41 protein-coding genes and 11 pseudogenes are annotated in these 46578 nt (G+C 41.0%); 17 read left to right on the top strand and 35 right to left on the bottom strand.

Annotated elements, in window-relative coordinates:
• Nucleotides 1-234: photosystem II manganese-stabilizing polypeptide (gene psbO / locus ACYRY3_RS05585; RefSeq protein ID WP_460200715.1), on the bottom strand; the 234-nt coding region annotated here is incomplete at its 3' end.
• 603 nt (nt 235-837) lie between these two features.
• Here psbO and ACYRY3_RS05580 point away from each other — a divergent pair.
• Nucleotides 838-1197 carry a hypothetical protein gene (locus ACYRY3_RS05580; protein WP_460200714.1) on the top strand — a complete coding sequence of 120 codons (360 nt, stop codon included), beginning with the start codon at nt 838-840 and terminating at the stop codon, nt 1195-1197.
• A gap of 13 nt (nt 1198-1210) precedes the next feature.
• Here ACYRY3_RS05580 and ACYRY3_RS05575 read toward each other — a convergent pair whose 3' ends face one another.
• The 17 genes and pseudogenes from ACYRY3_RS05575 to ACYRY3_RS05495 form a co-directional block, all read right to left on the bottom strand.
• Nucleotides 1211-4675: a WD40 repeat domain-containing protein gene (locus ACYRY3_RS05575; protein ID WP_460200717.1), complete on the bottom strand. Its 3465-nt coding sequence runs from the start codon at nt 4673-4675 to the stop codon at nt 1211-1213.
• A 23-nt stretch (nt 4676-4698) separates the two neighbouring features.
• A pseudogene (locus ACYRY3_RS05570) lies at nt 4699-5070 on the bottom strand (R3H domain-containing nucleic acid-binding protein); the annotation flags it as partial.
• Nucleotides 5071-5171: 101 nt separating this feature from the next.
• Nucleotides 5172-6332 (bottom strand): circadian clock protein LdpA, encoded by a 1161-nt coding sequence (ldpA, locus tag ACYRY3_RS05565; protein ID WP_460200713.1) that lies wholly within the window; start codon nt 6330-6332, stop codon nt 5172-5174.
• Between the two features lie 137 nt (nt 6333-6469).
• Entirely contained in the window at nt 6470-7828 is a 1359-nt protein-coding gene (locus tag ACYRY3_RS05560) for a hybrid sensor histidine kinase/response regulator (RefSeq protein ID WP_460200712.1), read from the bottom strand.
• 148 nt (nt 7829-7976) lie between these two features.
• Nucleotides 7977-9089, bottom strand: coding sequence for a diguanylate cyclase domain-containing protein (locus tag ACYRY3_RS05555; protein ID WP_460200711.1), 1113 nt, complete (start codon nt 9087-9089; stop codon nt 7977-7979).
• Between the two features lie 15 nt (nt 9090-9104).
• Nucleotides 9105-9395 (bottom strand): annotated as a pseudogene (locus ACYRY3_RS05550) (EAL domain-containing protein); the annotation flags it as partial.
• A 1-nt stretch (nt 9396) separates the two neighbouring features.
• Nucleotides 9397-9621, bottom strand: a pseudogene (locus ACYRY3_RS05545) (iron uptake porin); the annotation flags it as partial.
• A gap of 149 nt (nt 9622-9770) precedes the next feature.
• The gene (locus ACYRY3_RS05540; RefSeq protein ID WP_460200710.1) at nt 9771-10370 is read right to left on the bottom strand and encodes a Crp/Fnr family transcriptional regulator; all 600 of its coding nucleotides are present in this window, start codon (nt 10368-10370) and stop codon (nt 9771-9773) included.
• Nucleotides 10371-10885: 515 nt separating this feature from the next.
• Nucleotides 10886-13135: a PhoX family protein gene (locus tag ACYRY3_RS05535; protein WP_460200709.1), complete on the bottom strand. Its 2250-nt coding sequence runs from the start codon at nt 13133-13135 to the stop codon at nt 10886-10888.
• A gap of 324 nt (nt 13136-13459) precedes the next feature.
• Nucleotides 13460-13615: a ribbon-helix-helix protein, CopG family gene (locus ACYRY3_RS05530; protein ID WP_460200708.1), complete on the bottom strand. Its 156-nt coding sequence runs from the start codon at nt 13613-13615 to the stop codon at nt 13460-13462.
• A 136-nt stretch (nt 13616-13751) separates the two neighbouring features.
• Nucleotides 13752-14087, bottom strand: a pseudogene (locus tag ACYRY3_RS05525) (phosphate signaling complex PhoU family protein); the annotation flags it as partial.
• Nucleotides 14087-14395: pseudogene (locus ACYRY3_RS05520) on the bottom strand (FAD-dependent oxidoreductase); the annotation flags it as partial. The pseudogenes ACYRY3_RS05520 and ACYRY3_RS05525, both read right to left, overlap by 1 nt.
• 299 nt (nt 14396-14694) lie before the next feature.
• Nucleotides 14695-15009 carry a hypothetical protein gene (locus tag ACYRY3_RS05515; RefSeq protein ID WP_460200707.1) on the bottom strand — a complete coding sequence of 105 codons (315 nt, stop codon included), beginning with the start codon at nt 15007-15009 and terminating at the stop codon, nt 14695-14697.
• A gap of 214 nt (nt 15010-15223) precedes the next feature.
• Nucleotides 15224-15571: a hypothetical protein gene (locus ACYRY3_RS05510; RefSeq protein WP_460200706.1), complete on the bottom strand. Its 348-nt coding sequence runs from the start codon at nt 15569-15571 to the stop codon at nt 15224-15226.
• A 312-nt stretch (nt 15572-15883) separates the two neighbouring features.
• A complete protein-coding gene (locus ACYRY3_RS05505) occupies nt 15884-16189 on the bottom strand; it encodes a hypothetical protein (RefSeq protein WP_460200705.1) in 306 nt (101 codons plus the stop codon).
• Between the two features lie 382 nt (nt 16190-16571).
• Nucleotides 16572-17012 (bottom strand): secondary thiamine-phosphate synthase enzyme YjbQ, encoded by a 441-nt coding sequence (locus tag ACYRY3_RS05500; RefSeq protein WP_460200704.1) that lies wholly within the window; start codon nt 17010-17012, stop codon nt 16572-16574.
• 67 nt (nt 17013-17079) lie between these two features.
• Nucleotides 17080-18243, bottom strand: coding sequence for a pyridoxal phosphate-dependent aminotransferase (locus tag ACYRY3_RS05495; protein ID WP_460200703.1), 1164 nt, complete (start codon nt 18241-18243; stop codon nt 17080-17082).
• Nucleotides 18244-18361: 118 nt separating this feature from the next.
• On the opposite strand from ACYRY3_RS05495, the gene ACYRY3_RS05490 reads away from it, so the two are divergent.
• On the top strand, nt 18362-18826 hold the full coding sequence (locus tag ACYRY3_RS05490; RefSeq protein WP_460200702.1) for a Uma2 family endonuclease: 465 nt from the start codon (nt 18362-18364) through the stop codon (nt 18824-18826).
• Here the strand turns inward: ACYRY3_RS05490 and ACYRY3_RS05485 are convergent.
• Nucleotides 18751-18912: pseudogene (locus tag ACYRY3_RS05485) on the bottom strand (ketol-acid reductoisomerase); the annotation flags it as partial. The gene ACYRY3_RS05490 and the pseudogene ACYRY3_RS05485 sit on opposite strands and share 76 nt — an antisense overlap.
• 59 nt (nt 18913-18971) lie before the next feature.
• Nucleotides 18972-19844: an aldo/keto reductase gene (locus ACYRY3_RS05480; protein WP_460200701.1), complete on the bottom strand. Its 873-nt coding sequence runs from the start codon at nt 19842-19844 to the stop codon at nt 18972-18974.
• A 239-nt stretch (nt 19845-20083) separates the two neighbouring features.
• Between ACYRY3_RS05480 and ACYRY3_RS05475 the strand changes: the two genes are divergently transcribed.
• Nucleotides 20084-20860 (top strand): hypothetical protein, encoded by a 777-nt coding sequence (locus ACYRY3_RS05475; RefSeq protein ID WP_460200700.1) that lies wholly within the window; start codon nt 20084-20086, stop codon nt 20858-20860.
• 101 nt (nt 20861-20961) lie between these two features.
• Here the strand turns inward: ACYRY3_RS05475 and ACYRY3_RS05470 are convergent, their stop codons facing one another.
• A complete protein-coding gene (locus ACYRY3_RS05470) occupies nt 20962-21576 on the bottom strand; it encodes an NADPH-dependent FMN reductase (RefSeq protein WP_460200699.1) in 615 nt (204 codons plus the stop codon).
• Between ACYRY3_RS05470 and ACYRY3_RS05465 the strand changes: the two genes are divergently transcribed.
• The 3 genes and pseudogenes from ACYRY3_RS05465 to ACYRY3_RS05455 form a co-directional block, all read left to right on the top strand.
• Entirely contained in the window at nt 21564-21875 is a 312-nt protein-coding gene (locus ACYRY3_RS05465; RefSeq protein WP_460200698.1) for a hypothetical protein, read from the top strand. The genes ACYRY3_RS05470 and ACYRY3_RS05465 overlap by 13 nt on opposite strands.
• A gap of 361 nt (nt 21876-22236) precedes the next feature.
• Nucleotides 22237-23415 (top strand): annotated as a pseudogene (locus ACYRY3_RS05460) (SagB/ThcOx family dehydrogenase); the annotation flags it as partial.
• A pseudogene (locus ACYRY3_RS05455) lies at nt 23407-24222 on the top strand (thioredoxin domain-containing protein); the annotation flags it as partial. The pseudogenes ACYRY3_RS05460 and ACYRY3_RS05455, both read left to right, overlap by 9 nt.
• Nucleotides 24223-24370: 148 nt before the next feature.
• On the opposite strand, the gene ACYRY3_RS05450 reads toward ACYRY3_RS05455, so the two are convergent.
• Nucleotides 24371-24517 carry an element excision factor XisI family protein gene (locus ACYRY3_RS05450; protein WP_460200716.1) on the bottom strand — a complete coding sequence of 49 codons (147 nt, stop codon included), beginning with the start codon at nt 24515-24517 and terminating at the stop codon, nt 24371-24373.
• A 283-nt stretch (nt 24518-24800) separates the two neighbouring features.
• Here ACYRY3_RS05450 and ACYRY3_RS05445 point away from each other — a divergent pair, with 283 nt between their 5' ends.
• Entirely contained in the window at nt 24801-25694 is an 894-nt protein-coding gene (locus tag ACYRY3_RS05445; RefSeq protein ID WP_460200697.1) for an ABC transporter permease, read from the top strand.
• Between the two features lie 187 nt (nt 25695-25881).
• Nucleotides 25882-26082: a hypothetical protein gene (locus tag ACYRY3_RS05440; protein ID WP_460200696.1), complete on the top strand. Its 201-nt coding sequence runs from the start codon at nt 25882-25884 to the stop codon at nt 26080-26082.
• A gap of 96 nt (nt 26083-26178) precedes the next feature.
• Here the strand turns inward: ACYRY3_RS05440 and ACYRY3_RS05435 are convergent, their stop codons facing one another.
• From ACYRY3_RS05435 to pedR, 6 genes and pseudogenes are all read right to left on the bottom strand, one after another.
• Nucleotides 26179-26619, bottom strand: a complete 441-nt coding sequence (locus ACYRY3_RS05435; protein ID WP_460200695.1) for a hypothetical protein — start codon at nt 26617-26619, stop codon at nt 26179-26181.
• 146 nt (nt 26620-26765) lie between these two features.
• A pseudogene (gene pyrG, locus ACYRY3_RS05430) lies at nt 26766-28070 on the bottom strand (glutamine hydrolyzing CTP synthase); the annotation flags it as partial.
• A 171-nt stretch (nt 28071-28241) separates the two neighbouring features.
• Nucleotides 28242-29249: a glycosyltransferase gene (locus ACYRY3_RS05425; RefSeq protein ID WP_460200694.1), complete on the bottom strand. Its 1008-nt coding sequence runs from the start codon at nt 29247-29249 to the stop codon at nt 28242-28244.
• Nucleotides 29250-29320: 71 nt separating this feature from the next.
• Nucleotides 29321-29977, bottom strand: a complete 657-nt coding sequence (locus ACYRY3_RS05420) for a DUF6391 domain-containing protein (protein ID WP_460200693.1) — start codon at nt 29975-29977, stop codon at nt 29321-29323.
• A gap of 195 nt (nt 29978-30172) precedes the next feature.
• The gene (locus ACYRY3_RS05415; protein ID WP_460200692.1) at nt 30173-30307 is read right to left on the bottom strand and encodes a hypothetical protein; all 135 of its coding nucleotides are present in this window, start codon (nt 30305-30307) and stop codon (nt 30173-30175) included.
• A gap of 137 nt (nt 30308-30444) precedes the next feature.
• Nucleotides 30445-30732 carry a photosynthetic electron transport-dependent transcriptional regulator PedR gene (gene pedR / locus ACYRY3_RS05410; RefSeq protein ID WP_460200691.1) on the bottom strand — a complete coding sequence of 96 codons (288 nt, stop codon included), beginning with the start codon at nt 30730-30732 and terminating at the stop codon, nt 30445-30447.
• Between the two features lie 358 nt (nt 30733-31090).
• Between pedR and ACYRY3_RS05405 the strand changes: the two genes are divergently transcribed.
• Both ACYRY3_RS05405 and ACYRY3_RS05400 read left to right on the top strand, forming a co-directional pair.
• Complete coding sequence (locus ACYRY3_RS05405; RefSeq protein WP_460200690.1) at nt 31091-32071, top strand: carbohydrate kinase family protein; 981 nt, start codon at nt 31091-31093, stop codon at nt 32069-32071.
• Between the two features lie 365 nt (nt 32072-32436).
• Nucleotides 32437-32712: pseudogene (locus ACYRY3_RS05400) on the top strand (MarC family protein); the annotation flags it as partial.
• 25 nt (nt 32713-32737) lie between these two features.
• On the opposite strand, the gene ACYRY3_RS05395 reads toward ACYRY3_RS05400, so the two are convergent.
• The 4 genes from ACYRY3_RS05395 to ACYRY3_RS05380 form a co-directional block, all read right to left on the bottom strand.
• On the bottom strand, nt 32738-33184 hold the full coding sequence (locus ACYRY3_RS05395) for an acyl-CoA thioesterase (RefSeq protein ID WP_460200689.1): 447 nt from the start codon (nt 33182-33184) through the stop codon (nt 32738-32740).
• Nucleotides 33185-33267: 83 nt separating this feature from the next.
• On the bottom strand, nt 33268-34359 hold the full coding sequence (locus ACYRY3_RS05390; RefSeq protein ID WP_460200688.1) for a T3SS effector HopA1 family protein: 1092 nt from the start codon (nt 34357-34359) through the stop codon (nt 33268-33270).
• Nucleotides 34360-34511: 152 nt separating this feature from the next.
• Entirely contained in the window at nt 34512-35750 is a 1239-nt protein-coding gene (locus tag ACYRY3_RS05385; RefSeq protein ID WP_460200687.1) for a phosphotransferase, read from the bottom strand.
• Between the two features lie 1252 nt (nt 35751-37002).
• On the bottom strand, nt 37003-37284 hold the full coding sequence (locus ACYRY3_RS05380; RefSeq protein WP_460200686.1) for a TMEM14 family protein: 282 nt from the start codon (nt 37282-37284) through the stop codon (nt 37003-37005).
• Between the two features lie 67 nt (nt 37285-37351).
• Between ACYRY3_RS05380 and ACYRY3_RS05375 the strand changes: the two are divergent.
• The 7 genes and pseudogenes from ACYRY3_RS05375 to ACYRY3_RS05345 all read left to right on the top strand — a co-directional run.
• Nucleotides 37352-37462: pseudogene (locus ACYRY3_RS05375) on the top strand (type II toxin-antitoxin system YoeB family toxin); the annotation flags it as partial.
• Between the two features lie 73 nt (nt 37463-37535).
• Entirely contained in the window at nt 37536-37730 is a 195-nt protein-coding gene (locus ACYRY3_RS05370; protein WP_460200685.1) for a type II toxin-antitoxin system RelE/ParE family toxin, read from the top strand.
• Nucleotides 37727-38032: a helix-turn-helix domain-containing protein gene (locus ACYRY3_RS05365; protein ID WP_460200684.1), complete on the top strand. Its 306-nt coding sequence runs from the start codon at nt 37727-37729 to the stop codon at nt 38030-38032. Before ACYRY3_RS05370 ends, ACYRY3_RS05365 begins: the two co-directional genes overlap by 4 nt.
• 26 nt (nt 38033-38058) lie before the next feature.
• Nucleotides 38059-38193: a hypothetical protein gene (locus ACYRY3_RS05360; protein ID WP_460200683.1), complete on the top strand. Its 135-nt coding sequence runs from the start codon at nt 38059-38061 to the stop codon at nt 38191-38193.
• 881 nt (nt 38194-39074) lie between these two features.
• Nucleotides 39075-39212, top strand: a complete 138-nt coding sequence (locus ACYRY3_RS05355; protein ID WP_460200682.1) for a hypothetical protein — start codon at nt 39075-39077, stop codon at nt 39210-39212.
• A gap of 602 nt (nt 39213-39814) precedes the next feature.
• Nucleotides 39815-41266, top strand: coding sequence for a nitrogenase cofactor biosynthesis protein NifB (nifB, locus tag ACYRY3_RS05350; protein ID WP_460200681.1), 1452 nt, complete (start codon nt 39815-39817; stop codon nt 41264-41266).
• Nucleotides 41267-41420: 154 nt separating this feature from the next.
• Entirely contained in the window at nt 41421-41753 is a 333-nt protein-coding gene (locus ACYRY3_RS05345) for a DUF362 domain-containing protein (RefSeq protein ID WP_460200680.1), read from the top strand.
• A 179-nt stretch (nt 41754-41932) separates the two neighbouring features.
• Here ACYRY3_RS05345 and ACYRY3_RS05340 read toward each other — a convergent pair whose 3' ends face one another.
• From ACYRY3_RS05340 to ACYRY3_RS05330, 3 genes are all read right to left on the bottom strand, one after another.
• Entirely contained in the window at nt 41933-43420 is a 1488-nt protein-coding gene (locus tag ACYRY3_RS05340; protein ID WP_460200679.1) for an FAD-dependent oxidoreductase, read from the bottom strand.
• Nucleotides 43421-44340: 920 nt separating this feature from the next.
• Complete coding sequence (locus ACYRY3_RS05335) at nt 44341-45180, bottom strand: hypothetical protein (RefSeq protein ID WP_460200678.1); 840 nt, start codon at nt 45178-45180, stop codon at nt 44341-44343.
• 47 nt (nt 45181-45227) lie between these two features.
• Nucleotides 45228-46151, bottom strand: a complete 924-nt coding sequence (locus ACYRY3_RS05330) for an effector-associated domain EAD1-containing protein (RefSeq protein ID WP_460200677.1) — start codon at nt 46149-46151, stop codon at nt 45228-45230.
• Nucleotides 46152-46578 lie beyond the last annotated feature (427 nt).

Raw genomic sequence — 46578 nt, 5'->3', positions numbered from 1 at the left:
GAATTGGGTTGGTTCTAAGCAAAGTTCTTTTATGGTGTAAGACTGGCTGGAATCAATGGGAATAGAACCGCGACTGGTTTCTGCTAGTTGAGGGCATTTGTTAGCCAAACCAGTGCCCCTAATTTGTTCATAGGTCAGATAATCTGTACTAGCAGTGTTTGAACCGTCACTACAAGCTGTTAGAAACCCCAGGCACACAGCCAAGAGTGCCACGATTAAAGCGCGAAACCTCATGGTTAACCTCAATGTAAAAAATTATTAATTATGTAGTAAAACTGCTTGCTAAACGTGCTTTAACGGATAGCTTTCCTTTGCCAGAGTCAAAAACCCCTAATTTTCCAGAGCACAACACCTTGACAGGATGTGTAGCTACAGTGTGGCAGCAGAATCGACAGTTTAACATACAGCCCATTGTTCTATGGGAAATCAGCGAATCATCAGCCAGATCATACGATTTTTTTTAACTCAAAATCAAAACGTTCTGATATCAAATTTACAAGCTGGGATCGCACTTTACTTTTTTTCAAGTCTGTGATCGTCAATACAACACATCTTGTGTCGGTCTAGTTTCTAACCCGTTCTTAAGACCTGCTTAACACATACTAGTAGTATGTATGTGTAAAATTTAGCATATGTTTTTCAAATGAGAACAGTCCCACTAAAGGCGATCGCCCTAGTGGCAGCGATTATCAGTCCCTCGATTTATAGTGAAAGCAAGGAACCTCCAGTAAATTAAATTTAAACCAAAAGTTAGCGGGGGTCTCCAAAGAAGCAGAAAATAAAACATCAATGTCCATGCACGCCCCGTATTGTAATAGTTTTATGGAGCTGGTTTAGATGAGCAACAATGGCAAAGGATCGGAATCAGTAAGTATATTACCTGAATTGCAAGCAATCGCATCTGCCGTATATGATGCACGCTCGAAGTGTCAAGGAGACGCTATTGCTCTTTTAGCCTTATTACGAAAGATAGAGCAATTACACCAAGAAATCCGGGAAGGGGCTTTTCAGCAGAGTTTGCCTGATAACCGTCAAGCACTGTACTCACTACTTCGCAATATTGAGTCAGAAGGAGGCTGGCCCTATATTGAGCGGATGCGGCTGCAAACCTTTTTGAAAAATTTAGAGCAAGAAGCAGCTTTGGAACAAAATGGTGATAGTCATCTGTTGGGAAGCGAAACCCGCATGGGCTTATAGCTATCACCCATCTTTAAGACTGGCGGATCGCCTGATTACAGAGAGTGCGATCGCGCTGGTCAACGTTACGATTGTACTTAAGATAATTACTCACCCAGTAGCACCCACGATTGAGCAAGTCATAAATGTCTAAATTCCATAGAATAATTGTATGGTCGTCACTAGCTGATGCTAATGTGTGACCATCCGGGCTAAAGCTGATTCCCAGTACAGGAGCTTGGTGACCGTTGAAAATTTTGATTAACGTCCCATCACGACTCCAGAGTTTGACTGTACTGTCCCAACTGGCAGCAGCAATGATTTCACCATTTGGGCTAAAAGTGACAGAATTAACACTATCACTGTAGCCCTTGAGTAAAGTTTTTAACAACGTCCCATCCCATCGCCACAGTCTCACGGTATTGTCCCAGCTAGCAGATGCTAACAAATGGTCAGTAGGGCTGAAGCCGACACCCAAAACCCAACCATCATGGGGAGAAAAAGTTTTTAGCAAGGTACCATCTCGTCGCCAAAGCTTGACTGTTTGGTCATCGCTAGCTGAAGCTAGAACCTGACCATCCGGGCTAAAACTCACGCTATTAACCCAACCATTGTGCCCTTTTAACGTGGCAAGCAATTTACCGTCTCGGTTCCAAAGCTTAATCGTTCTATCCTTACTTGCTGATGCCAGTAACATTCCATCAGGGCTATAACTTACACTCATGACGCCATCTTTATGACCTGTTAGGGTTTTCAGTAAGTAACCATCATGCCGCCACAGTTTAACTGTTTTGTCATAACTTGCAGAGGCAAGCATTTGACCAGATGGGTCAAAACTAACACTAGGTACTCGATCGTTGTGCCCCGTCAGAGTTTTGTAAAGCCCGGTTTTCATTCCACTGCCAGAACCATATCGCCGCCACAGCTTGACGGTGCGATCGCGACTGCCAGATGCTAACATTTTGCCATCCGGGCTCCAGGCTACACTCAAGACCCTATCAGTATGACCTTTTAAAATCGGAACTTTTGGAGCTACTAAACTCCAATATTTCACAGTTTTGTCATAACTTGCTGATGCTAGAAGCTTGTTATCTGGGCTAAAAGCCACACTAGCAACAGCATCGCTGTGACCCTTAAAGGTTTTCAGTAAGGCTCCGTTAACACTCCAGAGATTGATGGTGTTATCATCACTGGCGGAAGCTAACTGTTGACTGTTGGGACTAAAGTTGACACTCCAAATTGTAGAGGTGTGCTCCTCTAAAGTTTTCCCAGGACGAAAAATTAAGCCGTCTTGACTATTAGACCGCAATCGATGCCAAAGTTTCACTGTTTTGTCGCGACTGGCTGAAGTCAACATTTGACCGTTAGGACTGAAAGCTACGGAAGTCACCCCCTTTTTATGCCCCAGTAAAGTCTTAACCAAACTACCGTCTCGCCGCCAAAGTTTTACTGTTTTGTCATCACTGGCTGAAGCAATAAATTTACTATCAGGGCTAAAGCTTACCCAATTAACCCAACCTTGATGACCTCGCAGTATTTTGGCTAAGCTACCATCCTTACGCCAAAGCTTAATGCTAGCATCCCTGCCACCAGAAGCTAGTAAGGTACCATCAGGGCTAAAACTCACACTGTAGATCCAATCTTCGTGTCCTACCAAAGTTCTAAAAGGTAATGGGTTAAAAGTTCCCGTAACTGGGTTTTTGCGCCAGATTTTCACGGTCTTATCTAAACTGGCAGAAGCTAAAGTCTGACCGTCAGGGCTAAAACTCAAGCTGGTAATGGCATCGCTGTGTCCTTTGAGAGTTTGGAGTAACAGCCCATCACGACGCCAGAGTTTCACTGTCCGATCTCTACTACCTGATGCTAATAACTGACCATTAGGGCTAAAACTGACAGCCCAAACAATGTCACGATGCCCTTCTAATCGGTTGACCTCCGTAACCCCATACACAGCCTGTTGGAGGGCTGTTGCCACGCGCATCCGCGTATCGGTCTGAACTCCAGTTGCCTGTTTCATACTTTGAAATGCACGCAAACTTTCTAGAAGAGCATCAAATTCTTTATTGGAAGCAAATAAAGCTTCACTCGCTGATGTTAAAGTACTAATTTTCAAATTTGTCTCACTACGTTCAGCCCTTAAACTTTGCCGCATTGCTGCTCTTTTTTGTAAATTGGAGTTCCACCATAATCCTGCTATTGTTGTTAGCAGTACGGTCAACACAACACCAACCAAACGTGCTTCTCTCAGTCTTTTTTGTAAAATCAAATTTAACTTTTCTTGACTGAGTTTTTGAGCTGTTTCAGCTCTTTTTTTTTCCAGTCTGATTTTTTCTAGTTCGGCTGCAATACCATAGTTGTTTTTTTGACGAATAGGTTCTACTAAATAATCGTGAACCAACTGGTAGCGATCGCTTGACTCTTCTCTCATTCGCAGTACTAATCCACTACCTACAAGGATTTCTAGAATGAGTTCCAATCTTGAGGACGAAACGGATAAGGAAGACAAAGAGGAATTTGCTTCCTTGTCTCCATGGAAGTTGTTACTATTCTCTTGAATGTAGCAAAGCAGTTCTTGCCCTTCTGTTTTATTTTTTCCCTCTTCTTCTTCGGTACATCCAGATAGAAGTTCAGCTTTCGTTTTAAGGGGTCTTGTACCTTTTTCGTCGGTTAACTCAAAAAGTAATCGCCAGCTAATATATTCGTTTTCCTGCCCGCAATCTTTAATAACTTCTTCCAGCCACCTTTCTACTAGCTTCTCTGAACCGCCGCTACGAGTATATTCTTGTAAAGTAGAGATGTTTTCTGCTTGTAACTGAGCACCTACAATTTGTAATTCAATTGGATGAACTTCATCCACTTCTCCAGCTAAATCTTTTACTAATTGATTAATTAATTCAGTCTGGGTTTCATAATAAGACCGCCAAGTTAGATTTCTGATAATATGAATTGCATCTTGACTGGAAAAGTTTCCTAAATAATAACGTATATCTTTATCAAGAATATTTTTATTTATAACACTCAAGTCGCATCCAGTCTTATTTTGTTGACTGTACCGTTCTAATTCTAATAGATAGTATAAATAATCTTCTCTCATTGAAAGAATAATTTTTACAAAAGGTATATTTAAACATTCAATTAAAAATTTATAAAAATCTCTTCTTTCTTGAGATTGTTTCTTCAAAAAGAAAAATTCTTCAAATTGATCGCAGATAATAATAACTGTATATTTTTTCTCAGTTATTAATTTTATTTTTTTGATAATTTCAGATTGTATATCTTCAAAAAAGTCACTAATTTCAAATTGAGAAAATGTCATATTTATATTGTGGACAATAGTATCAATCCAATCAGTATAAACAGACAAAAAAACGGTTAGTGGCAAGCGATCGCCAATAATTTTTTGTTTTAAAGCTGGCAACAAACCAGCTTTCAGTGTTGAACTTTTACCTACACCACTAGGTCCGTGAACAATTGTCAGTTTCCGATCGGCACGAGTAATTCTTTCAATTAATCGATTGACATCTTTCCAGTTTCTACCAAATCGCGGATCGTGCCAATTGTGCCGAAGATTGCCCGACCAACACGACAGGTTAGACCTATAATTTTGCCGTTTCGGTTGCGGATGGCACTGATTCTGTGCAGGGTTTGCTCAATTCCTGCCCGATTATCTCCACCAAAAGTTCCCACTCTTTGAATGCAATCATCTATCTGTTCTTGAGTAACGGGTAATTCACTCAGATACTCAGCACCCAAAGGGAAACGAGCTTCTGGGCGACGACCCAAATCCAAGACCACTTCAACTAAACTATCTCGTTGTGGATGCTTTTCTAGAATTTGCCGTAGGTCTTGGGGCAAGATATCTAACAGTTTTTGGAGATCTTCTGTAATCGTCATGCTTTCTATGGTGACGGTTTTTAGAGATAGCGAGGACATTTCCGTGTAAGGGTATTTCCTGAGCGAGAATGTCCAAAAGGCGCATTTTGGGATGAATATCCCTATTGCTGCGACTTGAGTTGGGAAACGAGAGAATACGCAAGCTTGACAGCCTGCCAGAGCAATGAAGGTTCTTCTTCTAGACGGACAACTGTTTTGACACTGGCTTTACTCACCTCCGTTTGTTCTAACTGTTCGAGAATCGGTGACAGCAGTACTCGGGCGTAACTCCCGTAAGCTACTCCTGCTATGGAGGAGTGAGGGAGTGAGGGAATGAGGGAGTGAGGGTAGTTTCCCTCGTTCTGTGTGTGTGTCCCTCTTTCTCTTCCTTGACGTAACAAACCTATTGCCTTTAATTTAGCAACAGTGTAGCCGTTGGTTCCTCCTGCCAACTGCACATATCCGGGTAATTTAGCTGCCAAGACTTTTTGCCCTAATTTGATGGCGGCTAATGTTGTGCCATTGCCAATATCTCCACTCATGGGACGACCATCTGTTTGCCAAACTAGGGCGCACGGTAAGGGACTCATGACCTTGTACAGAGCACGAAGGTAATCAATCAGACCATCACCATCTGGACAGCTGATTGCTACTAACTTCAAATGCTCAACCCACGGCGAGATTGCTTGCCACAATCTTTGAAATTCTGCCAAACGCCCAACGTTTGTATGAATTTCTATGGCATCCACCCCAGTTGACAGTATCAATGGTGCGATCGCTCCTGGTGTTGATACATATGACATCGTATAAATTATATCATATGGACATATTGGTACGCAACGACCGCAACCGTAGCACTTCTGAGATAAAACTCCCGAAAAGTTGCTATTTCCGTCCTCAAAAACAATTGCTTGCGCCGGACAAATTTTTTCACATGGTCTGTCGCAGTTTGTGGGGCATTTCCTGAAATGAAATTCAGCTTTGCGAAAATGGGGGTCTTCCCCATCATTGAGGCTGACCATTAACAGTGGCTTCTTTTCGCCCCACCCAAATCCCAGTTGCTCACCAGATCTACTAGCCAACTCGGATGCAATTTGCAGCCCCTCCTTGGCTGCAGCAATCACAGATGGATCGGCGGCAACATCTATGCAGTCAGCACCCGCCAAAGTGTAGGCTAATGTTAAGCTTCTGACAGCTGGGAGATGTTGGAAACTGGCTCCGCAAATTAGCTTGAACCAGTGACCTTCCTTAAGCGAACGTAAAGGGTCTAACAAATCAGTCACAATTCTATTATGCTATGCAATAGAAAAATGTAGAACGTCGCTTTCAAAAGTTTTGCGAGTTCGGTGCCAACTTTAGACGGCTACTCCGGTTTTGAGATGGAGGTGAAGATTTTTATCGTTTTGTTTCCCTTCTCTCTTCAGCACTCAGCATACTCTAATGCTTGTTTAACGGGAATTTCGATGATAAACTCCGAGCCTTGTCCAACAGATGAGTAACATCTAATTTTTCCCTGATGTTTCTGTACTATAATCTGATAGCTAATTGATAATCCCAGCCCGCTTCCTTTACCGACAGGCTTTGTTGTAAAAAATGGATCGAATAAGTGCGCTCGTACTGACTCGTCCATCCCAGGTCCATTATCAGCAATACAAATCTTGACAGTCGTCTTATCGCTTGTCAATTGGGTGCGAATGCGAATTTCAGGTGTACGACAAGAATGGGACAAGGAGGACAAGGACGAATTTGCTACCTTGTCTGCCCCTTCTGCTGTGTCTGTCGATTCCCTCACTCCCCTATCCAAAGCATCAATCGCATTATTTAAAATATGCATAAACACCTGGTTGAGTTCGCTGGGATAACAAATCACCATAGGCAAACTACTGTACTCTTTAATTGCAGCAATAGCGGGACGATGGGCTGTTTCTTTAAGTCGATGCTGCAACATAATCAAAGTATTATCTAAACCTTCATGGATATTAACTGATTTCATCTCAGCTTCGTCAAGTCTGGAGAAGTTTTGTAGCGCCAGTACTATTTGTCGAATGCGATCGGCTCCCCTGTACATTGCCCCCATCAAATTCTGCACGTCATTCATCAAAAAATTTAGGTCTATCTCCTTAATTGTTTGCTGAACTTTAGGTGTGGGATATGGGTACTCCTCGTGATAAACTTCAATGACATTGACTAACTGTTGTACATATTGACTGACGTACTCAAGATTGCCATAGATAAAGCTGATAGGATTATTGACTTCATGGGCAATTCCTGCTACTAACTGTCCCAATGCTGCCATTTTCTCATTTTGAATTTGTTGGACTTGAGCTGCTTTTAGTTCGCTTAAGGTCTTTTGCAATAATAAATTTTGTTCTTTAAGTTTAGTTTGTAACAAACGTAAATTAATCTGATTTTCAATTCTCAATATAACTTCTGTCCCATGAAAAGGTTTGGTAATATAGTCTACCCCTCCTACATCAAAGGCTTTTACCTTATCTAACACATCATCTAGGGCACTAATAAAAATTACTGGAATTTCACGAGTTTTCTCATTGGCTTTGAGTTGTTTGCAAACCTCATAGCCATCCATACCTGGCATATTGATATCAAGCAGAATAACATCTGGCAAAACCATCTGACAGGCAGTCAGTGCCATTTTACCATTTAATGCTTTACGGACTTCATAACCTTGTGCTGTTAGCATTGCAGATAACAGACGCAGATTATCTGGTGTATCATCAACAACTAAAATATTACCTTTGTAATCTCTATGTAAATGCATTTTTAAAAAACAATGCTTTATTGATTAGGATATTCACAAATTGTTTACTAAGCAACTTTAAAAAGTTGTAACTGGACAATCAACTATAGTACATTTTCGTGTCATTTTACAGAATTATCACTATTTTTTTCTACTCTTTATTAAAATTTTACTCTTCCTCAAAGATATAGTTGTTATGCCAGCATTTAATTTCTCTTATATCGGAGGGATTTTCCGAGGAATTTTTGCGAGAAACAGGTATACAAGCACAGTATCCATCACGCCCGTGTAGTTTAGCTTGATAAAGAGCCTTGTCACTAGCAGCAATTAAGGTCTCTGGCAAAGACTTATGGCTGGGGACTTTAGTTGCAATACCCATACTCAAGGTTAAATAATCTTTTACACAAGATGAAGCATGAGAAATTTTCAGTTCTTTTACCCGTAACTTAATATTTTCAGCCACTCGTACTGCTCCTGAAAAATTTGTGTTCGGTAAAACAACGGCAAACTCTTCTCCTCCATAACGAGCTACCACATCTGCCGGACGCCTCACTGCATGACAAATAGCACGAGCAACCTTCTTCAAACAATCATCACCAGCTACGTGTCCGTAAGTATCATTGTAGGATTTGAAATAGTCTATATCACATAAAATAAACGAAAGAGGCGTTTGCTCTCGTGCAGACCTCTGCCACTCACGTTTCAAGCAATCATCTAGGTAACGTCGGTTAGCTACTTGTGTTAAGCCGTCTACCCAGACTAACTCTCGCAGCTTGTTATTCGCAGCTTGTAAAGCTGTTTCTACTTTCACTCGTTTTTCTATTTCCGATAATAATAAAGCATTTTGCTCTAAGAGCTTTTGGTTAGTTTCTCGAAGTTCAATTTGAAGACGCTGAATGATGAGTTGATTTTGTACGCGTGCTACCACCTCTTCAAATTGAAATGGTTTGGTAATGTAGTCCGCGCCGCCAACTTTGATTCCTTTAACCTTATCTAAGACATCATCTAGAATACTGATAAAAATCACAGGTATACTGCTAGTTTCTGGATTAGCTTTTAATCGTTCGCACACCTCATAGCCATCCATTTCTGGCATATTGATATCTAGTAAAATAATATCTGGGGGTAAGGTTTTTACAGCAGTCAGAGCCATTTGTCCATTAAGCGCTTTGCGAACATGAAATCCTTCCTTTGCCAGGATAGTTGATAATACTCGCAGGTTATCAAGCTGATCGTCAACTATGAGAATGTTGCCAGGAGTGGATGATGGATCTTTATTCATATCTTTTCCTTGGATTTACCATTGAGGTGCTGCCGCAATTAAGTTCAGTACTGATTCTGAGTCTATTGCCTTAGAAAATAGGTACCCTTGGGCATAATCACAGTTTAAGCTTTGGAGCTGAGCTAATTGCTCTGGAGTTTCTACACCTTCAGCAATGGCACTCATTCCCATTGAATGGGCAATCCCAATCATTGCTGGAACTAATCCCATATTCTCTTGATTTTCCTGCATTCGCCTCACAAAAGATTTGTCAATCTTGAGTGCGTGGAAAGGAAAACTATGTAAGTAACTTAAGGATGAATAACCCCTCTACGAGGGACTGCAATGCTTGGAATGCCCAGTCAGTAGGCTGAACGTCGGAAAACTGCGATACAGATGTAACCTGACCGAGGTTCTGGTTTTGTTGTTCTAATTGAGCAACGGAATTCACCTGTTCGTTAATTTCTCCAGCTAGAGCACTATTTGCCGTGAAAACCGTTGCAGCAAGCACAACAGGGCTTAACTTCAGAAGTTTCTTGGATAGTTTTGTCATTGTTTTCGTCTCACTCACACCAACTAACCACATTGTGGTACAATCCTCCAAAATACATATCTTTTGGGGGATTTACTTATTCAGATTCTGTGAGAATTGTACCAGATGTTCATTGTGATTTAAAGCTACTCAAACACCACTACTGTTAGTTATTTCTTATCTTGCGATCGCAAAATAATACGGCGTTTGTGGCGTAATAGAATTCCTTCTTCCTCATACTGCTGAAGAAGTCGTGTAACTGTCACTCTTGTTGTGTTTAAAACTTCTGCCATTTCCTGGTGGGTGACATTTAGCTCAATTAGTTTACCTTGTTCCACGTCACGACCAAATTTTTCGCTCAGCCAGACGAGAAACTGCCACAAGCGTAAAGAAATTGGTTTACGATGGACTATGCTAAGAAGTTCTTCTGCCTGTTGAATATGAGACAGTAAGGCATTGATATCTTGATTCCATAAATGAGGTGGAACAATGGTAGCTTCTACACTAGTTAGGCACTCAATTTGATAGGGCTTAACTTTGGACAAAGGGTAGCCTACTAGTTCTCCAGTTCCCCAATAACCTAAAGTGATAAATGTTCCGTCTTCACTCCACGTTAATGTCCGAACTGCTCCCCGCTCAATGCGCCATAAAACGTCATTGCGTGCGGGAATTATTTCACGGCGTGTAAATAAGCGTTGCGGAAGCTGACCAGTGGAGTTAGAGTTCTGAGGCTGGTCAGTGTTCTGTATGCGACTTGTAGAATACATCATGCTTGTGGAATGATTTGGTGGAGTAAGAGTGGTTGATTGAGTCCAAAGCTACCAAACATATGCTGGATAGCCATCGCGAGATGCTACCTCTTGGGAGTTTTTGCTCTCGAGTGCTAACACGCTGATGTGCTTGCGCTTCAGCTTCAGTCAAAAGGTAGATTCTTGTAGGTAACAGTCTTTGGTAACGTGAAACCATGAAGAAAGGTAAGTATATACTTAAGCGTCAAATTAATACTGAGAGTTACAATGGCATTTGCCGTCAACAGATCTGCCTGTGGCAAGTATTGCTCTACGAAAGTAGAAATAAGTCGTAAATTTGGTAATATTTCAGAGCATATAATTGCCATCTGACATAGGATTATTGTCTTGTAATCTTGATTCTTTATGGTATTTTTCTTTCCAAAGATTTATTAAGAAATGATCTGAGTGGTGGTAGGCAGCGATCAAAATTTATTTTTTCAAAAGAAAAATTAAACCAGCAATAGAATTCAGAGTCATCTATGCTGGTTGAGCAATCAAACAACGCGTGACCTAGAAATAGCCACAACAGCCGGTTTAGGGGGCGTGCCAGGATCTTTGCTTGGCCAATTTGACCCAATCGGCACCTGACGAGATTGTAAAAATTCTTCCCCTGTAGTTGTAGTCAAAAGAAATTCTCTAGTTTCCGATTGTTGATTTTTACGGGTGCCATTGGCTTCACCTGGATGCTGTATAGAAAGAAACATTGTTTGCCTTGACGGGTCGAAACAAGGTCCAGTGGTTTCACACTCCATTGGTCCGATAGCAAACAAGAAAGCCCTACCTGCGTCATCCCCACTGGTAGGAATGTGCCACAAAGCATTGTTACCAAACAAACCAGATAAGTTAGCTGGTTTTCCGTCTTTGCTACTGCGGCTGTTCACAGAGTTATTCATCTTGCCAGTAGACATATCTGTCACCATCCAGACACTACCATCTGTGTCTAGTAATAAATTATCTGGATTAGCAAAACCCATACCACCAGCAGAAGGTTCACCACCAGTTGCTAGCATTGACCAACGGAAACTCATTGCTGCTGGAGCGTTACCATCTTCTACCAAACGCATTACCCAGCCATATTCATAGGGAGTTTCACCTTTGGGACCATTGAACACTCTGGTATCTGGACCACCCTCACTATCAGGTGAACCAGAGGTAAAGCTAATATACAAGTGACCATTAGGGGCTATTTCTGTATCTTCAGGACGTGCAGTACAAGTTGCACCTGCTGCATTAGCTGCATAGTGAGCATCAATTAAAATAACGCCTTGTTTTTCTTCTGGAGTGCCAATGTACAGGTCGCCCAGTTGTTTGAATTTTTTCTTGTATTCCGCAATTTGCACGTCTTGATTGACTTCAAAATCCCCTCCCTGAAGCTGAGGTGAAAGTTGCTGGAAGCCCCCCGAGCTTTGTGCGGATGTTACCTTTACAGGACCTTTTGGTAAACGAATTACGTTTCCAACAATTGTGCTGGGAAGATCGGGATCGATGGGTGTATCGGCTTTTAAAGGAATCCAGCGCCCCGTACCATCAGAGTTAAATTTTGCTGCGTAAAGCATTCCTTGGGTCAGAAGCCGGGAATTAGCTTTATCTTTGGGATCGCTCACTTTGTCGCGGCTGACAAATTTATAAATATGTCCTCCCCTGCGATCGCAACCCGAGTAAAACGCGAGTGGTTGTCCTGCTTCTACGCGTACCCCTACGGCTTCATGATGATACCGTCCCAACCAAGTGTGTTTTGTCCCGTAGTCATTTGGGTTAGCTGGATCGACTTCCACAATCCAGCCATATTTATTTCCTGCTAGACCAAAAACATTACCTTGTCCGAATAATTCCTCATCACCTAAAGCGAATGGTCGCTTACCGGGATCGAAGGATGTACCATCAGCGTGTACTGGTTCGGGGACTTGAGTTTGGAAGTTTTCCTCAGCACTGAGAACTGTACCCCAAGGTGTTGTTCCACCAGCACAGTTGGCGAAAGAACCGATAATGCGCGTGCCCAACTTATCTACATATCCCAAGCCCTGCTTTTTGCGGAATACTGTGACTGCAGGTCCAGTTGCTTTTAGATACCGCCCATCTTCTAAACCTGACACACCAGTAATTCGTCTATCCGCTTTTGAATTTGTGCGTTTCCACTTCCCATCCGCTGTTTTCCGAATTGAGATAATACCCAATCCCTGATCCAAAAGCGCTTCTTTACAAATTTCTCGTATTTGAGCCTTTTTTGAATCTTTTTCTGGCAATGCGAAAGCATTTACTTCGTTTTTTCCGGATTTACTTGCTTCTAGCGCTGCTTTCACCTCATCAATCGGCAGTGATTTCCCAATCACTTGCTGATATGTTTGCATCCAAGGTATGGCGCTAATGTATTCAAAGTTAACTGATAAATATCCTTCGTTTTCCCCTGTTTGTATAAATGATAAATAGTCGTTGTTGTAGCCGAAACGAGAATCGCCTACCTTGTCACCCCATGCAGCGATAACTTGGTATTGGTATCCTTCTGGCAATATCAAATCATCCTGTATCTCATAGGTCTTGTATTGCTTTATTTGTTCTTCTGGTCGGAATCCAGCTGTTTCTAAGGGAATCGGACCTTTAATTGGTTTAAACGTAAATGCTGCTTTTAAATCTTGTGTGGTAGGCTGCACTGCAGCTTTTGTGTTGCATCCTCCTAGGGAACCTAGTGCAACCGTACTTGCACTCCCTCCTAGCAACAGCAAGAAATCCCGACGTGTGATACTCATTTGCTTAATTAATTACACCAATGCCATCTGTAAGATAGCAAACAACTTTCGTGCTGTTTCTGCCTAATGTAAGCGTAAAAGGTTAAGAACAGGTAAGCTTTTGATGAAATGTATGCTAATTAACAAATATTTAATTTTTATAGGACATATGGGATTTGCCCATCTTTTTTATAAGCAATTCTAATCTATATAATTTTTACTAAATTTTTTACCTAAAGCAAAATAAGTATCACCATATCAATTTATAGAATCCCTTAAACAGTAAGTACATCTACCAAGAGAAATAGGTAATATTAAAGGGTAATGAACTAGCTGCTATAACGCTCACAATCCCTCAGAATCCTTCAGTTTCTTTAACAGAGAGCGTATATACTCCCGCAACACATCGGTTTTTGTCCTTGAGGTTTGGGTACAGTATGCCTCAAGAATTTTTAGTTCTTGCTCTGGAATCCTGATAGACAGCTTTCTTTCTCCTTCCATTGTGAGTCAATATGCCTTACATTATTTCTATGCTAGTAGGATTCAAAACAAAACTCAAGCTCAATTCAACCGAATGTGAACTCCTCGCCAAGCAAGCGGGTACGGTGGCAGTCCCACCCCACTCACGATTGTATTCTTACTGACGCTGACCAGTAACAATGTAAGCCACACGTTGACCAATGTTAGTTGCATGGTCTGCCATTCGTTCCAGGCAGCGAATCACCAAAACGAGCAGTAGTATTGGCTCAAGAACTCCAGGAACGTCCTTCTGGTGTGCCAACATCTGGTAGAGCCTTTCGTAAGCGCAATCTACAGCATCATCAAGTCGCTTGATATCGCGCCCACCAACATCATCTAAATCTGCCAGCGCCACCAAGCTTGTTGCCAGCATTGCTTGAGCGTGGTGAGACATGGTAGCTATTTCTGGCAAAGAAGGATGAGGCGGATAAGGAAAAATTTTAATGGCAATTTCACACCCATGTGTTCTAAGTCGATGACTACATCTGGCGCTTCACGGGTAAGAATTTCTACTGCATCTTGGTCTGCCAAATAGTCAGAACCTTTTACAGTGTCAAAAGCATGAGCTTCCCATTTATCATTGGAATCCACATTTTTTAGAGTCGCGGCAATACCACCTTGTGCGGCGACAGAGTGAGAGCGAATGGGGTGGGTTTTTGCTACTACAGCCACGTTGAGGCTGGGGTCAGTTCTAGCAATCTCTACTGCTGCACGACATCCAGCCAATCCACCGCCGATAATAATTACATCATGCTCAAGCATATTTAAATAAGGATAAAGGGTAAAGGATGAAGGATAAAGTATAAAATGTGAAATATAAGTGATGATTTTTCTACTGAAATTTTTTGTTTTCCATCCTTATACTTGTACTGAAATTTTTTGTTTTCCATCCTTTATACTTTATACTTCATCCTTCATACTTTTTTAGTCTAGTGTGAAAAAAATTCCCCGCCAATAGACAGGGATGTTGTGGAAAATTGGATGTGTATTGCCAGATGGTGGTTGTTTGTTATCAAAATCAACCATTAGCCACCTAACGATTAACTATTAACCACTAACCACTAACTTCTTGCTTCTACTGGTTGTTGCTGTGAAATGTTTCCAGGTATCGGTTGCATCTTTGTTCCCGGTTCTACAGGAGATAACTCAACATGGTTCAGTAAGGTCGTCACGAAGGCAAAAAGTAAGAAGGGTAGTGATAACAGAACGACAAGTGCGACTGCAGCTAAAGCATAAACCGGTCGTCTCGCACCCATTAATGCCAAAGCAGAAGCTAAACTTATGGCAATAGTGATTAGCCAAACAATGATTTGACCATATATATCTCCAAAGGTAAGAGTACAGACAAACCGATACTTTTGAATGTTATTTGTCATAATTACCCTGTAATATCTCTCTGGTTCTACCTTAGAACCATGTTTGGCTTTTTGACAATTTCTAAATATTTTTGAAACAATTTTAATATAACTTCATAGTTGGCAAACTTGTTTTTAGATACAACCGATAAACTCAATCTACCATGAGATATATGTTTTTTAGAAACTAACTATTTGTCAAAAAAAAGTCAAATTTATATAACTTAAGAATCATTTAATTATTGCGATCGCCAGATTCAAGCTGTTTAATTTTCATGCGTAAATCAAAGTCTTCACTGCTAACAATTGTTTCCAGGTTAGCCATTCTTTGCTCTAACAACTCTATCTGCTGTTGGGATATATAACTATTATTTTTAGATTTCTTATTATCAGAGCGCCAAACAACCACTGTACCCACGGCTGCACCAGTAATAGTAGCTAAAGGTAGAATAGCAGTTCTTGTAATAGCTGTGAGTGGAATGCAGATTGCCATCATTCCCATCGCTATACCCCATATTCTTGTAGTAGCTACAACTCTTACATCCTGGTATTGCTCTAAATTTTGCTCGGATTTTTTAGCCATAATTTTATCCTAATGCTTATATCTATAACTTTGGCATGAATAACTATAAAGTCGCCTCCTACCTTTGGGTTAAGTATTTTTACTTTTTTATGCGCTTTTGCCGTCGTGTAGCAGTCTTGCACCTTGACAACTAAGAAACCCAATTTGTGAGAGAAATTGGGTTTCTTAAGTGCTTCTATTTAAAGAAAAAGCCTGCTAGTGAATCATTCTAGTATACATCAGCGAAAATAAGGCAACTATTGCAAATCGTTGTAAAGCTTGCAATGTAAGGCTTTTACTTTCATCCTTTAGCCTTCATACAGAGAGCCTTTTTTAAGCTTTGGGTTCTTCGCCTTCAACATACATTGGGGGCTCAATAGCAAAGTTATTAAGTTGTCCGGCTTCATCAATGACATAGCCGTCTGTTGTATGTAACTTACCTTCTTCTTGCTCTTCAAAAGCCTCAAGTTGTTCTTTGCTCAGTTCTGTGGGGGTATTAGCAGGAATTCTTTCATCCGGAGCATTGACCCCGATTGTCTGTGCCGTTTGCACTCCATAATGATTGTTGCCAGGAGCACCTCTGCCAATTTCTGCTTGTGATGGATCTTCTGGTAGCACTTGCTTTTCCTTGTTACTCATAAAATATTTCCTTCCTGATGGTTGCTTTGAAAGCGTTGACAACAAGCCTTACAGGCTACTTGTAAAGTCAGATATTGAGTTCCTTATTAAGTTATCTTGACTTGTATTAACTTTTACTCCTTCGTAGGAATTAAATAGCTCTGCTTTAGGTAATAGATTCATCATTGGAGTTTTCATAAATCAAAATTATAAAAGTTTATGTATTTTAATTTAAAAAAAAGATATATTTATGAATTAAATTTCTTTTATAACAGCTACTTGAAAATATGTTGTTTGGGTAACCAACCTTTGAGGATTTTAGGATGGCTTGAGGTAGGGTAGTTCTTGATTTTTCAGCCATCCAAGGCAGGAAAAGATTCTAGCTTTTGATGGCTGAAAAGATTCACTCTCCAGAAATTTGGCAAAAGACAGTCCTTTTTCTCGGTCCATCTAATTCAAAAAGTAAGACAGATTGGTAAGTACCCAAAGCTAATTTACCATCCACTATAGGAATAATTTCGCTTGTACTTAAAGTCATTGCCATTAGGTGAGAGTGTGCGTTCTCTGGCTCATCGGGTGGAATATTTTTTCTTAAATGTAAGTCGTTGTGTAAGTAACGGTCTGATTCTGGTGCCAGTTTTCGTAAATAAGCTTTGACATCTTCTAATAATCTTTCTTCATATTCATTAATAGCTAATGCCGTAGTTGTATGGCGAGAAAATACTAAAATCTGACCATTTGTAATGGACGTTGAAGCCAGAATCGCTTCAAGTTGTGGTGTAATGTTATGAATGTTAATTCCCTGGGTAGTTTCAACTGTGATGAACTGATTAATAATTGGCATATTATGGGTTTTGGATTGTACGTTTTCGGTCTACCTCTACTTTTACGCCTAGATTACCTGCTGACTACTAAACAATTGTTTGCAAACCTTTTACCAATCGCTGAATACCCTCTTGTGCTCTATCTTTTTGTAGTGCGCCGTAGGCAACACGCAGGTAGCATCCATCATTTACTCCAAAGGTCTGTCCGGGAAGAACTGCTACCTGATGTTCGCGGATAAGTCGTTCAACTAACTCAAAGTCGCTCATTTGAGTATGAACTTTGAGGAAAAAGTAGAAAGCACCATCAGCAGGAGTAATGGTACATAAGCCTTGTAGGGAAGTCAGGGTTGTAAGTAGGACTTGTCTTACTTGAGAGATTGCCTCAATATTATTCTTTAAGTAATCTTCTTTTGCTTGTAAAGCCCCAAGGGCAGCGTATTGGGAAATGACAGGGGGACAAATCACAATTGTATCTTGAACTTTTTTCACAGCAACCAACAAGTGTTTGGGAATCACCATGTAGCCAATGCGCCAACTGGCAAAGCCATAAGCTTTAGAAAGGCTGTAAAGGGAAATGGTGTACTGGCTACTTCCAGCAAATGAACCAGGGGAAACGTGTTTGGCTCCGTTATAGGTAAAGTATTCATAGGCTTCATCGCTGATGTGATAGATACTGCGATCGCGACAAATTTGATTTATCTGTCGTAACGCCTCTTCTGAATAAACTGCTCCAGTGGGATTATTGGGAGAAATCGTGACAACCGCCCGTGTTTTTGAAGTAATGGCTTGAGCGATGGCGTTTGGACGAGGCTGGTTATTTTCATCTGTTTTCACCAGCACTGGACGACAACCAGCCATGATAATTGCCATTTCATGATTGAAATAATATGGCGTATTGAGAATGATTTCATCTCCTACCGAGGTGATGGCAAGAACAGCGTTCATAAAAGCCATATTGCTACCTGCGGTGACGACAATACAGCTGTCCTGGTTAATTTCGATACCGTTAAAGCTTTGCAATTTTGCCGTTAAAGCACTAAGTAACGGCGGTATTCCTTCAACAGCTTGATATAAATGGTTTTTTGGGTCAGCGAGGAATTTAGGCAAAAGCTCTATCGCCTCAGGTGGTGGGCTATAGGAAACAACACCCTGTCCAAGAGAGATGGTTCCAGGGTTACTTCTTATCAATTCTCCAACAATGGGAATAATAGGCGACTGTACTGCCTGTATGCGAGAGAAAACAGATTCCATGCCATTTCACATTTAATTTAACTTTAATTTTCTCTCAAAAGTTCGCTCTGGAGAAACTTAGGTGACTAAAGTCGAACTAAAATGCAATATATGATTGTTTATTAACTCTTTACTCATCATGAACGTTATTACATTACAAATAAAACCCGCGATCGAACTTACTGACGAGCAATTTTATCTTTTGTGCAGGAAAAATCCTGATATAAAATTTGAACGAAATGCTAACGGAGAACTTATTATCATGTCCCCAACAGGAGGAGAAACAGGAAACTTTAACTCAGAGATTAATGCTGATTTTGTATTTTGGAATAGACAAACTAAACGCGGAAAAGTATTTGATTCTTCAACTGCCTTTAAACTCCCCAATGGTGCCGATCGTTCTCCTGATGTCTCCTGGGTAAAACAAGATAGATGGGAGGCGCTTACGCCCGAGCAAAAAAATAAATTTCCTCCCATTGCTCCAGATTTTGTTTTAGAGTTGATGTCTCCCTCGGATGACTTAAAAAAAGCAGACTTACTGCCCGGATATAGTCCGACAATTACATTCAGACCGCTATCTTTAAGATTGAGGGCGTGGGCGTGACCTTGGGAACCATAACCAATAATGGCGATAGTTTTTCCCGCCAAAAGGTCTAAATTAGCATCTACGTCGTAGTACATCCGGGCCATAATTTAGCAACTCCTGTCAGCAAGCATCATCTTCATTGCAAACTTGTTATTGTACCGGATTATGATGCCGTTTCCCGATCAATTCTTTGAACTTCGTCATCAGATAATTTCACATCAATAGCACTTACCGAATCTTCAATGCTGGAAACCTTGCTAGCACCAGGAATGGGTAGAATACAGGGTGACTTAGAACGCAACCACGCTAAAACAATCGCGTAGACCGATACGCCTTTTTCTTGAGCTAAATTGGCAATTGTGGGAAAATCTGCCAAGCCACTATGACGGCGGCTACCCCCAAAGGGACTCCAAGGTAAAAATGTCAAACTTTCACTCTCACAATACTCCAGCACTCCATCAAACTCTGGTTGACGATACCAGGGGTTGTACTGGTTTTGTACTGACACTACATCAACAATATCCCGCGCCCGCTTGATTTCTTCGACAGAAAAGTTGGAAACACCTACATAGCGAATCATTCCCGCATCCACTGCGGCTTTCACGGGTGCAAGAGATTCCTCTATTGTGTAATTTGGATCGGGAGCGTGATATTGCCAGATGTCAATGGGTTTATCACCGCCCAAAGCCTCATAGCTTACGCGAATGGTTTCTTCAAGATGGGCGGGATCGCCATTGCGCGTCCAGTTCCCGTTGGGACGCATCAAGCCGCCCTTTGTTGCAACAACAACGCTATCGCCATCGCCATTGTAAGTTTTCAATGCTTGGTGAATCAAACGTTCGTTGTGGTGCTTGTCTGATTCGTCTTTACAGTAGGAGTCAGCAGTATCAATGAACGCGATCCCCAAATCCAAAGCGCGATGAATCACTTCTATTGACTGTGACTCTGGGGGACGATTAGCTATAGACATTGGCATAGCCCCCAAACCAATCGCACTCACAGATAAACCTGTTTTTCCTAGCTGTTTTGTTTCCATGTTTCTCGCTCTAGATTCCAAGGTTATTTATTTGGATGATAACTAATGTGCTTCAGGTGGAGCATACAGAATATTTTGTCATGTTGAGTAAAACGCTGCGATAGCTTCGCTACAGCATAGCGGCAGATCGCTTCCCCAATCTTTGGCATTCAAGTTCAATACGATTCTTTACTTTGCAATTACATCTATCATAAGTATTATCTTTTCAAGCTATAATTATTTTTTTTGGAGGGTTTTAAATGACTCAAAATCGTAAAAAAGATTCAGAAAACCAACCTTCTAATAACAATTTTCAGAAACTACTGTTTATTTTGGCGTTTTTAGCTATTGTTGTAGTTTTTATAGGTGGTGTTTCAACTACTTTAGTCATTCTTAATTGGAAAAAACTTTTTGGCGATATTACACTTTTGCCTAATGTTAATCCCTCAGTAACAGAAAGTTCATCTCCAACACTATCTCCAACACCATCATCTACTACAGCCATACCATCACCTTCCCCGTCTTCCTCCATAGAAAGTTCATCCCCATCTCCATCCCCTACAGAAAGTTCATTGCCTTCTTTATCTTCAATACCTGAAATAAAGGCTCCAATTAATGCGATCGAACAACAAGGCATTTCCTTTGAGCTTTTAGGCTGTCAAAAATCAACTACAGATATAACAACACAGAGGATACAGTGTTTTCTCAATATAATAAGTACGCAAGAAAACGCTAAAATTTCTTTGTATCCTAACTTTAATGAATCTCAGAGAACTAGAATATTTGGTTCTGGCAATGAAAATCTTGCCACACAAGTTAAATTTGGTAGTAGTACGGGTTATTACAGTGTGAGTAACAACTTGATTAAAAATGTTGCGTTGAAAGCAATTTTTTCCTTTGATAAAGTACCAATAGAAGTCAACAACATAGAAGTTTTAGAAGTCAGTTCTTTTTTGGAAAGTCCTTATTATCAAGGTGATATCAAAATAGAGTTTCGCAATGTCCCTTTGTCTAGTGCATCGGTACAGCAATCATAAAAAACTAATTTTTTGTAGAGACTAAGCATGGCTGGTCTCTACATTTACTAATTTTCTAAATCTTTAACAAAATTTTAATTAAAGATATAGCCCTTCATTATCTACATTCCATACGGAAATTCCTCATGATTGATAATACCACTTTCCCTAACATTAATTAAGCTTTTTGCGTATGCTACAAGTAGTTTCAAACCGTAAAGAAGACGATCTTGAATGAACTTGTCGTCCTTAGAAACTGCTTCAAATGTTTCATTCAACACTTTCTCTACATCACGAACAATTACGTGCTCTGGAATCCATAAAAGACGCGTATTTTTGTAGCTGCTCATTCGGAGTTCTGCAATTGGATAAGCACCTCCACGACTAGAACTAACAGCTACGATAAGCCCTGGCTTGTGAGCTAATTCGTTATTGTCGCATAAGAGGAAAAAGTTTTTTAAACGTGGAGGAACCATTCCACTCCACTCAGGGGACACAGCGACTAGTGCATCACATTCTTTTAATTTATTAGAAATCGGCTCCCATTCAAGCTTCCATTTCTCAGCTCCTTGCCACTTCGATTCCTCCCATTCAGGTAAAGGTTTTTTGCCCAGATCGAAGAGCACTGTTTCCACCCCCTCAAACTCTGGTTGAGCAAGCATATTTTGAATAAATAGCGCAACTTTTCCTGATTGAGACTCTACACGATGGCTACCGGAGACTATTGCAATGTTCATTTAAGTTCTACTCCTTTAACTTTGCTGAAGCTTTTACTGAATTGGACGCGCAGTTGGTCATCTCTCTAGGTGGTAAGCTAGAGCCAGAAGCGTTGGGAGAATTGCGAGGGAAACTTCTGGCTTGTAAGTACAAAGCTTGGAACCATGCCACTCACTTTTTTAGACTATTCACAGTTAGTTTACGGAAATTAGCTGTATCTGGTGAAGAGTTGTCCATAGCTCAATATTTGTTAATTTTGATTGCTGCAGACTATGGTTTGGCTAGTACAAGTCCGCGTAAAGGCGGCTCACAAATGTAAATGGCTCCAAAGCTTACAGTGTAAGCCTTTTAATTTCATCCTTTATCCTTCATACTAAGCGCCTTTCTGTACTAGCTACAGGCGTAATTCTCGACGTTTGGCACAAACACAGCACCTGTTTCATCTCAATAGAACATAATGAATACAGGAGGGGCAAATAGTAAATTAAAAATTAAAAAATTATTTAGCTACCGTGCAACTCAAATTTTTCATTAAAAATTAAAAAATGTCTCCTCTGTGTTCGCTCATGTATCTATTCCCTTGTTACCTTACCTCTTTGCTCCTCATTTGTGCAAATTAAGACTAAATGATGAGCCTCTAGAATGCCAAGATAATGTAGCAGCAGCATATTGAAACTTTTATGCCAGAACTCCGCCATTCCATTGCTCAGCACTACCACGAACGTACTAAGTACGACCCTCAGACAATCGCCACTAAAAACAAGGAGTTAGATTGGTCTAAGCAACCAGTGCCCTTTAAAGAGTACAAAATTGGCTCGGTTTTTGACCTTAAACCTTACATCCAGGAAAAACCAGAAGCTTTTGCCGATAATCCAGAAAGCCAATGGTGGCAAAGGCTTTCGCGATTGCTGTTTTGTAGCTATGGGCTGACAGCAAGAATGCCTTCTATGGGAAGTGCTGTGTATCTTCGTTCAGCCCCGAGTGCTGGTGGCTTGTACCCTGCGGAAATGTACTTAGTTTCTCGCGGTACGCCTCTGTTGCCTCCGGGTCTGTATAACTACCAGTGCCGAAGCCATTCCTTAATGCATTACTGGGAAAGTGATGTTTGGCAGAAGTTGCAAGAATCTTGTTTTTGGCACCCTAGCTTGGAAACAACTCAACTGGCAATTGTCATTACTGCAATTTTCTATCGTTCGGCATGGCGCTATGAAGATAGGGCTTACCGACGGATTTTTTTGGATACGGGGCATTTGTTGGGTAATATCGAGTTAGCAGGTGCTATAGTAGACTATCGCCCCCACCTTATCGGCGGCTTCGTTGATGAAGCTGTCAATGAGTTACTTTACATCGATCCCGAACACGAAGGTGCGATCGCAGTTCTCCCCCTAGCAGATTTGCTGGATATCAAACAAAATTTACCTCTAGGGCGCACGGCTTTACCGTCGGCTACAGAAACAAATTATCCTCAAATTCCTGATGGAGAACTGCTGAATTATTTTCACCGCGCAACAGAAATTCAAGCAGGCACAACTGGTAAGCTCAATTTGCCTGAAGTCATGCAAGAAAAATCTTTGGAAGATAAATACAATTTTCCTTTCTGCGGAAAAATTCCTACTTCCACCAGTCCTATTGATTGGGGAGAAAAGCTAGAAGAACTGGAAATTACCATGCTCAAGAGACGCTCCACTCGTGCTTATAATGGAGAGGATTTAACTTTTGAGGAATTAAAAGCTTTACTCAATTTTACCTATCAACCAAAAAGTTATGTTTACCAAGGTTTCGATCGTTCAATAGATTACTTCGACCTCAATTTAATAGAAACATTTATTGCTGTTTCTGGGGTAAAGGGGCTTGAAGCTTCTAAAGCTATGCAAGACCGCGTTTTGAGTAACTCCAAAATTGTCGTTCACTGGAACACAGAACCAGTAGATATTTTCGGTAACGACAACCACATGGAAGGTGTCAAAATTCGCAACACCACAACTGGTGGAGAAAGCGAACTCCATGTTAAAGGGTTATTCTACGCCATCGGTCACAAGCCCAATACCTCTTTATTTAAGGGTCAAATAGAATTGGATGACGTGGGTTACATTGTCACCAAACCCGGTTCTCCAGAAACAAGTGTGGAAGGTGTTTTTGCAGCTGGCGACGTACAAGACCACGAGTACCGTCAAGCCATTACAGCTGCAGGTAGTGGTTGTTCCGCAGCAATGTTAGCAGAACGCTGGTTGTCTTCTAACGGATTGATTCAAGAATTCCATCAAAAACCGGAAACTCCAGATAATGAGCTAGAACATCCAGCCCAGAAGAAAACGGAAGACCAGCAGGCAAGTGAATTTGATATTGCCACCACCCGCCATCATGGAGGTTTTGCGTTACGCAAGCTGTTCCATGAAAGCGATCGCCTCCTTATTGTCAAATATGTTTCTCCTGGTTGCGGTCCTTGTCATACCCTCAAACCAATACTGAATAAAGTCGTAGATGAATTTGATGGCAAAATTCACTTTGTCGAAATCGATATCGATCAAGACCGAGATATTGCTGAAAACGCTGGGGTGACGGGAACGCCGACAGTCCAGTTCTTCAAGGATAAGGAGTTGTTGAAAGAACTCAAAGGTGTCAAGCAAAAGAGTGAATATCGCCAGTTGATTGCTAGCAACTTGTAGTGCTGTGGTTACTCCATCATGTGGCTTTTTTTCTTGTGGAACGGGCGTCTCGCCCGTTTTTTATCATCATTCTTCCCGCATCAAAAAACCATCCCACCTGGTACTCGAGCTCTAAATTATAACTTCAGATGCGTAAGTCCTAATTTTCTCACTCAACAGCATAAGAGGTAAATTGTCGTTTAAAGGGAGAATGAAACCCAAGAACGATATCTGAACGAGGGACACCCAATTCAACTAACCTCTCAGCTAGAGCTTCTTCTGTACCATTATATTGAATCCATATTTTCCCCTGAATAATATCAAAATGTATGACAGGACCAAATACCCGTTTATCTCCCTCCAGCCAACGTAAGTTAGTTGATAATGGTCGTTTTGGGAGTCTAAAGAAATCTGGTGGGCAGTGCTAAAGAAATCTGGTGGGCAGTGCCCACCCTACTGGGGAATGAGTCCAGTACAAAAGTGCGATCGCTGTAACAAATCCAATATTAACTTTGTGGCTTTGCACCATTGCACAAACCTACCCGATATGTAAAATGGTCACTTGTATTCAGAAGTTATTAACCCCAACTTCATATGACATGACCATTACGAAAACTCCTACGCCAAAATTTTTACGTTTTGCTAAAAAGCCCACCTTATCCCAAACACTCATGTGGATTGGGTTAGCCATAACTCTATTTTTCATCTTTATCGCCCTCTTCGCTCCCGTATTTCAATCCTGGGGATGGATACAAAGTCCCACGGCTACTAAAGGTAACCTCGTTCAGCAACCGCCCTCACTGCAACATTTGTTTGGCACTAGCCGTCAAGCCTATGATGTGTTTTCCCGAACCCTGTTTGGTGCCCAAGCAGCTTTGCAAGTTGTTGTGCTGGCAACAGCGTTAAGCATGGTTATTGGCGTGCCTTTGGGGATGGTGAGTGGGTACATGGGCGGTAACTTGGATAAAGCTTTGCTGTTTATTATGGATAGTATCTACACACTGCCAGGTTTGTTGCTTTCGGTAACATTGGCATTTGTTGTGGGCGCTGGGATACTTAATGCAGCTATTGCCATTAGCATTGCTTATATTCCCCAGTATTACCGTGTTGTCCGCAATCACACTGTAAGCGTTAAAACAGAGGTCTTTATTGAAGCAGCACAAGCAATGGGTGCTGATACGTGGCAAGTTCTTTCTCGGTATCTGTTTTTCAACGTCATTCAAAGCGTACCTGTTCTCTTCACCCTGAATGCTGCTGATGCCATTTTAATCTTGGGTGGTTTAGGCTTTTTAGGGTTAGGTCTCCCCCCTGGAGCACCCGAATGGGGACAAGATTTAAAAATAGCTTTGAACCCATTGTCTACAGGTATTTGGTGGACTGCACTTTTCCCTGGGTTAGCTATGACATTAATGGTAGTCGGGTTATCACTACTAGGAGAAGGGTTAAACGAATTTGTTAACCCCCGTTTGCGGAAACACCTCCGGAGGGGTTAATGGTTAGGAGTTAGTAGTTAGGAGTTAGGAGTTAGTGGTTAGGAGTTAGTAGTTAGTAGTGAATTGTTTACCAACAACCACTATCCACTATCCACCAACCACCAACCACTAACAACTATCCACTACCCCCTAACGCTGATTTCATTTGCTACTCTATATTTGTTCTATTTGTTACAGAGAGATTCCTGTGAAAGATAACTTTTCTTTAATAGCTGCTGCTGCTGGTGGCTTTATGCTTTCCGTTGCCCTGACTGGCATCTTACACGGTAGCCCGGTTGTTTCTTGGCAAGCTCATTCTACTGTTCAGGCTATGACTGTAACCACTTTGCGACCTGCAACTGATGTCAAAGACAATGAAGAATTTTTTAATGACGGTGGCAACGGCTAAGGCAACTGATGACAAACGGATGTAACGGATGGTATTTTCGTACTCGCGATCGCCCATCCGCTATACCCGCCACCAAATCCATTGCTGAAAACGTCTCTATAACTTCTTATTCTGTACTTCCCACAAGTACCCCGTTGTCTTTTGAATATATTCGACCACAATTTCATAAGACTCTGGATTACTTACAGGGTGGATGATGATAGGAATAGTACTATCTGGTAACCAAAAGGTTATCCTACCATTTGGCTCTTTAGAAAAGGAACTGATTTGAGAAAGATTAACTATATACTCATTCCTTTCATAAACAATTTTTACCCAAGAAGGTCTTTCAAATCTCACTTGCGTAACGTATTCTATGTAGTTCAGAATTTTTTGATAGTCTTCCAAGTTATTCTGAGGGTTAATGATTATCGGAATGGCGCAATCCGGTAACCAAAAAGTGATTCTGCCGTTACCTTCGCAACAAAAAGCAGTCACACGCTCAAAATTGACTATGTATTCATTTCTCTCATAGTGGATTTTCACCCAGTACGCCACAAAATTTCCTCTTTTGATTTTTGATTGTTAGTGGTTAGTAGTTAGTAGTGAGTTGTGAGTTGTGAGTAGTTAATTGTTAATAGCTATCCACTAACCACTAACCACTATCCACTAACCACTAACCACTATCCACTAACCACTATCCACTAACCACTAACCACTTCTGCCGGTGTTTGACTGTCAACGGAGAATCCAGAACGTGCAATAGCAGCTTGGATGAAACCTTTAAACAAAGGATGAGGTGTACTGGGGCGCGATTGAAACTCTGGATGAAATTGGCAAGCAACGAAGAAGGGGTGTTTGGGCAATTCAATAATTTCCACAAGCCGCCCATCGGGAGAAGTGCCACTGATAACATAACCAGTGTCTACAAACAAGTTACGGTAGGCGTTGTTAAATTCATAGCGATGCCTGTGACGTTCGTAAATCACTTCTTCTTGATAAAGTTTGTAAGCCAGAGACGAGGGAAGTATGCGACAGGGATATAAACCCAGGCGCATTGTCCCCCCCAAATCAATCACATCCTGCTGTTCTGGCAACAGGTTAATCACGGGATTGTCAGTATGGGGATCGAATTCAGCACTATTAGCGTCTTTTAATCCGGCTACGTTTCTTGCCCATTCAATGACAGAACACTGCATTCCCAAGCACAAACCTAAAAAAGGAATGTGGGACTGACGAGCACGTTTTATTGCTGCTATCTTGCCATCCACGCCTCGGACGCCAAATCCACCAGGTACAACTATGCCGTCTACGCCTTCCAAATAGTTTTCATATCCCTCAATTTCCAATTTTTCTGAGTTGACCCAACGCAGGTGCAGTTCGCTACTCATGGCAATTGCTGCATGGCGTAACGCTTCTACTACAGACAGATAGGCATCGCTTAACTGCACGTACTTGCCGACGATCGCAATTTCTATTCGGTGTTTGGGGCTGTGCATCTTTTGCACCAACGTTTGCCACTGTACCAAATTCGGCGTGCGTTGCTCCATGTTCAGCAACTCTAGGGTTTGCTGCGCCAGTCCTTCTTGTTCCAGATTGAGTGGAACTTCATAGATACTTTTGGCATCTTGAGATGTAATCACGCATTCCACCGGTACATCACAAAATTCGGACAATTTGTGTTTTAATGATGCAGGCACTTGGCGATCGCACCGACAAATTAAAAGATCGGGCTGAATCCCAATGGATCTGAGTTCCTTTACCGAGTGTTGCGTTGGCTTGGTTTTCATTTCACCTGCTGAAGCAATCCACGGTAATAGTGTGACGTGCATATATAAAACATTGTGTCGTCCCACGTCCTTTCGGAATTGGCGTATTGCCTCTAAAAACGGAAGTGATTCAATATCTCCGACCGTACCCCCAATTTCTGTAATCACAACATCGGGGTTAGTGTCTTTAGCTACCCTAACAATCCGCTCTTTAATTTCGTTAGTAATGTGAGGAATAACCGGTCATTGGTCATTGGTCATTTGTTATTTGTCATTTGTCATTTGTTATTTGTCATTTGTCATTTGTTATTTGTTATTTGTTATTTGTTATTTGTCGTTCTACTTCAGGTAAGTAGGGTGGGCATTGCCCACCATATCTTAAGTCAAACGACCTACCTCAGTGGTGAAAGGTTACTTTTTGAGTGGCTTCCAAATTTTTTGCTTCAATTTTCCGAAGATTCGCTGAGTATTTAATTGTGCCATACGAATTTTCGTCAGAGCTTTAATATTAGGTTGCAAATTAGTTTTGCTATTAAAGAAAATGTTTACTTCATCTAGAATAACCCTCAATCGTTCAATAATATTTTCTGTTCTATACTCAGCAAAAAAATCTTCAGACAAAGAAACTGGAGTCCAAGAATTCAATACTTTAAGGATACGTTGAATATCGTATTCTTTTGAATAGCCAGCAATTTTATAGCAGTTGAATCCAGGATCTAAATAATCAGATAATCCACCATTAATACTAGAAAATACTTGGCAACCACAAGCAAGGGCTTCCATTGGTTGTAAACCAAATCCTTCACTTACACCCTGTTGTGCCCAATATTCTGCCGAGTCATAAAGGTAAATTTTAGCGCGGTTGAATAAACCAGCTATATCCTCTACATAGGAGTTCACGATTTTGACCTGACATTTCTGCTGTAAATCTGGAATTAATTCTTGAATCAAATATTCAGAAGATTTACGAGCTTGAATAAGAACATCAATATCCCGCTCAAGGTTTAAATTTTGAAATTCCTCAGAAATTTGATTGGGTAGATAGTATATCAAGGAATTTGGAGATTTTTGTCCCCAATACCCCATAGTATTTCGACTGACAGCAACGATCGGAATACTTGGAGGTAAGTTGAAGCCATAACCCGCACTGTGAGCGTGGTATACAATATTATGATGTTTGAGCTTCGCCACCAACTGAGGTACATCAAATCCCCAGTTGATGACAAAAATGACATCATTTAAATTCTTTTCTTGCAGCAAATCGTCTAAGAAAAGCTTATCATTTTCTCGCTGACGGTAGGTCACAACATCAGCACTACAGATTTGCTGTGTCAGCTTTAGTGTTTTTAGCTCTGCCCAAAGACCTCCACAAGCATATTTACCATAGGTTCCGGGAAGTAAGAAGTAGATTTTTCTCATATTAATATTTTGAGCACTTATGAGCGAATGAGTATCTAGTTAATCGCCTCTGCTGCTCCTGACGCCTCCTCTTATTCCCGCCAGCGCACTCGAACAAAATGTGCTTCACGTCCCCAAATATCTCTTGTACGTGTAACATTTTCAATTTCTAAGTTAAAGGGGATGGCAGTCGTCAGGTACTGCTGTACCAAAGCACCTGCATCAGGAGCAAGTTCCACAGCTGTTGTTGTCGCCAACCCCAAACCAACGAGTTGCTCAATCGGTCCTCGTGGTAACAGCAGATGCATTCCTACAGCTAACCCAGCTGTTAGCACCATAGCTACTGATACATTAGTACCACAACGAGGATGTACTGCTAAGCCCCACTCACCGCCAGTCAAGCGATGCAAGGCAAGGGTTGCTGCACGTCGTAAATCGCTGATATTTACCTCGCCATAGAGATAAAACCCTGTATCTGTAGATAAACCACCTAATAGTTCGTTGTCAACTTGAAAATGGCTTGTTTTTTTTGCAGGAGTAGAAGCACTTTTTGCTCCGCTGAGAACCCAAACTGTAGCATGTTCTAAAGCATGAACCTGGCGCAGTGCAAGGATTTCTTTCAGTCCGGGAATAAACGACAAATGCCTGAGTAAATCGGCATCTTGCGTGGGCTGAGGTGGTATAAAATCAATATTAAAAAAGTTAAAGGCAGAAGATGAAGTGCCTTCCCCAGAAGAAGAGGTATACATAGCAACACGGTTCCCCAAGATGATGGAGCAACATAGATTTCTTTTAAATGTAGCGTTTCAGACCCTAGTATTGTTGCTAATTTTTGTTGATTGTTGGATCTATTTCAATTCACTAAAGGCACAATTTTCATTAGGAACACTTGATTGCGGCGTTTTTCTGCCCTCTCAGAAGCCTCAAGAGCCCGGTTACACTAGCTATCGATCTCGATCGCAACATCTTGAACCGAGCTTAGAGTTGCGCCGCAAGTGTTCTTGTCTGTCTGGTTGAAATTTTTCCCATAGATAAGCTAGGGGACTGTAGGGAGAAGTCTGATTGGAAATTTTTTCCATTCAGAACTTCCAACTCTTGCCATAACAACAACACATACCAGTAATTAGTCTGACTCAATTTTGAGAGGTTTACACTTTTAATGTAAATCCTGAGGAGGAAACGATAAGCAACCAGTCAAAACTAGCTTGGCATCATACTAGAGATTTGTTGATGTTGAATCAATGTTGTTGTAATTGGGCAAAGGACAGCAATTAACATCATTTAAGCAAACTTTACCCCAATGCAATGCCCAACGGACAAGAGCGACGCGGTTGTCAGTGCCTGTCTTGGTGAGAATATTGCTGATGTGGTTGTCCACTGTACGCTTGCTTATTTCTAACTTAGCTGCAATTTCTTGGTTAGTTAAGCCACCGGCTACTAAATCAATAATTTGCAGTTCTCTGTCTGACAGACTGACAGGGGTCTGAGACTCGGCACCAGCCATGAGTTCTTTTATCCTCCCTAGTATATGTACTCAATCACTCTCTCATTCTAGAAGATTCTTTTAGAGGTAGATGTTTCCAATGTAGGCAGAAATACTCTTTTTATAAAAGAGTCAGGATTGGGCTATAGGGTGTAGTGAAAAAATTTTCCTGCATCCCATTAATCTATGTGTAAAAAAGGACACAAAAAAACTGTACTGGCTGGAGTGTTTGCTGAGATAAAAATTGGCTGGATTAAAAGCGTCTAGAGCAAGTAGGCATAGCAAAATTTGCTATTTAATTGTATGAACGATCGCGGACAGAGGAACAGAAATGTTGTAATTTTATACTGGAAATTCCTAGTCCAAAATCCAAAATTCGATGAGTAATCCCCGTGTTTTGTGCCTGGGTGAAGTTTTATTCGATCGCTTAGCTGACCAATTGGGGCGAAAGCTGGAAGAGGTAGAGTCTTGGACAGCTTATCCTGGAGGAGCACCAGCCAACGTAGCCTGTGCTATGGTCAAGCTAGGAACACCAACGGCATTTATCGGCTGTGTAGGTGAGGATGCACCAGGCAATGAACTGGTAGAATTGTTTGACGACTTGGGTGTAGATACAACAGGAATACAACGGCATCCCACAGCACCAACCAGACAAGTCAACGTTGTGCGTTCCCTAGAAGGAGATCGCAGTTTTGCTGGGTTTAAGGACTTTAAAACCACAGAATTTGCCGATACCTATCTCAAAGCTGATAAATTACCGATTGAGTTATTTGAGGCGGCAGATTTTCTGGTTTTGGGTACTTTGGAGTTAGCATATCCCGAAAGCGGGCAAGCCATTTATCGTGCCTTAGAACTAGCAGAACAGTATGATGTCAAGATACTGCTAGATGTTAATTGGCGTCCCGTATTCTGGACAAACCCCGACGTTGCTCCTCAGAAAATTCAAGCATTATTCAAAAAAATTGATTTTCTCAAACTCTCTAAAGAAGAAGCGGAATGGCTATTTGGCACTGCAGACGCAGGCGCAATTACTTACCGTCTCAATTCGGTTGAGGGAGTTTTGGTCACAGATGGCGAAAACGGTTGTGCTTATTGCCTTGGGGAAGAAAACGAAGGCACATTACCAGCTTTTTCCGTCCCTGTCGTTGATACAACCGGGGCGGGGGATAGCTTTGTTGCTGGGTTTATTCATCAAGTCCTCACTCATGGTATCCAACGCTTAAACGACAAAGAAACCGCCCGCAAAGTCGTACAATTTGCCAGCGCTACAGGGGCATTAACTACTATGAAAGCAGGTGCGATCGCAGCTCAACCTACTGCAGCTGAAGTAGAAGCGTTTCTAGCCTCTCACCCAATCTAAGGAGTCATTACTAGAATTAGGAAAACTTGGACATTTCCCGAATAAGCACAACATCTTCTGGAGAATGAGATGTAGTTCACAAACACGGAAATGTCCAAGTATTGTTCTTGCCATCATCCATATATTCAGTTGTAAACTCTATCGGCTTAGAAAGAGTATATAACGCTTCTCACTTGAATCACATACAGCGCGATAGCTTCGCTCCTGCCCTCTGGGCAGATCGATACAATGTAGGGGCGTTAGCGTAGCTTGCCGACAAAGGAAGAGCTAATTTTTAGCTGTGGGAGTGTCAACCCAGGGATTGAGTAAAAGCTGACTCATTTCAAGCTACTGTGTAAAAGTAACCTGGTTTACGACTATCTACTGTGGATGTATCTATTCTGGTTAAAACCTTTCTTGCTGTTTTTGTGCTTGCGGATGCTGTAGGTAACATACCGATCCTATTAGCTCTCTCTAAAGGTATGGAACCAGCAACCAGAAACAAAGCGATCGACAAAGCTATTGTAGTAGCAATAGGAGTACTTTTACTCTTTGCCTTTGGCGGGAGATTTATCTTAACTTACTTGGATATTAGCTTGGGATCGTTACGAGTGGCTGGGGGGCTGCTGCTGTTACTGATTGCTTTACAAATGCTCCAAGGAAGGTGCCGCAGGCGGTGGGGTTTTTTCAGATAACTTCTCTTGATTTTTGTCTTTCGGCACTTTCTGCACCTTTTCGATTTGTCTCCAACCATTCCTTCATCTGTTCTGGTAGTTCTCTTTTTGTTCTGCTAGAAGTGTCAAGACAGACATGTCTGGTCATTGTCTTTGCTGCCATCACCTCGCCAACTATAACTTCGTAATAAATCTCAAATCTATCTACACTAAGTTGTTGGGGCATTAACCTAATAACTAAATTATCGCCGCAATATAAAGGACGAAAAAAGTCTACATTGGCATGAACAATGGGGAAAGCAACAGATGGATTAGTAAAAAATTCTTTGAGATTTATGCCGGAGGTTAATAATGATTCTTCATAGGCTTCATGACATATAGCTAAGATATTGGCAAAGTACACAACTCCAGCGGCATCTGTATCTTGAAAGCGAACTGTGCGGTTATATGTAAAAGTCATAATTAAAAAGCCCAAGTATAAAAAATACACAGCAGGCTAATAGCCTGCTACTGCAACTAATTTTACTGTACTTAACAATGTTATCAATTCAAAGGAGAATAAATATCTTCAGAATTAGAATTTAGGTATGGACGCTGTAAATCAAGACCCAAATCAGCAAAATGTTGAGAAATTGCTGTCATCCTCTCTTGGGTAGAACTCTGACCGTTTTTCCAAGTTTCTAATAAAGCATTAGCCACCAATTGGCAACGGTTCATTCCAAAACTTTCTTGAGACGCAAATTTTTGATTTGGTTCTTCTGCTAAACTCAGCCCTGGTGCTAAAAATTTTGTAAACAAAGGAATGTTCTTGCGGAAATGAGATTGATGTTTCATATAAACAGCTTTTAATACTTTTCGCACTGCTGAATAGTGTTCGCGTTCAAAGTACAGGATTCCTGAATCATAGCGTTCATAGGCAGTTGGATTATGTAAAACTTGAAAACTAAAGGGAATTTCAACTGCATTGAGTAGCCGTGTTAGGCTATCCATCAGTGCGATCGCACCTATTGGCGTAATATTGAAATAAATGCGCCCTATTCCTAAATCACCTTCTAAGTTTACCTGTAAATCCTGACCTACATTGCTAACTGCTATGTAAGAGCCTTTTTCCATTCGATTTTTAGGCATCCAAATAGCCGTCACCTCACCAACCTTAGTAGACTGCATTGTTGGTTCTAGGTTGGATTGACGCTCAACGTATAATGTTAAACCTCCTTTGCTAACTGCCATACTACCATCAGGTTCTTGCCGTAATACCTGCCATCCAGAGTCAAAATAACCTGTGCCGTGGTTGCTAGTATGTAGTTGTTCGTAAAACTGTAAATCAATTCCAAATGTGGAATGGCTTTCTAAGTTGTTGTGTGGAAATTCATTAAGAACAATACCCTCTTTGACCGTCAATACCTTTTGTAGAGAGCCATTGTAATAGATACCGTGAAGGAAGTTTCTTAGTAATAGGGAGAGATATTTATTCTGTAAATCTGGGGAAGTGCGCCGAAATCTCTCGGCAACTTTACTTGGTAAAGAGAAAGGTTGATATTTAGGATGGCGAATACAAAAGTTAGATTCAATTTGGATATTGCTAGCTATGTCTAAAAGAGATTTCAATAGTGGCTTTGTCGAGGATTTTAACATTGTCCAACAAAGATAGTAACGATCTAAGGGATGTAGGAAGATGAGGAAGATAAGGAGATGAGGAAGAGGGCGTAAACAAGGGAGAAAATTCTTCTTTGTCTCCCTTTTTCTCTTTGTAACCCTCGTCTACCTGTTTTCCTCACGTCCTTTTACTAACAACCACGTAATTGGGTTTTGGTGTGGTAAAAACGAACCAAATTAGGCTCTTTTTTTTCTTGAGAAATTTTCGCCATCTTGACGAAAGGTTTGAGAATTTCTGTTTCTGATAAACCAAAAATTGTTATTACAGATTCTTGGGGTTTAGTGAGTAAACTTTTGGCAACTTGAAACATAGATATGCCCGAGTTATCAAAATATTTATGCTGCTTAATATTATCTTCTATACGATGAAGCAGCACTAAGCCTGCAAATTGGATTGTTCTGAAAAGAAAATCACTACGATACTCAAGAATTGTAGAGAAAGTATCGAGATAAGCCTGAGTCAGGGCTAGTATAGAAGGCTGAAGAGTTTCCAATGGTACTGTAGCTAAATGTAGAGCTTCTTCTAATTCAAGGGTGGGGTCTTCTACCAGACTTTCTAATCCAATTGCTAAATAGCTTGCTAGTAAATTGCCCAAATCAAAGGCTGGATCTCCCCAACTACAAGCTTCCCAATCAATCAATCGCACTAGGCAATTGTCCAATCGATCCCACTTGGAATGTACCAAGATGTTGTCTAATTTCAACTCATTGTGAGTTAAACAGCAAGGCTTCCATTCATATGATAATTCTGCGATCGCTCCTTCTAAAATTTCATAACGTTGGTAGAGAGCGTAGAATTTTAAAGCATTGGTTGGAACTGTACCAACTATCTCTGGTCCAATCGAGCCGATTCCTTGCGCTGGGTTATAAAACTGATAGCGATACTGTCCTTCAGGGGCAGTTGCCATGAAATCACGATACTCTTGGCGATTAAAGGTGGCACGATGTAGCGTTCCCACACAGGTACCAATAGCACTGGCAATTTCCCTTGGAAAGCTTAGGTTCTTTTGATAAATACTTGCTACATCAAGATACTCTTTTAGGTAGTTGCGGACTAAAATTGACTTTTTTGCATCAAAATGTACTACCAATGATGCGATCGCAGAAATACTCCCTAAAGTAGGAAAGCGTTCAAGCAATTGGTGAAATAGCCATTCATTAAAAAATTCATGGGGAGTTTCATTGTTGTGAAGATGGCGTTCCTGTTTTACCAACAGCTTGCGATTTCCTCTTAGAGTAACGAGTAAGTTGGAATTTTTCTTGCTACTCTGTGGCAATTCAGAGTCGGCAGAAACGCCTTCTTCTGAGCTACACAGACCTGCTTCTTGCAGATACTGGATAACATTATGAGAAGACAGTGAGATTAACATGTACTATTTCCTAAAGCGAAAGATTGCTTAGAGAATTTGTTGTAATGGAGGCTTCACTTCAGCAGTATTCAGTAGATAGCAGTAAGCCTGATATCAATAACGGTTCGTGTAACTTATTAATACCTTATTTTTTAAATCAATACCTGCCAAAATGGCAATACTAACTTTACTCTCACTTTAAATTTTACCTAAAATCTGACAGAAATTTAACAATCTAACTGGGCTTATGTAAATACATAAATTTTGTCATTAAGCATTTTTGTGTTTTTTGGCTTTTTTGTCTGATTGATGAAAAATTAATACACTTGTTCATTTTTTACACTAACACCCCAAAGTACAAGGCATCTCGGCTATCTTCCGGATAATTCAAATGATTTATGTATGCAGCAATCCCGTGTAGGTAAGACTTTGAACTCAATAGAACAATATCCGTAAATTTAATCTTTCTAAAGTATGAATTTGCTAATACACAGACTCTTTTTTTCCAAGTCAACTGATTTCAATCTAGAGCGAACAGTTGATTTTCTGTATTTTATGCAACATTTTTTGAGTTTTCAAAGAAAATCAAACTAATTTAGTTAAATTTTTACATATTCTTAACTTAGTCAACATTTTTTAATACATTGAGATCGAACAGCTAATCAACTTTACATATCACTACGTGACAACTCATTTTTAAATGATCTTTAAATAGAAATTAAAAGAAGATAAAAACAGAATTAAATTATTTAATCAGAGATTAATGCTTGAGCTCATGTCCAAATAAAAGTAGGTCGGCAGAAATAAAAGCAGTTAGGGATGTCCAAGAAATAAATTATCCCGGAATGTGGTCCGGGCGTCCTCGCTCGTCCTATATTAGGTGGCGGGCGAGACGCCCCGCAGTTGCTATCTACTGGCGGAGACGTTAAGCGCAAGGCGCACCTGACATCTTGCACCTTTCAGTAAAGGGTTGGTGGGCGGTGCCGTCACAAATGACACACCATTGAGGAGGACTTTAACCAGTTAACTTTATTTGTACCGATCTACTTAAAGAACCAGCTTTGCGATAATATAAACGTACTAAGTAACTGGGTAGAGTTGAGTATAACTATGTTGCCCGTCATTAGTTATGAGTCCTTTGTCCTTGAAGTCAAACAAATGACAAATGACAAAGAACAAAGGACGACCTTGACAAGTTAACTTTATTTGTACCGAGTTACTTGTGCTAACAACCTTAGGGAGAGAGGAGTGTATTGAACAAGGAAGAGTTTTGTTATTTCAATGCTGTCAACTGCCTCACCATGACTGCTAGCGCCAGTACACCTAACGTTATCATCAATCCCGCAGGCATGAACTTGCGTGTTTTAGCCAGTCGGAATGCGAAGAAAACAACTAAAACAGCAGTAACAGAAGATGCTAGAATAGTACCCCAAGATTGCCCTTGATATTGAGCAAAAGCCGCGAAGATTAGTAATATACCGCTCAAGCTCCCACTGATAAGTGAAACGGCACTATTAACCTTAAAGTAGCCAATAATACCACCTAAAGTGACCAAGACTCCGTAGGCAAGGGCTGCAACAATACCTAAAGTCAGTGTTAAAACCTATGTCGATTTTGATTTGTATATGGATGCAGATATTTGGTCGCGGCGAATAGATTTAGAGCATAGGCTTGTCTATCGGGTGGGAAACACCCAGATTGATTTTCTAGCTTGTAGATATCACTACAAATGAGTTCACTTCTATTTGCTTTTCGGATGCAACTTAGGCGTTGAGCGCAACAGCATAGCGCGAAAATACTGTCCATATGAGAGAGTTGAGAGTACAACATAAAGGAGAACCCTACCGAATACTCTATGCATTCGATCCAAGGAGAGCCGCCATTCTTCTTCTAGGAGGAAACAAGGGAGGGGAGGATTGCTGGTACGAGGAAAATGTTCCAAAAGCAGATACGTTGTATGACGAACACTTAGAGGAATTAAAAAGAGAAGGATTCCTATGAAGACGAAGCCATTTAATGAACTTCGCAAAAGAATGACTCCTGAACAACAGCTAGAAAGTGAGATTCAAGCAAACCTGGCACTGCTCCAATTAACACTTTCGGAGCTTCGAGAGTCTCTTGGACATACTCAAAGCGATGTGGCGAAGAATATGGGAGTAGTACAATCTGCACTCTCAAAAATTGAGCATCAGGAAGATATTCAAATATCAACGCTATCGCGATACATTAAATCTCTTGGGGGAAGTCTGACAATCATTGCTCGTTTCCCCGATAAAGAGGTTGTGATTTCTCAGTTTGATTGAGACGAGCGCTCTACTAAGCTGCTTCTTTGACTTGCTCGCCTGCGAATACACATCGCCAGCTGGATGCAATAGAGGAGTCAAAAACAGGAAAAATTCAACCTCAAACTATCGCAGAACTTCAGCAGGATCTGGGAATTGAGCAAGAAGAAAAAAAAGGTTAAAGAGTCATGAATTAAGCCAGTTGTAGTGAATCGCACTCCTGGTTTTGGTTCTATCTACGAGCATATACTGGAGCTATTATTGCGATCGCTGTTTTGATGCGGCGATCGGAAAGTTTTTCACAAATTAGTAGGATGATGTTACACGTTTAATGGTGGTTAGCATTGCCCTACCTATGCTTGATGGTAGTACTGACTTTTCACCGTATCTGGAAAACCCCTCTCCAAGGTCTCCCTTATAAGGAGAGAGGCTTTGATTTCTCCCCCTTCCCTTGTAGGGAAGGGGGCTGGGGGGTTAGGTTCGCTTTTTAGCTTTTCCACATGACGTGAAAAGTCAGGATGGTAGTAGGGTGATGCCACAGGTTTAATGGTGGGCTGAAATTATTGTGGCGATCGCTGTTTTGATGCGGCGATCGGAAAGTTTTTCACAAATTAGTAGGACGATGTTACACGTTTAACGGCGTGGAGCAATGGTTGTAGAGACGCGCCATGGCGCGTCTCTACATTTTTTGTTGGTTTTTATGTGTGGATTGCCGTTCGTGATAAGCAATTCGCGAGTTGTAATATTCCGTCATAATTAACATTTAGACGTCCCGGTGTGTTATTGTCGAGCAATAGCACGTTACAAGTCATGATTAAGATTAAGACCTTTTAGTCTGTTAAATCGGATGCTTGACGCAAAAGTTAAAAAAAGTTGAGATAAAATTTCATTAAGAAGAGCTAGATAACAGGGGAAAAAAGCGCTATTTTGGGGTTGTGACTGTGTTTGAGCCCAGTTTAATGATAAAAAGTGCTATCTAAATTGGGAAACAGGGGTATCAGCAAAATTAAGAAAATATGAACTGCATTTTTCGGGCGAAAAAAATGATAGGTTAGATACAGAATTGAATTTCGCAAATTCCTGGAGTAGCCCGACTTTAGCTACTCCGGTTTTCCAAGCTCCAAATCTACCTTTTGGCAATCCTCCGGGTGCGATCGCATCTGCCTTTGAGTACAAGATGAAAGAGCTTCAAAAAAGTTAAAATAACGCTGAAATCCTTGGTGGGTTTGAGTTTCATTTGAGTACAGAAATACTTGCCCCCATTTCCATAAATACTCGAACCTGAACCTAAAAATTCTCGTACCCCCACCCGAAAAAAATTTTTTAATCTCTTAAACACCGTAGATAACTGGGTTTCAGTTTTGAGTACAAAACCAATCAATCCAATAAATTCTATCCGGGACATACTCACTGCCCCCCTTGAGGATGACTGCTATAAATCAACTATCGCCAACACTTAATGCGCTAACAACGCATCGGAGTGAGTGGAGGGATGAGATAGCACCATGCCCCTGTGAACAGAAGTCGCGGATTTACCCGCAGTTTATCCAAGTCTCTAGCTCTGACACACACCAGCCAAGAAAACTTGGGTTTGTAAGGCAGTTGCTTTGACTGGGGAAACCCCGCTTATGCAACTGCTCTGCGAGTGTACAAGACGCGGCTTCCATTCCTTAACGAATGGTTTGCTACAGCATCTGAAGAAGTAAAAAGTTAAAAATGAAAAGTTAAAAGAGTGTCTTTTGGCTTTTGACTTTTGACTTTTGACTTTTGACCTTTGACTTTACATGACCTTTGCGAAATTCAATGATACAGTCAACAGGACTCGTTACCCCCCAAGTTACGGAAGAAACTTCGTCAAAATCCAGTAGTTGCGGCGGATGCAACAGCACCACCAGCACTACCCCAGAAGTTGATGAAAAGCTCAAACAGCGCATTGCTACACATCCCTGCTATAGCGAAGACGCCCATCACCATTATGCCAGGATGCACGTTGCTGTTGCTCCTGCTTGCAACATTCAGTGCAATTACTGCAATCGCAAATATGATTGTGCTAACGAAAGCCGCCCTGGTGTTGTGAGTGAGTTGCTCTCACCAGAGGAAGCAGCACACAAAGTTTTGGTGATTGCAGGTAAAATCCCACAACTGACAGTGCTGGGAATTGCAGGTCCTGGAGATCCACTGGCGAACCCAGAAAAGACTTTCCGCACTTTTGAGTTAATCGCAGAGAAAGCACCAGATATTAAGCTTTGTCTGTCAACCAACGGTTTGATGCTCCCTGAATATATTGACCGCATTAAACAGTTAAATGTAGACCACGTTACTATCACCATTAATATGGTGGACCCTGAAATTGGAGCCAAAATTTATCCTTGGGTTCACTACAAGCGCAAGCGTTACAGAGGTATTGAAGGAGTCAGAATTTTGCACGAAAAGCAGATGGAAAGTCTGCAAGCGCTCAAGGAAGCCGATATTTTGTGCAAAGTTAACTCGGTGATGATTCCCGGTATTAATGATGAGCACCTATTAGAAGTTAATAAAGTTATTCGTGAAAAAGGTGCGTTTCTGCACAATATTATGCCGTTGATTTCTGCACCCGAACACGGCACTCACTTTGGCTTAACGGGTCAGCGCGGTCCTACACCCGCAGAATTAAAGGCACTACAAGATAAATGTGCTGGTAATATGAAGATGATGCGTCATTGCCGCCAGTGCCGTGCAGATGCAGTCGGTCTATTGGGTGAAGACCGCAGTTTAGAATTTACTAAGGCTAAATTCATGGAGATGGCTCCTGAATATGACCCACAGAAGCGTCAAGAAGTTCTTGCAGGTATTGAGAAGTTTCAAGCAGAACTGAAAGCAGCTAAAGATAAGGCAAAAGTAGAGACAAGCCAAGGGGCTTCCCTACAACAAAACAATCCAAAAATCTTGGTTGCTGTAACAACTAAGGGTGGCGGATTGGTTAACCAGCACTTTGGTCATGCGAAAGAATTCCAGATTTATGAAGTCGATGGTCAGAATGTTAGCTTTGTTGGACATCGCAAGGTTGACCACTATTGCCAAGGCGGTTATGGCGAGAAAGCTACTCTAGAAAATATCATCCAAACAATTGTTGATTGCAAAGCAGTTTTGGTTTCTAAAATTGGCGACGGACCTAAGGAGAAGTTGCACAAAGCTGGAATCCAAGTTCACGAAGCTTATGATGCGATTGAAACGGTTGCTTTAGAGTTTTACAAGCAATACGTGCAAGAAGGTTAGGAGTTAAGAGTTAGTAGATAGTAGTTAGTAGTTAATAGTTAGTGGAATAACTAACCAATAACTACTATCCACTAACCAATAAACACTATCTACTAATCATCCCCATTACCCATTTTCCAAGTTAAACTCTGTCGTTCTAGTAAGGGGAAAATTCATGGCTTACAAGATAACCAGCAAGTGCATTTCCTGCAAACTATGCTTATCTGCGTGTCCTGTTGGTGCAATTAAGATTATTGATGGTCGTCACTGGATTGACCCCAATCTTTGCACTAACTGTGATGGTACTGTATACACTGTCCCTCAATGTGTTGCTGGGTGTCCGACCTGTGATGGTTGCATTCAAGAATTTCGGAATTACTGGGATTCCTGGTTTGATACATACAATAAACAAGTAGCAAAGTTAACTAAAAAACAAGATTATTGGGAGAACTGGTTTAACTTCTATTCTCAAAAGTTCTCGGAGCAATTAGAAAATAATGTTAGTTAGTAGTTAGTAGCAAATACCATAAATTTCTTAGGGTAGGTTAAGTCAAATTTGTTGTGACTTTATAGAGTTGGTTTATTGGTTAAACCTGCCCTTACTAAGAATTCGTTGTTGTTCGTTATCTCATTCATACACTGAACCAATGCAAAAAGACTGCATTTATCTCGACAATAATGCTACCACTAAGGTAGATCCAGAAGTTGTAGAGGCGATGCTGCCCAATATGCCCATCGTGCTACAGCCGTGAGAGCAGCTGCTCGACGAGAAAATTCCACATCGCGTACTGTATCTTGTTTCGGGTTTGCTTGTACCTGCTGCCACAGCTTTTCCAAGGAAGCGAGGGAATCCAAAAGCCTTTGCTCGCAACGCCAGTAATTCTTCTCTAACGGAAACACCTGGGCTTGTACGCCGCGCACAATCTCTTCGCTATCGAATGTTTCAAAAGTACTTGACTGAGAACGCAATCCGGCTTGACCAACAGGATGCACAACCCGTTCGTGGGCATGAGCACCCAGACTTTTCGCAAAAGCAGCTGCTCCAACTCCTGCCCATTGTCCTGTGGAGATTGCCCAAGCAGCATTAGGACCACCACCGCCAGAAGCTAAACCGGATAAAAACTCCCGTGATGCAGCATCCCCTGCGGCGTAAAGTCCAGGAACTTTTGTGGCACAACTATCATTCACAATCCGAATTCCACCCGTACCACGAACTGTACCCTCTAAAACCAATGTTACAGGCACTCGTTCCGTGTAAGGATCTATCCCAGCTTTTTTATAGGGTAGAAAAGCGATAAAATGAGATTTTTCAATGACTGCTTTAACTTCAGAAGTGGCTCGATCCAAACAGGCATAAACGGAGCCTTTTAAAAGGGCATTGGGGAGGAAGGAAGGATCGCGACGACCATTGATATAACCGCCCAGATCGTTGCCTGCTTCATCGGTGTAACTAGCCCAGCCAAAAGGAACGCCCCTTGTCACAGTGGCATTGAAAGCAGTTGAGATGGCATAGTGATTGGAAGCTTCCATACTCGAAAGTTCGCCACCAGCTTCCACTGCCATTAGCAGTCCATCACCTGTATTGGTATTGCACCCTAATGCTTTACTTAAGAATGCACAGCCACCATTCGCCATCACTACTGCACTAGCGCGAATGGTATAGGTACAATGTTTTTGCCGTTGCACACCTCTTGCTCCAGCCACTGAGCCATCGTCAGCCAACAAAAGCTCTAGAGCAGGGCTTTGGTCGAGAATCTGAACGCCCATACGCAACAGGGTTTTGCGAAGTACCCGCATATATTCAAGACCATAATAACTCTGGCGCACGGATTCTCCATTTTCTTTGGGGAAACAATAGCCCCAATCTTCCACGAGTGGCAAACTGAGCCAAGTTTTTTCGATAACACGCTCGATCCAACGTAAGTTAGCTAGGTTTTTGCCTAAGCGATAGCGCTCCGATAAAACTTTGTCCCAATTCTCAGGAGTTGGAGCCATAATACCATTACCACTTGCAGCCGCAGCACCACTCGTACCGAGAAAACCTTTATCAACAATAATGACTTTGACTCCTTGGGATGCTGCTGCCCATGCTGCCCAGGCTGCAGCAGGACCACCACCAATAACTAGCACGTCAGCATTTAGTTGTAATTCATTTTCGCTATAAACTCTTGGCAATTCCTTGTCCTCCTTATTTGGTAGTCAACACTGGCGTGTTTAGCTCCAAAAGCTTTTTTGTCTAAAAAATTGTGAATCGCTGATTTGTTTGTCTTGGAAAATTCTGCCGAGAGCGGGCTTGGGTTTCATAAGCTATCCCAATACCCTTGAGCAAATCAGTTTCAACCGTGGTTTTTACACAAAGGCATGACCTCCAATGGCAATGACAACTGAATGCGATCGCACAATTCATTATTTTAACTACGGTAAATAAGTAAGTTTACCGTATTTTTTTGATAAATCAGACATTATCATGGTTTAATTAAAAAATCAAGGACAGCTTTCTTGAGTCGAAATCACTAGAAGAAGGGAACAGAAAATAATGTACTGAAGTAGGATAACCATCCTAAGATTTTACAGTTTGAATTAACAAAAGTTATAAAAAAATGTAATAGAAAACACTTTCTTATCTGCAATTTTTGTGAAATGCTTTTATGCATTGCACGCTTCTGTAGATGACAAATTGCGTGATATCGGTAACTGGGTACTCAATCAAGAGTTACCTCTAGTAATGCAATACTCTTAGATTCAGAACAGCGATCGTATTTTATTGCTACCCGCTCTTTTGTTAACAAATATCCAAATTTTGTCAAGACAATTGTCGATGAGCAAAAAAAGGATGAAGAGTGGGCAAAAAACAACAAGAGAGAAACTGCAAAACTATTAGAAATAGCAACGGGTGTGAAAGCTGAAAACTGGGATTGTACATTTCAAAAGCGACCTAATTTTGGGGTGCTATATATGAATGTCTATCGTTGACCTATTTTAATCGCGACAGCAACACATTCAAAAGCAATGCTGTCACCAGAGCAGCACGCGATCTTTGAACTAGTAGTTGTAATAATCAGCACAAGATGAGAATGCGATCGCTAGCTGAATAATTACTTATAAAGCAAATGCAGCATAAGCAATGCAAATATTGCTATACAATTTAATGCGATCGCTACTTGTTGACTATTAATAAATAAGCTTAGACCGACACCAAAAAAAATTCCTATAATTATGGTAGAGAATAGGATTTTTGATTCTTTTTCTTCATTAAAAATTTTCTTGGCGTTAGACATTGATTTTATTAATTTTTCTATAAAAGGATAAATATGTATTGTAGAGACGAAGGAAAAAAATACAGCAGAAAAAATAGTTTCAACAATTGATAACTTAAATCTTATCAAAATAATTCCTAAGATAGCAACTACTCCAATAATAACCCAATTTAGCCTTATTAAAAAATTGGATAAATCAAGAAATTTATTCAAAAAATATAGTGTTAAACAAGTTAAATATAGAGAATTGACTATTCCCATCTCCATCCAGAATTTAAATTTATATTGTGAATTAACCTTATCCCAAGCTTCTGAAAATAGTGCTTGTTTTTTCTCTTTTTCAAGCTCTTGATCCTTAACAGATTTATCATTTTCTAACTGACTCGATTGAGAATTTTCTAATTCATAAACTCCTTCTTTCTCTACTGTAGAGTTTATAATTGCATCGACTTGAGTGTCGAGCATAGAGTATGTTCCAAAAGACGTAGAGTTATAGCTAACAATTGATAAAGTTATAAGCACGATTGCTAGAAAGACTTTCTTTTTCTGATTTAATTCATCGCCCTTTACAGTAATTTTTGATATAGAAGGATAAATTAGCTTAGGTTGATTTAAAGCTTTTTTAGCATCACTTGTAGGTGTCTTACCTGCTGCTTGGCTATTCTGATTTTGCGACACCTGATTTCGGCTCACTATCACGGTGTCATGATAAGATGGTGAGCCTTCTAAGGGTTTGCACTCAGATCCTCAACTATCTTACTGGTACTAGGTTTTTTCTTTAAAATTGGGGTGAGTTGCTCTGAAATACCTTCTAACTGAATTGCATTGCAACCATATTCATAAGCAAATTCAACGGAGCCTCCAGAGCCTAAAGCATCATAAAAACCCACAGCAAATTCAATTGCAGCTTTATCCCCAATCGCCTTTTTCATGCCAATCACATAGTTGACGTGTTGGGAGATTTCGCTTGCTTGCACCTCGGAATAACAGCCGTTCAGAACAACACACTCAACTTCATTTGCAAACAGTTTAAACAATCCAGCTAGGGCTTCTCCATCGACTAGCTTTGACGAACCTGTTTCATCTTCAAAAACTAGACCCTCATCCTCCATTCCATGCCCAGAAAAATGAACAATAGAAGGATGAATGTCAAGCATTGCCCGTCGAATGTCCCTAGGTCGCACTGCCCACTTATGCTCCAAAATAAAGCGATCGCGGAGCTTAGCTCGTTGCAGTCCATCATTAATTTCACGCACCTCCTCATTTAAACGTATCGGTGTTGTGTCTTTAGGATTGGCTGCTAAAATTAAGATTTTTTGTGGCGAAGTTGGTTGCCTTGGAGGTTTGCGTGAGGGAGCAGGTGTTGCTGTTATTACACGATTTGACAGCAGTTCTTCAGCAATAGCCTTCAGCCGTAAGTTTTCAGGATTGTATTCATATGCCTTACGAACTAAATCAAGAAGCCATCCCTGAGAATCTGCTCCTTTCATTAAATTAAAGACAATATCTTTTAAACTACTTCCTCCTGCTATGGCATCTAAATTTTTCTCGAATTGATCCGATAACATCTGCTCTAATGATGATTTGTCAGGAAAAGCATCAATCAAAGCTTCGCGTAATTGTTTGCGCTGTTGACCGGATAAATCCATATTTATCAATCCCTTATATTTGTACTATGTATTGGAAATTGTTGTGGCTGGTTCTGTGCGATACAGATAGATGCCCGTAGGCAGTTGGCTTATCGCGCTTCATACCCGTTCGACTGTTTCATTGCTTTGTCTTTTGTTATATGCGTCAGAGGGGCAAGTACTCTCCGCCGTTATTAACCATTGCTCAATCAGCTCGCTCACTACTTGACTCATCTTCAACCTCCGTAACACACAAGCAGAGTGGAATCGTTTCTTGAGGTCGTCTGCAATACTAATGTGCATAAGCGTAACATGATAATGGATATAAATATTATTTACACAAAATGACAAATGTACAAACCTATATCCCTATAGGTGCAAGCAGAACCAGCTTATGCACTTTAGGTGATGATCTGGAAATAGTACTTATCCAAATCTACAAATGTAC

Source organism: Scytonema sp. NUACC21 (assembly GCF_054684315.1).
Note: the sequence above shows the minus strand (reverse complement) of the source record. Positions and strands in the feature narration are given on the sequence as shown.

Excerpts from the sequence above, each read along its gene's own strand:
- ACYRY3_RS05530 (WP_460200708.1), bottom strand. The coding sequence starts at position 13,615 with ATGGAAGGAGAAAGAAAGCTGTCTATCAGGATTCCAGAGCAAGAACTA.
- ACYRY3_RS05535 (WP_460200709.1), bottom strand. The coding sequence starts at position 13,135 with ATGAGTATCACACGTCGGGATTTCTTGCTGTTGCTAGGAGGGAGTGCA.
- ACYRY3_RS05425 (WP_460200694.1), bottom strand. The coding sequence starts at position 29,249 with ATGAGAAAAATCTACTTCTTACTTCCCGGAACCTATGGTAAATATGCT.
- ACYRY3_RS05445 (WP_460200697.1), top strand. The coding sequence starts at position 24,801 with ATGACCATTACGAAAACTCCTACGCCAAAATTTTTACGTTTTGCTAAA.
- ACYRY3_RS05385 (WP_460200687.1), bottom strand. The coding sequence starts at position 35,750 with ATGTTAATCTCACTGTCTTCTCATAATGTTATCCAGTATCTGCAAGAA.
- ACYRY3_RS05370 (WP_460200685.1), top strand. The coding sequence starts at position 37,536 with ATGAGAGAGTTGAGAGTACAACATAAAGGAGAACCCTACCGAATACTC.
- ACYRY3_RS05500 (WP_460200704.1), bottom strand. The coding sequence starts at position 17,012 with ATGCCAATTATTAATCAGTTCATCACAGTTGAAACTACCCAGGGAATT.
- ACYRY3_RS05580 (WP_460200714.1), top strand. The coding sequence starts at position 838 with ATGAGCAACAATGGCAAAGGATCGGAATCAGTAAGTATATTACCTGAA.
- ACYRY3_RS05490 (WP_460200702.1), top strand. The coding sequence starts at position 18,362 with ATGAACGTTATTACATTACAAATAAAACCCGCGATCGAACTTACTGAC.
- ACYRY3_RS05470 (WP_460200699.1), bottom strand. The coding sequence starts at position 21,576 with ATGAACATTGCAATAGTCTCCGGTAGCCATCGTGTAGAGTCTCAATCA.
- ACYRY3_RS05555 (WP_460200711.1), bottom strand. The coding sequence starts at position 9,089 with ATGAATAAAGATCCATCATCCACTCCTGGCAACATTCTCATAGTTGAC.
- ACYRY3_RS05495 (WP_460200703.1), bottom strand. The coding sequence starts at position 18,243 with ATGGAATCTGTTTTCTCTCGCATACAGGCAGTACAGTCGCCTATTATT.
- ACYRY3_RS05480 (WP_460200701.1), bottom strand. The coding sequence starts at position 19,844 with ATGGAAACAAAACAGCTAGGAAAAACAGGTTTATCTGTGAGTGCGATT.
- ACYRY3_RS05505 (WP_460200705.1), bottom strand. The coding sequence starts at position 16,189 with ATGAGTAACAAGGAAAAGCAAGTGCTACCAGAAGATCCATCACAAGCA.
- ACYRY3_RS05395 (WP_460200689.1), bottom strand. The coding sequence starts at position 33,184 with ATGACTTTTACATATAACCGCACAGTTCGCTTTCAAGATACAGATGCC.
- ACYRY3_RS05560 (WP_460200712.1), bottom strand. The coding sequence starts at position 7,828 with ATGCATTTACATAGAGATTACAAAGGTAATATTTTAGTTGTTGATGAT.
- nifB (WP_460200681.1), top strand. The coding sequence starts at position 39,815 with ATGATACAGTCAACAGGACTCGTTACCCCCCAAGTTACGGAAGAAACT.
- ACYRY3_RS05510 (WP_460200706.1), bottom strand. The coding sequence starts at position 15,571 with ATGGCTAAAAAATCCGAGCAAAATTTAGAGCAATACCAGGATGTAAGA.
- ACYRY3_RS05405 (WP_460200690.1), top strand. The coding sequence starts at position 31,091 with ATGAGTAATCCCCGTGTTTTGTGCCTGGGTGAAGTTTTATTCGATCGC.
- ACYRY3_RS05330 (WP_460200677.1), bottom strand. The coding sequence starts at position 46,151 with ATGGATTTATCCGGTCAACAGCGCAAACAATTACGCGAAGCTTTGATT.
- ACYRY3_RS05415 (WP_460200692.1), bottom strand. The coding sequence starts at position 30,307 with ATGGAAAAAATTTCCAATCAGACTTCTCCCTACAGTCCCCTAGCTTAT.
- pedR (WP_460200691.1), bottom strand. The coding sequence starts at position 30,732 with ATGGCTGGTGCCGAGTCTCAGACCCCTGTCAGTCTGTCAGACAGAGAA.
- ACYRY3_RS05515 (WP_460200707.1), bottom strand. The coding sequence starts at position 15,009 with ATGACAAATAACATTCAAAAGTATCGGTTTGTCTGTACTCTTACCTTT.
- ACYRY3_RS05540 (WP_460200710.1), bottom strand. The coding sequence starts at position 10,370 with ATGATGTATTCTACAAGTCGCATACAGAACACTGACCAGCCTCAGAAC.
- ACYRY3_RS05365 (WP_460200684.1), top strand. The coding sequence starts at position 37,727 with ATGAAGACGAAGCCATTTAATGAACTTCGCAAAAGAATGACTCCTGAA.
- ACYRY3_RS05475 (WP_460200700.1), top strand. The coding sequence starts at position 20,084 with ATGACTCAAAATCGTAAAAAAGATTCAGAAAACCAACCTTCTAATAAC.
- ACYRY3_RS05420 (WP_460200693.1), bottom strand. The coding sequence starts at position 29,977 with ATGTATACCTCTTCTTCTGGGGAAGGCACTTCATCTTCTGCCTTTAAC.
- ACYRY3_RS05345 (WP_460200680.1), top strand. The coding sequence starts at position 41,421 with ATGGCTTACAAGATAACCAGCAAGTGCATTTCCTGCAAACTATGCTTA.
- ACYRY3_RS05390 (WP_460200688.1), bottom strand. The coding sequence starts at position 34,359 with ATGTTAAAATCCTCGACAAAGCCACTATTGAAATCTCTTTTAGACATA.